We start from the raw sequence: 54094 nt of genomic DNA on the forward strand, positions 1-54094 counted from the left end.
TCTCGATGTCGCCGGCAAACGGGATGCGTGCTTCCACGCCTTTGAGCAATCGACCCAGCGCCACAGCGCTGAACAGGCTTGGCGTGCCGCCGCCGAAGAAGATCGAACTCAGTTCGCGCCCATACACCGCGTGCAGGTCCTGGTCGAGGTCGGCCAGCAAGGCGTCCACATACTCTTCTTCCGGCAGCACCTTGCTGGCGGTGTGGGAGTTGAAGTCGCAGTAAGGGCATTTGCGCACGCACCACGGGATGTGGATGTACAGCGCCAGGGGCGGCAGCACCGGCATGGCCGCCCGTGGTGTTTGCGCGCCACCGTGGATCAGCGGCTGCGCGGAGGTGTTCCGGGTCATTTCAAGCCCAGGCGCTGGCGCAGCAAATCCATTGCGCGGGCGCGGTGGCTGATCTGGTTCTTGTCGGCCGGGCTCAATTCGGCGCTGGAGACATTGCGCTCCGGCACCCAGAACAACGGGTCATAGCCAAAACCGTGCTCACCGCTGGCAGCGTGCAGGATGCGCCCGTGCCACAGGCCTTCGCAGAGGATCGGCAGCGGGTCATCGGCATGCCGCACCAAGGCCAGCACGCAGACGAATTGTGCACCGCGTTCGTTATCCGGTACGCCTTTGAGGGCGTCCAGCAACTTGGCGTTGTTGGCCGCGTCGCCCTTGCCGTCGGCATAACGCGCCGAATAGATGCCAGGGGCGCCGCCAAGAAAGTCCACTGCCAGCCCCGAGTCATCCGCCAGCGCCGGCAGGCCCGAGATGCGTGCGGCATTGCGCGCCTTGAGGATGGCGTTCTCGACGAACGACAGGCCGGTCTCTTCCGGCTCCACCTGGCTGAACTCGCCGATCGAGCGCAACTGCACGGATTCGCCGAGCATGGCCTGGAGTTCTTTGAGCTTGCCGGCGTTATGGCTGGCCAATACGAGTTGAGTAAGGTTCATCATTCCGCCGGAAACAGTTCCTGGTTGAATTGGAAGCTATGGGCTTTGCCGCCGGTTTCCACATTGATGGTAAACGTCTTGTATTCCCGCTGTGTCACGGAGTACGGCGCGAGGTAATTGATCCCGCCTTTCTCGTCGATTTGCTTGAACGTCAGGATCTCGCTCTTGCCGCCCAGGTCCTTGATGGTGCCTGTCACCTGTGCTGCCACCGGGGTTACGCCCTTGATCACGGTCACATTGATCAAGCCCTTCTCCTTGCTGCGCACCACGCCGACTTTCTGGGCGGTTTCCGGCTGCAGGAAGCTGGAGGTGAAGGTGTTGTAATGAACGGTGATATCACCGAAGTCTTTCTTGCGATTAGCGTCGATAGTGTCCGCCGCCATGGCGCTGGCGCCCAGGCATGCAGTCAGTAGAAAAATAGCCAAGCGACTCATGATCGTCCCTCTTGAAAATGATTAGACGGCAATCTTGTGATCCGTCAGGCCAGGGCTGCTGACCCGATAGATGCCAATTTCGCCCAACAGATTGGGCCATAGCTTGCTTGCCCAGCCGTGACGATGCTGTTGATCGACGGCCAGGCGGTTGATCACCTTGGCTTCACGCTCGCCACACAGGGCTTCGAAGTCTTCGAAGGTGCAGAAGTGGATGTTCGGCGTGTTGTACCAGGTGTACGGCAGGAAATCCGAGACCGGCATGCGGCCCTTGGTCGCCAGGTACCAGCGGCAGCGCCAGTGCCCGAAGTTGGGGAAGGTGATGATGCACTGGCGACCCACGCGCAGCATTTCGTCGAGGATGCGGTCCGGGTAGTGCACCGCTTGCAGGGCCTGGGTCATCACCACGATATCGAAGCTGTTGCTGGCGAAGTTGCCCAGGCCCTTGTCCAGGTCCTGCTCGATCACGTTGATGCCCTTGGCCACGCACTGGGCGATGTTGTCCGGGTCGTTTTCCAGGCCGTAGCCGGTGACTTGCTTGTTGTCACGCAGCCAGCTCAGCAGTTCGCCATCGCCGCAGCCCAGGTCGAGCACGCGGCTGCCGGCGGGGATCCAGTCTTGGATGATGTCCAGGTCGGCTCTCATGGCGTTCTCACAAAGTAATGCGGTTCATGTAGTTGCTGAAAGCCTGGAGGTAGCGCGGGATCGGAATCAGGAAGGCGTCATGGCCTTGCGGTGCATCGATCTCCAGGTAGCAGACGTCTTTCTTGGCCGCCATCAGCGCATCCACCAGCTCTCGGGAGCGGGCCGGCGAGAAGCGCCAGTCGGTGGTAAACGACATGACGCAGAACTTGGCCGTGGCGCCCTCGAAGGTTTTCGCCAGGTCATCGTCGTGGTTGGCTGCCGGGTCGAAGTAGTCCAGGGCCTTGGTCATCAGCAGGTAGGTGTTGGCGTCGAAACGCCCGGAGAACTCCTCGCCCTGATAACGAAGGTAGCTTTCCACCTGGAACTCGACGCTGTGGAAGTCGTAGTTGAGCTTCTCGCTCTTGAGGCCACGGCCGAATTTCTCGCCCATGGAGTCATCGGACAGGTAGGTGATGTGCCCGACCATTCGCGCCAGCATCAAGCCGCGCTTGGGGATCACACCGGCTTCCTGGAACGAACCGCCGTGGAATTCGGGGTCGGTGAGGATGGCCTGGCGCGCCACTTCGTTGAAGGCGATGTTCTGCGCCGACAATTTGGGCGCCGAGGCGATGGCCAGGCAATGGCGCACGCGGTCCGGATACGTGATGGTCCATTGCAGGGCCTGCATGCCGCCCAGGCTGCCGCCGATCACCGCGGCCCATTGCCGGATGCCCAGCAGGTCGGCGAGGCGTGCCTGGCTGTGCACCCAGTCTTCCACGGTGAGTACGGGGAAGTCGGCGCCGAACGGCTTGCCGGTTTCCGGGTTGAGGCTGCTGGGGCCGGTGGAGCCATTGCAGCCGCCGAGGTTGTTCAGGCTGACGACAAAGAACTTGTTGGTGTCGATGGGCTTGCCGGGGCCGATGCAACTGTCCCACCAGCCAGGCTTGCGCTCGTCAACGCTGTGGAAACCAGCGGCGTGATGATGGCCGGAGAGGGCGTGGCAGATCAGCACGGCATTGCTCGCCGTGGCGTTCAGTTGGCCGTAGGTTTCATAAATCAGGTCATAGGCAGGCAGCGAACGACCACAGGCCAGGGCCAGTGGTTCGCTGAAGTGCGCCACTTGGGGCACGACCAGTCCAACAGAATCGGGGGGGAAGGCAGTTGGCATCGACCCTGCTCTCGTTTAAATGAGGCGTAAGTCTAAAGACCGATGCACCCAGCGGCAAGCAAAGGCCAAATGTGGGAGGGAGCAAGTCGAATCGTCGCCCCGCCCCTCCTGCATTTGCTCCGCCTGTCAGATCAGTCCGAACAGTTCCTTGGGCATGTTCGCGAAGTCAGCCAGGTACGGGATGCCCCAGCCTTGTATCAGCTGGATCGCGATAAACGCGAAGATCGGCGAAATATCCAGGCCGCCCAGGTTGGGCACCCAGCGGCGGAACGGCGCGAGCACCGGCTCGGTAATCTGAGACACCAGCTCGGCACCTGGGCTGCGGCTACCCGGCGCGACCCAGGACAGGATCACGCTGATGATCATCGACCAGAAGATGATCTTCAAAAACAACGAGAAGATCCCGATCAGTGCCCACGGCAACAGCAGCACGGTGTAAGGCAGGTAGCCCTTGAGCATCAGGACCAGCACGAACAGCAGGATCTGCAGCAGCAGCGCCAGCACCAGCGACGACATGTCCAGGCCGAACATGCTCGGGACCACCCGGCGCAGGGGCTTGAGCAGCGGTTGCGTGGCCTTCACCACGAATTGGCACAGCGGGTTGTAGAAGTTCGCCCGCACCAGTTGCAGGATAAAACGCATCAGCACGATCAGCAGGTACAGGCTGCCCAAGGTCTGGATGATGAAGATGACGGCGTCATTGAGTCCAAGCATCATTTATTCCTTCGTAGGGGGACGACTATTTGCCCAGCTGCTCGGCCATTTCAGCCGAACGATGTGCTGCGGCACCCAGTGCTTTTTCCACCAGGGCTTCAAAGCCCCCGGCCTGGAACGATTCGATGGCAGCCTGCGTGGTGCCGCCGGGGGAGGTGACGCGACGGCGCAACTCGGCAGCGTCCACCTCACTGGAGACAGCCATTTTCGCGGCGCCCAGGGCGGTTTGCTCGGCCAGTTGCTCGGCGACTTGCTGTGGCAGGCCCAGTTTCACGCCGGCGGCGGTCATGGCCTCGATCAGCAGGAAGAAGTAAGCCGGGCCGCTGCCCGAGACGGCGGTGACCGCGTCCAGTTGCTGCTCCTGTTCCAGCCACAGGGCGATGCCCACGGCAGACAGCAGTTCCTGGGCCTGGTCACGTTGCTCGGCAGTCACCTCGTGGGTGGCGTACAAACCGCTCACGCCCTGGCGCAGCAGCGCCGGGGTGTTGGGCATGCAACGTACGATCGGCTGGGCACCGAGCCAGTTGTTCATGCTGGCGCAGGTGATGCCGGCGGCGATCGACACCACCAGTTGATGTGGCTGCAGGCTTGGGCGCAGGCTTTCGCACACGGCCTTCATGGCCTGTGGCTTGACCGCCAGCACGATCACATCGACACCTTGGATGGCTTCGGCGTTATCGGCGAGGGTTTCGATACCGTGCTCGGCGCTGACGCGGGCACGGGTCTCGGCGCCCGGGTCGCTGGCGCGGATCTGCGCCGCTTCCAGGCCCTTGGCCCGCAGGCCGCCGATCAGGCTGGCCGCCATGTTGCCGGCGCCGATAAAGGCAATACGCGTGTTGCTCATGACAGGTCCTTACTTAGATGGATGTCAGCCATTTCATGGCTGGCCGTAGTCGCGGGCGCCAAACAGGGCGGTACCGATCCGCACCCAGGTGGCGCCTTGGGCGATGGCCGACTCAAGGTCGTGGCTCATGCCCATGGAAAGTGTGTCGAGCGGCAGGTTCAGGCTGTTTTGCAGGACGCGCACGCTGGAAAACGCGGCGTCTTGTTCGGCCCGATCGTCCGTCGGCTCGGGAATCGCCATCAGGCCCCGCAGCTTCAAGCGCGGCAGGGCGCTGATGGCGTTGGCCAGGGCCGGCAGGTCGGCGGGGGTGCAGCCGGACTTGCTGGCCTCGCCACTGACATTGACCTGGATGCAGATATTCAGCGGTGGCAGGTCGGCCGGGCGTTGCTCGGACAGGCGTTGTGCAATTTTGAGGCGGTCCACGGAATGCACCCAAGCGAAATTCTCGGCGATGGCGCGAGTCTTGTTCGATTGAATGGGGCCGATGAAGTGCCAACTCAAGGGCAGGTCGGTTAATTCGGCCTGTTTGCCCAGGGCTTCCTGCAGATAGTTTTCGCCAAAATCACGCACCCCGGCGGCATAGGCTTCACGCAGGGCTTGGGCGGGTTTGGTCTTGCTCACGGCCAGCAGGTGGATGCTGTTTGCGTCACGTTGCACGGCGTCGGCTGCGGCGCGGATGCGCTGGCTAACCTGGCCGATGTTGTCTGCTATCGTCGACATTCAAGATGCGCCCGTGGATATGGAGTCCGCGGCATTCTACTGGAAATGGAAAGCCCTATGGATATCACTGAATTACTGGAGGCCGGCGTGCGTCGCGGCGCTTCCGACCTGCATCTGTCGGCCGGTGTGGCACCCATGTTGCGTATTGACGGTGAGGTCTGGCCGTTGGATTGGCCGGTGCTTTCACCCCCGCAAGTGGCGGATTTATTGAGCCCGTTGCTCAACCGCTACCAACAAAAGGATTTCGAAACATCTCTTGAAACGGATTTTGCCTTCGAGTTGCCGGGCGTGGCTCGGTTCCGGGCGAACGTATTCCAGCAGGATCGCGGCATGGGCGCGGTGTTTCGCACCATCCCGGGCGAGGTCCAGAGCCTGGAAAACCTCGGTCTGGGGGAGGTGTTCCGGCGTATTGCCCAGTTGCCGCGTGGCCTGGTGCTGGTGACGGGCCCCACCGGCTCCGGCAAATCCACTACCCTGGCGGCGATGATCGATTACCTCAATCAGCATCGGCGCCAGCACATCCTCACGCTGGAAGACCCCATCGAGTTTATCCACACGCCGAAAACCGCCCTGATCAACCAGCGCCAGGTGCATCGCGACACCCATAGTTTCTCGCTGGCCTTGCGTTCGGCGCTGCGCGAAGACCCCGACGTGATCCTGGTGGGCGAACTGCGCGACCTGGAAACCATCCGCCTGGCCCTGACGGCGGCTGAGACCGGGCATCTGGTATTTGGCACCCTGCACACCACCTCGGCGGCAAAGACCGTGGACAGGCTGGTGGACGTGTTCCCGGCGGGGGAAAAGGCCATGGTCCGCTCGATGCTGTCGGAGTCGTTGCAGGCGGTGGTGTCCCAAGTGCTGGTCAAGAAGGTTGGCGGCGGGCGGGTGGCGGCCCATGAAATCATGCTGGGCACGCCAGCCATACGAAATTTGATCCGTGAGGACAAGGTGGCGCAGATGGTCTCGGCGATTCAGACCGGCGGTGCGTTGGGTATGAAAACGCTGGATATGAGCTTGAAGGCGTTGGTCACGGAAGGCGTGATCAGCCGGGAAGAGGCGCGGGAGAAGGCGAGGGTGCCTGGGGATATCTGAGGGGTTGTGAACGACACACATCAAATGTGGGAGGGGGCTTGCCCCGATAGCGGTGGATCAGTCAGCTTATCTGTACCTGACCCACTGCTATCGGGAGCAAGCCCCCTCCCACATGTACTACTGCATTCCAGCTTCAGATCAGCGTTGTACGACCCGCAAGGTATTCTGCTCTTTCGGCAGAACCCGCTTGGCAATCACGTAGTTCTTGTCCCAGAACGGCTTTTTCAGCGTGTCGATGCTGACCGACTTGCCACGACGCGGTGCGTGGATGAAGCGGTCGTTGCCCAGGTAGATGGCTACGTGGTTCACCTGGCGGCTCTTCAGTTTGAAGAACAACAGGTCTCCCGGTTTCAGGTCCTTGCGCTCAACCTTCTGCCCATGACCGGCGGCCATGGCGTTGGAGGTGCGCGGCAGATCCACGGCCGCTACGTCGTTAAACGCATATTTCACCAGGCCGCTGCAGTCGAACCCTTTACTTGGGCTGCTGCCGCCCCAACGATAAGGAGTACCGAGCACGTTTACGGCGCGGCTGAGGACGGTGCTGCTTTGCCTGGTGTTGACTGCCATCAGGCCTGGAACTGCTTTACCGTGGGCCTTGCTCAGTTGAGTCGGGCGGCTGACGGTCGGTTTTGCCGATTTGGCAGTGCTGGGCGCGCTGTGGACTTTAGGGGTGAAACCGTTGACGTTCGGAAGTCGTTGCTCACGATTGGTGGCGTGGGCGGCCAGTGGCATTAATAGGCAAATGGTTAGCCATGTCTTTAAAAATGGTCGCATTAGGCGTGGCTCTTATGGGGTTGCGCGCAACTTTATAACAGCTTTTTGTGTCGTTCTCAGGCCGTTTGTCGACTGAACCTTGGGGTCAAACTCAGGAAAAACGCGACGATTCGCCGCGATTGTCCTACACAAGTCAGGTGGCATAAGGCTTCCAGGGGAGGGAAGATACCATTTGCCGTACGTCGGGCGCCTGTAAAAAAGTCACAAAGAAAGTGAAAAAATTTATCTATCGAAGCAAAAGAGGTACTCCATGAACACCTATCAACAGGTTGGTCCGCAGCAAGACACCCACAGCAAGGTGATCGGTTACCTGCTCTGGATTTTCGGGTTTACCGGGGCCCATCGTTTCTATTACGGCAAACCGGTCACTGGAACGATCTGGTTTTTCACCCTCGGCTTGCTGGGGATCGGCTGGCTGATCGACCTGTTCCTGATTCCGGCCATGGACCGTGAAGCGGACCTGCGTTTTACCGCTGGGCCTATCGAATACAACGTGGCGTGGATTCTGTTGGCGTTTCTGGGGGTGTTCGGCGTGCACCGCATGTACCAGGGCAAATGGATCACCGGCCTGATCTACCTGCTGACCGGCGGCTTGTTCCTGGTGGGAGTGCTGTATGACTTCTGGACCTTGAATACCCAGGTTTCGATCCGCAATGCCGAGCGCAACGGCGGCCGGTAGATCATAAATAACCTGTAGGGGCGAGCTTGCTCGCTCCTACAGGTTTTAATGGCTCAAGCCTGATAGCTGATGCGCCCATCCACCAAGGTGTAGCGCACGCTTGCCGGCAGGCTATGGCCGATGAACGGGCAGTTCTCACCCTTGGACAGCCAGTGCTCGCCCGCAACCGTGGAGCCGGCCGGGTCAAACAGCACCAGATCCGCCGCCGATCCCACCGCCAGCTTGCCCGCCGGCAGGCGCAAGGCCTCGGCCGGGCCTGCGCTCAGGCGCGCCAGCAGTGTCGGCAGGTCCAGCAAACCGTCTTCCACCAACGTCATCGCCAGCGGCAGCAACAGCTCCACGCTGCTGATGCCCGGCTCTGTCGCGCCGAACGGCGCCAGCTTGGCATCGCGCTCATGGGGCTGGTGGTGGCTGGAAATCGCCGAAATCACCCCCGATTTCACTGCCGCACGCAAACCGTCACGATCGGCCAGTGTGCGCAGCGGCGGTTGCACGTGGTAAAGGCTGGAGAAGTCGATCAGCGCCTCATCCGTCAGCAGCAACTGATACAACGCCACGTCTGCCGTCACCGGCAGGCCACGGGCCTGGGCCTGGGCGATCAGGGCCACGCCCCGGGCGCTGGTCAGTTGGCTGAAGTGCGCACGCACGCCGCTTTGTTCCACCAGCAGCAGGTCACGGGCCAGGGCTACGGTTTCAGCGGTTTCCGGAATACCCGGCAAGCCGAGGAAGCTGGCGACCGCACCTTCATGGGCCAGGCCGCCTTCGGCCAGGTCGCGGTCCTGGGAGTGGAAGATCACCGTCAAGTCGAAGGTGGCCGCGTATTCCAGGGCGCGGCACAGGGTGCGGGTGCTGCGGAAACTCTCCAGGCCGTTGCCGAACGCCACGCAACCGGCATCGCGCAGGGCGATCAGTTCGGCGAGTTGTTCGCCTTCCAGGCCTTTGCTCAGGGCGCCGATGGGGAACACTTTGCAATTGCCGGCCTCACGGGCACGGTCGAGGATCAGCTCGGTCACGGCCGACGTGTCGAGCACCGGCTTGGTGTGCGGTGGGCAGCACAGGCTGGTGACGCCACCGGCTGCGGCCGCGCGGGTCTCGCTGGTGATATTGCCTTTGCGGCTGAAGCCCGGCTCGCGCAGGGCGACGTTCAGGTCCACCAGGCCAGGCGCGGCCACCAGGCCTTTGGCATCGATGGTCTCGCTGGGGCTGAAAGCACCGGGCGCGGCGCCGATGGCGATGATCCGGCCCGCCTCCAGGTGCAGATCGGTAACGTGATCCAGGCCGCTGGCCGGATCGATGACTCGGGCGCCGAGAATGCTGAGCTTCACTGGGCCTTCTCCTGCTCGAATTGACGTTGCGCGGTTTGCCCGCTCATGGCCATGGACAACACCGCCATGCGCACGGCGATGCCATACGTGACCTGGTTGAGAATCACCGACTGGCTGCCGTCGGCCACCGCCGACTCAATCTCCACGCCTCGGTTGATCGGCCCCGGGTGCATCACGATGGCGTCGGGCTTGGCGCCGGCCAGGCGTGCGGTGGTCAGACCGAAGAGGCGGTAGAACTCGCCTTCGCTCGGCAGCAGGCCACCCGACATGCGTTCGCGTTGCAGGCGCAGCATGATTACCACGTCCACATCCTTGAGGCCTTCGGTCATGTCGGTGTAGACCTTCACGCCGTATTGCTCGATGCCGATGGGCAAGAGGGTTTTCGGTGCGATCACGCGGATGTCCGGGCAACCCAGGGTTTTCAGGGCCAGCATGTTCGAGCGTGCCACCCGCGAGTGCAGGATGTCGCCGACGATGGCCACCGAGAGGTTTTCGAAGCTGCCCTTGTGCCGACGTATGGTGAGCATGTCGAGCATGCCCTGGGTCGGGTGGGCGTGACGGCCGTCGCCGCCGTTGATGATCGCCACCTGCGGGCACACGTGCTCGGCAATGAAGTGGGCGGCACCGGAGTCGCCGTGGCGCACCACGAACATGTCGGCGGCCATCGCCTCCAGGTTGCGCAGGGTGTCGAGCAGGGTCTCGCCCTTGCTCGCCGACGAGGTGGACACGTTCAACGTGATCACGTCGGCCGACAGCCGTTGGGCCGCCAGTTCAAAGGTGGTCCGTGTACGGGTGGAGTTCTCGAAGAACACGTTGCAGATGGTCTTGCCGCGCAGCAACGGGACTTTCTTCACCGCCCGGCCGCCAACCTCGAGGAACGAGTCGGCGGTGTCGAGGATTTCGGTGAGCAGTTCGCGGGGCAAACCGTCGAGGGACAAGAAGTGTTGCAACTGGCCCTGAGCATTGAGCTGCAGCGGGCGCTTGGCATCTAGAGGCGTCATCGCGGGGACTCTTTACAAGGCGGTTTAAAGGGCAAGGTCTTGCAGTTCGAGTTCGAGCGGCGTGGGACCGGACAATTTTACTCGCTGGCTGGCCTCCAGGGACAGCGTGGCGCCGACCACGTCCGGGCTGATGGGCAGTTCGCCTGCCTCCAGGTCGAGCAGGCAGACCAGGGTGATGCTGGCCGGGCGCCCGTAATCGAACAATTCATTCATGGCGGCGCGGATGGTACGGCCGCTCATCAGCACGTCGTCGATCAGCACCAGGTGCTGGCCTTCAATCTCGAACGGCAGGGCGGACGGGCGCACTTGCGGGTGCAGGCCGTTCTGGCTGAAGTCGTCGCGGTAGAAGGACACGTCCAGTGTACCCAAGGGTGAGTCGCTGCCCAGTTCGTCCAGCAACGCTTGGGCGACCCACACACCGCCGGTGCGAATACCGATAAAGCGCGGTTCGCTGATGCCACGGTGTTCCAGGTGCGTCTTGAGGCTAACCGCCATCTGGCGGATCAGTTCGGCGGGGTTTGGCAGGCTCATGGTGGCTCCTTCAAGGCCTTGCGCGGCGGGGCGACGACAAGGTCCGGGCTCAAACGTAAGAAGACGCGGCAAGCCGCGTCAGTCAGGATTCAAATAAAGCAGTGTTTTCGTCCAGCCAGCCCTGTAACAGCAAGGCGGCGGCGATGGCGTCCACCGGGTTGTCGCGGTAGCTGCCTTTCTGGCCGCCACGGTCACGGCGCTCGCCCTTGGCTTCAAAGGTGGTCAGGCGTTCATCGTGGGTATAGAAGGGCAGGTTGTAGCGGCCGTTAAGACGGCGGGCGAACTTTTCGGCGCGCAGGCACATGTCGCTGGGGGTGCCGTCCATGTTCAGGGGCAGGCCGACCACTACGGCATCGGGCTTCCACTCTTTGATCAGGGCTTCGACCTGGTTCCAGTCCGGTATGCCGTTCTGGGCCTTGAGGGTGCACAGCTCGCGGGCCTGGCCGGTGATGACCTGGCCGACCGCTACGCCGATCTGCTTGGTGCCGTAGTCAAAGCCGAGGATCAGACGCAAGGCCATCAGGCGTGCCCCGCCTGGCTGGTCAGCAGGCCGAGGTTGACCCGCAGCTTGGCCGCGGCGGCTTCCAGGCGCAGTTCGCTTGCGGTGTTGAACAGGATGTCGGCATCGAACGGGCAGGTCAGCCAGGCATTGCTGGCCAGTTCGGCTTCCAGCTGCCCGGCTTCCCAGCCGGCGTAACCCAGGGTGATCACGCTTTGCTCAGGGCCCACGCCGTCGGCGATGGCGAACAACACGTCCTGGGAGGTGGACAGCGAGACTCCGTCCAGGTCCACCGTGGCCTGGAACTTCGGCCCGGTGGGGTGCAGCACAAAGCCGCGATCGGTCTGCACCGGCCCGCCGATGTAGATCGGCACGCCCTGGCAACGGGCCGGCGGGTCGACCTCCGGACGCAGCTGTTCAAGGATATCGGCCAGGTTCAGCGCCTGCGGGCGGTTCACCACCAACCCCATGGCACCATTGGCCGTGTGCTCGACGATGTAGGTCAAGGTCTGCGCAAAGTTCGGGTCGGCCATATGGGGCATGGCGATCAGGAATTGGTGCTTGAGGTAGGTCGGGCTGACATTTTTCATGTCCGCTAGTGTGGCGTTGGAGGGGCGAACTGACAAGCTGGACGTGACCCGAATACCGTGCTGTCGGCTTTTCTGTAGGACGGCGCGTTCAGTTGCTGGAAAGGCGATCACCCTTGGCAAACTTCCAGGTGCGGATGATTTCCAGGCGGTCCACATCGTTCAAGTCCCCGGTAAACGGGGCAAAGGGCGCGGCCAGGCGCACGATGCGTTGGGCCGCCTGGTCCAGCAGCGGCTGACCGGACGACTCCAGCACCTGCACTTCATATAAGGTGCCGTCGCGGTTGATCGACACCAATAGGCGCAAATTGCCGTAGATCTGCTGGCGCCGTGCCTCTTCCGGGTAGTTGAGGTTACCGATGCGCTCGACCTTCTTACGCCACTCGTCCTTATACCAGGCGCCCTTGTCGCGCATGGTCGAGGCGGCGTTCAGGCGGTAAATGCGTGGGCGCTTGGCGTAAAGCTGTTGTTCATGGGCCAGTTCGGCTTCCAGGCTGGAGATTTCGTCGGACAGTGTCGAGCTGTCGAACGTCGGTGCCGGCTTCACGGGCTCGGGTTGCGGCTCGGTCTTGGTTTTCTCGCGCTGGACTGGGGCTTTTTGCGGCTTGGGTGCAACGGTGGTCACCGTGGGCTTGGGCGTGGCCTGTTTGACTTCAGGCTTGGGCGCCGGCGGCGGTGTGACCTTATTGACCTTGTTGTCCTGGAAGGGCGCGACTTCGGTGGTCTTGGGGATCGCCTTCTTGTCCAGGGTGCCACTGCCTTGCTGGTTGTCCTGGGCGAGAAAGTCCGCCTTCTCGGGCTTCTTTTCGCTCTTGAACGTGGCGAGGGTGATTTCCAGGGTCTTGGTGATCTGCTTGGGCTCGACCATGGTGAAACCCACGCCGAGGATCAAGGCCAGATGAATCAATGCCGCGAGAAACAGGGTAAATCCGAGCCGATCAGCCGGGCGCACGCCGCTGTGGGAGAGTTCGGAGGGCAGATCGGACGGGAGTGTCATGACAAGAAAACCAACATCGCGCGTTTCACAGGTCGGGCATGATAGCGCAATGTTGGTATGTGTCCGGCTGTTCTATATCACTTGGCCTGCAGCTTGCGCTCGATGGCGGCCATCAACATTTCGCCGATGTTCGTGCCAAATGCGTTGTCGATCTCGCGAATGCAGGTCGGGCTGGTGACATTGATTTCGGTGAGGTTTTCCCCAATTACGTCAAGGCCTACAAACAGCAAACCCTTTTCCCGCAGGGTCGGGCCAACTTGGCTGGCGATCCAGCGGTCCTTGTCGGACAACGGCCGCGCTTCGCCTCGACCGCCTGCTGCCAGGTTGCCACGGGTCTCGCCCGCCGCCGGAATACGCGCCAGGCAGTAATCCACCGGCTCGCCGTCGATCATCAGGATGCGTTTGTCGCCGTCCTTGATCGCCGGCAGGTAGGCCTGGCCCATGATCTGCTGGGTGCCCAGGGCGGTCAGGGTTTCGAGGATCACCGACAGGTTCGGGTCGCCGGCGCGGTGACGGAAGATCGAGGTGCCACCCATGCCGTCCAGCGGCTTGAGGATCACATCACCGTGTTTGGCGGCAAATTCACGCAGCACGTCGGCGCGACGGCTGACCACGGTGGGCGGCGTGCACTGCGGGAACAAGGTGGCGAACAGCTTTTCATTGCAGTCGCGCAGGCTTTGCGGCTTGTTGACGATCAGCACGCCGGCACGCTCGGCCTGCTCCAGCAGGTAGGTGGAGTAGACGAACTCCATGTCGAACGGCGGGTCCTTGCGCATCAGGATCACGTCGAGGTCGCTCAGGGGGCTGTCGATTTCGTCCTGCAGTTCGAACCACTTCTCGGGGTTGGCAAACACCTGCAGCGGGCGCATGCGTGCACGGGCCTCGCCGTCGCCCTGGTATAGGTCGCGCTGCTCCATATAGAACAGGCTCCAGCCGCGGGCCTGGGCGGCCAGGAGCATGGCCAGCGAGCTGTCCTTTTTATAGGAAATGCTGGCGATAGGGTCCATGACAATGCCGACGCGAACGCTCATGGGGGATTTCCTCTAGCAAAATTGGGGCGCATAAAAGTGGCGTCAGAGTGGCGCTGCGGCTGTTGTGGGTCAAGGAAAAACCACCGGGCGGGTGCCTCGATAGATTGCTCCCCGAGACTGTGCTAAAAAGACTGCCACGGCGCAGCAGCCCTTGAATTCCAAGGCCTGCGGCGCTCATCCTGTGCAACATCAGGCAGTACACACCGAAAACCGATTCGCTGTGGCGATGGTAGAGCAGATATGGAACAGCATTCCAACGCCTTGAGAGTGATGGTGATCGACGATTCGAAGACGATCCGCCGCACCGCCGAGACGCTGTTGAAGAACGTGGGCTGCGATGTCATCACGGCCATCGACGGTTTCGATGCCCTGGCCCGGATTGTGGATCATCACCCGCACATTATCTTTGTCGACATCATGATGCCGCGCCTGGATGGCTATCAGACCTGCGCCCTGGTGAAGAACAACCCGGTGTTCAAGTCGATCCCGGTGATCATGCTGTCCTCCAAGGACGGTCTGTTCGACAAGGCCAAGGGGCGCATCGTGGGTGTCGATCAGTTTTTGACCAAGCCTTTCAGCAAGGAAGAACTGCTGAGTGCGATCAAGGCCTATGTGCCCGGGTTCGCCGCAGTGGAACAAGCACACTGACGCCGCCTCACAAGGGCCGGCGCCGACCAATGTAGTGGGGAAAACCATGGCACGTGTTCTGATCGTCGACGATTCGCCGACCGAAATGTACAAACTGACCGGCATGCTGGAAAAGCACGGCCACCAGGTCCTCAAGGCCGAGAACGGCGCCGACGGCGTGGCCCTGGCCCGCCAGGAAAAGCCTGACGCCGTGCTGATGGACATCGTGATGCCGGGCCTCAATGGCTTCCAGGCCACCCGCCAGCTGTCCAAGGAGCCGGAAACCAACGGCATCCCGATCATCATCATCACCACCAAGGATCAGGAGACCGACAAGATCTGGGGCGCACGCCAGGGTGCCAAGGATTACCTGACCAAGCCTGTGGACGAGGAAACCCTGATCGCCACCCTGAACAAGGTGCTGGCCGGCTGACGGCACGCCATCATGACCGAGTCGCAAACCGCCTTCGAGTTGCTGCTGGACATCGACCGCCGCTGCCGCCTGCTGGCCGCCGACCTGCCGTCCCAGGAAACCCGCCTGCAACGCTGGAGCGGGATTGGTTTTCGCCTGGGTCAGCATTGGTATGTCGCGCCCATGGGCGAAGTCGCCGAAGTCCTGCATGAGCCGCGCTGCACTTTAATGCCCGGGGTCAAGGCCTGGGTCAAGGGTGTTGCTAACCTGCGCGGGCGTTTGCTGCCGGTGATGGACCTCGGCGGCTTCCTTGGCCTTGGGCTGTCCAAGGCGCGCAAGCAACGGCGGGTGCTGGTGGTGGAATACAACGATCTGTTTGTCGGGCTGCTGGTAGACGAGGTGGTGGGGATGCAGCATTTTGCACAAGACGCCTTGCTGGCGAGCCCCAGCCCCGGCGCGCCATTTATCCAGGGCCAATTCGACGGCGAGCCGCTGTGGCAGGTCTTCAGCCCCTTCGCCCTGGCCCAGGCCCCAGGCTTCATGGATGTCGCCGCATGAGCACCGCGACTACGCCCAAACCCCAGGCCGGCTCACGCAGCCGTTCACAGATCATCGTGCTGTTTATCGCGCTGATCGTATTCATCATGCTGCTGTTCGCCAACTTCGCTTACCTCAACACCCAGTCCACCTACGACAAGCAGTACATCGGCCACGCCGGTGAACTGCGCGTGCTGTCCCAACGCATTGCCAAGAACGCTACCGAGGCCGCCGCCGGCAAGGCCGCCGCATTCAAGCTGTTGGGCGACGCGCGCAACGATTTTGCCCAGCGCTGGGGCTACCTGAAAAAAGGCGACCCGGAAACCGGCCTGCCTGCTGCGCCCAGTGCGGTCCGCGCCGAAATGCGCGCGGTGCAGACGGACTGGGAAGCGCTGTTGAAAAACACCGACGCGATCCTCGCCAGCGAACAGACCGTGCTGTCCCTGCACCAAGTGGCCGCGACCCTCGCCGAAACCGTACCGCAATTGCAGATGGAGTCGGAAAAGGTCGTCGACATCCTGCTGCAACGCGGCGCGCCGGCCAGCCAGGTGGCCTTGGCCCAGCGCCAGTCGCTGCTGGCCGAACGTATCCTGGGCGCGGTCAACACGGTGCTGGCCGGTGACGAAACCGCCGTCCAGGCCGCCGACACCTTCGGCCGCGATGCCAATCGCTTCGGGCAGGTGCTCAATGGCATGCTCAACGGCAACCCCGGGCTGCGCATCACTCAGGTCGAAGACCGCGATGCCCGCGCGCGGCTGGCGGAAATCGCCGAGTTGTTCGAGTTTGTCTCCGGCTCCGTGGATGAAATTCTCGAAACCTCGCCGCAGTTGTTCCAGGTCCGCGCCTCGGCGAGCAATATTTTCAACCTGTCGCAAACCCTGCTCGATGAAGCCTCGCACCTGGCCACCGGTTTTGAAAACCTCGCCAGCGGACGCAGCTTCGACACCATCGGCGGCTATGTGCTGGGCCTGTTGGCGCTGGCCTCGATCATCCTGATCGGCCTGGTGATGGTGCGCGAAACCAACCGCCAACTGCACGAGACCGCCGAGAAGAACGAGCGCAACCAGAACGCGATCATGCGCCTGCTCGATGAAATCGAAGACCTGGCCGACGGCGACCTCACCGTGACCGCCTCGGTGACCGAAGACTTCACCGGCACCATCGCCGACTCCATCAACTATTCCGTGGACCAACTGCGCGACCTGGTGGCCACCATCAACCTTACCGCCGGGCAAGTGGCGGGTGCCGTGCAAGAGACCCAGGCCACCGCCATGCACCTGGCCCAGGCCTCCGAGCATCAGGCCCAGCAGATCGCCGAAGCCTCCACCGCGATCAACCAGATGGCCCAGTCCATCGACCAGGTGTCGGCCAACGCGGCCGAATCATCGGCGGTGGCGGAACGTTCGGTGGAAATCGCCAACAAAGGCAACGAGGTGGTGCACAACACCATCCACGGCATGGACAACATCCGCGAACAGATCCAGGACACCGCCAAGCGCATCAAGCGCCTGGGCGAGTCGTCCCAGGAGATTGGCGACATCGTCAGCCTGATTGACGACATTGCCGACCAGACCAACATCCTCGCCCTCAACGCCGCGATCCAGGCGAGCATGGCCGGGGATGCCGGACGCGGCTTTGCGGTGGTGGCCGATGAAGTGCAGCGGCTGGCCGAGCGTTCGTCGGCGGCCACCCGGCAGATTGAAACCCTGGTGCGCGCGATCCAGGCCGACACCAACGAAGCCGTCATCTCCATGGAACAGACCACCACCGAAGTGGTGCGCGGTGCACGGCTGGCCCAGGACGCCGGGGTGGCGCTGGAAGAGATCGAAGGCGTATCGAAAACCCTGGCCGCGCTGATCCAGAGCATCTCCAACGCGGCGCAGCAACAGACCTCGTCGGCGGGGCAGATCTCCCTGACCATGAACGTGATCCAGCAGATCACCACGCAGACGTCATCGGGCTCCACCGCTACCGCCGAAAGCATCGGCAACTTGGCGAAGATGGCCAGCCAGTTGCGCAGGTCGGTGTCGGGTTTCACCCTGCCAGCGGCCAAACAGGCTGATGATTGAAATGCGATCCAAATGTGGGAGGGGCTTGCCACCTCCCCCACTAGATCTCCATTGGCTTTGAGATCCAAGCAACCCACGAATTCTAAGCGGAGCAGTTATGGTTGATCGGCACGACTACGTGGCCCTCGAATGGGTCAAGGGCGACATTGCCGAAACCCTGAAGCAGGCCCGTTCGGCGCTGGATGCATTTGTCGAGACCCACGACGATGGCGTGATCAGCCAGTGCCTGGACGCTATCCACCAGGTGCATGGCGCGCTGCAAATGGTCGAGTTCTACGGCGCGGCGCTGCTGGCCGAAGAGATCGAGGAGCTGGCCCTGGCGCTCCAGGCCGGGCATGTCGGCCAGCGCGAGGAAAGTATCCGCCTGCTGCAACAGGCCCTGGGCCAACTGCCGTTGTACCTTGACCGGGTGCACAGCGCTCGCCGTGATTTACCGCTGGTGGTGCTGCCGCTGCTCAACGACCTGCGCAGTGCCCACGGCGAAAGCCTGCTGTCGGAAACCAGTTTGTTCAGCCCGCAACTGCTATCGATTGCGCCGCTTCCCGATGACGCCCTGGCCCAACGCGCGCCGACCGACCTCCAGGAACAACTGCGCCAATGGCACCAACTGCTGCAGCAGGCCCTCGCCGGGCTGCTGCGTGAAGACCACGGGCCGAGCAACCTGGAAGACATGGCGCGGGTGTTCGCGCGCCTCGAGGCGCTGTGCCAGGGCGCGCCGCTGTTACCGCTGTGGCAAGTGACGTCGGCGCTGGTCGAGGGCATGCTCACCGGCGTGGTCGCCAACAGCCCGGCACTGCGCAGCCTGCTCAAGGCCAGTGACAAACAACTCAAGCGCCTGCTGGCGCAGGGCATCGGCGGGATCAACCAACCCGCACCGGATGAACTGCTCAAGAGCCTGTTGTTTTACGTCGCCAAAGTCACTCGACCGACCCCGCGCATGCAGGGTCTGAAAGAGCGCTACAGCCTGGATGAGGCCTTGCCCGACAGCGCAGTGGTGGACGCCGAACGCGCGCGCCTTGCCGGGCCGGATCGCAACGCCATGGGCTCGGTGCTCGGCGCGTTGTGTGAAGAGTTGGTCCGGGTCAAAGAGCGCCTCGACCTGTTCGTGCGCAGCGACCGCCAGCACACGAGCGACCTCGACGCGCTGCTGGCGCCCCTGCGACAGATTGCCGATACCCTCGCGGTGCTGGGGTTTGGCCAGCCGCGCAAAGTCATCATCGACCAGCTGGCGGTGGTATTGAGCCTGGCCCAGGGACATCGCGAGCCCAACGATGCGGTGCTGATGGACGTCGCCGGTGCGCTGCTCTATGTGGAAGCCACGCTGGCGGGAATGGTCGGCACCGTCGAGCCGGAAGGCCATGAAGAGAGCCGCCTGCCCACCACCGACCTGACCCAGATCCACCAGTTGGTCATCCGCGAATCCTGCCAGTGCCTGCAGCAAGCCAAGGAGCTGGTGATCGACTGTATCGAAGCCGATTGGGACCGCCAGCGCCTGGAATCCCTGCCGGAACTGCTGAGCCAGGTGCGCGGTGCGCTGGCGATGATCCCCTTGCCCCGCGCGGCCAGCCTGATGCGCGGTTGCACCGATTACGTCGACGAACAGTTGATGGTCAACGACAGCCCGCCGTCGGAGGTACAACTGGGGCATTTCGCCGATGTGATCAGCAGCCTGGAGTATTACCTCGAACGCATGCTCCAGGACCCGGACGCCGCCGGTGAGCGGGTGTTGGAACTGGCCACCCAAAGCCTGGCTGCGCTGGGCTACCTGCCCGCCGAAAAACCCTGGCGCCAGGCGCTGGCAGCACCCGATGGCGCGCTGTCGAGCGAGGTTGCGCCCAGCCAGTCCCAGTTCGACGCACTGGCCAACCCCACGTCGCGCCTCAATCCGCCGGCCTTGCAACGCCCCGGTAGCCTGCTGCCGCCGCCGGCCGATGAAGCGCCCATCGACGATGAACTGCGCGATGTCTTCCTCGAAGAAACCGAGGAAGTCCTTGAGGTGCTGCACCGCCACCTGCCCAACAGTGCGGGCAAAACCGCCCAGGGCGAAATGCGCCGCGCCTTCCACACCCTGAAAGGCAGCGGCCGCATGGTGCGCGCCCTGGTGCTGGCAGAATTGGCCTGGGCCGTGGAAAACCTGCTGAACCGTGTGCTCGAGCGCAGCGTGGCCCTCGGCCCCGAGATCCAACAGGTGCTGGATGACGCTGTGGCCCTGCTGCCGGCATTGATCGCCGACTTCGCGACGGGCGAGCAACACCAGCGCGATGAGGTCGACGCCCTGGCCGCTCGCGCCCACGCCTGGGCCAACGGTGCCGCAGGGTCAGGCGCCGAACCCCACGATCCGATGTTGCTGGAGATCTTCCGCAACGAAGCCCAGAGCCATCTGGACAGCCTCAACCACTTCCTGCAACAGGCCGCCGAGCATGTGCCGCTGCAAGTCAGCGATGAACTGCAACGCGCCCTGCACACCCTCAAGGGCAGCGCCTACATGGCTGGCGTGTTGCCCATCGCCGAGCTGGTGCGCCCACTGGATCACCTGACCCGCGAATACAAGGCCCATCGCCTGCCGCTGGACCTGGACGAAGTCGAGTTGCTGCTGGAAGCCGAAGGCCTGTTCCAGCGCGGGTTGCGTCAACTGGACCGCGATCCCCTGGTGCCGATCAAGGGCGCGGATGACTTGATCCGCCGTACCCAGGCCCTGCTCGACCATCAACTGGCCGCGCTGCTCGACGCCCCCAACACGGGGTTGCGGATCAAGCGCGACCCGCAACTGATTGCCAACTTCCTGGCCCAGGGCATGGACATCCTGCTCGACGCCGAAAGCCTGCTGCGCCGCTGGCAGCAACACCCCGGCGAACGCCAGGAACTCACTGCGCTGCTGGATGAGTTGACCACGCTGGGGGAGGGCGCTCACATCGCAGACCTGCTCCCCATCGACGCCTTGTGCGAAGCCTTGCTCGACCTCTACGGCGCTGTGGAAGAGAGCAGCCTTGCGGTCAGCGAGCGGTTTTTCCATGAGGCCGAACAGGCCCATGAAGCGCTGATCAGCATGCTCGATCAACTGGCGGCCGGCCAGGAAATCAGCCCGGCACCGGCGCGGGTACAGGCCCTGCGCGAACTGCTCGACGACGCGCTGGACCCCTCCGCCACCGGCCTGATCAAAAGCGACGGCAGCCGCGCCCTGAGCATCTCCGAACTGGGCGCTGCCACTGCGCAGCTGGATCATGAAACGGCGATGGACGATGAGATCGTCGAGATCTTCCTCGAAGAAGCCGTGGATATCCTCGACAGTGCCGGGCAGTCCCTGAAACGCTGGCTGCTGGAGCCGGACAGTGCCGCGCCGTTGTCGTCCCTGCAGCGCGACCTGCACACCCTCAAGGGCGGCGCGCGCATGGCCGACATCGGACCGGTGGCCGACCTAGCCCATGAATTGGAGTGCCTGTACGAAGGCCTGGTGGATCGGCGCTACAGCTACTCCAGCGAGCTGTCGCAGGTGCTGATGGCCAGCCATGAGCGGCTGGCCCTGCAACTGGAGGAACTGCAGCACCATCAACCCTTGAGCGACAGCGCCGAACTGGTCACCCGGTTGCGCGCGCTACGCCAGGGCGGCATGCCGGCTGTACAGGCCGCCCCACCTGCGGAAACGCCGGTCACCGACCCCGAGTTGCTGGACATCTTCCTCGAAGAAGCCGCCGACATTCTCGACAGCTCCGGCAGCGCCTTGCTGCGCTGGCAGGCCGAGCCGAACAATCGCCAGGAAGTCGAAACCCTGCTGCGCGACCTGCACACCCTCAAGGGCGGCGCGCGCATGGTCGAGATCGGGCCGATCGGTGACCTGGCCCATGAGCTGGAATTTCTCTACGAAGGGCTGTCCGCCGGTTTGCTCGCGCCGTCCGCCGAACTGTTCGCGTTGCTGCAGGGCTGCCACGACCGCCTGGCGCAGATGATCGACGCCGTGGCGGATGGGCTGCCGGTGGGTTCGGTGGACAAGCTCATCGAACGTATCAAGAGCCTGGTGCACCCCAGCGATGAGCCCGTGACGCCCGTGGCGCTCCCCGCAGGCAAGGCCGAAGCGGTGGTCGATCCCGGCGCCGACATGGTGAAGATTTCCGCTGACCTGCTGGACGACCTGGTCAACCTGGCCGGCGAGACCTCGATCTTCCGTGGTCGTATCGAGCAGCAAGTCAACGACGCACGCATTGCTCTGCATGAGGTGGAAACCACTATCGAACGCATGCGCGACCAACTGCGTCGCCTCGACACCGAAACCCAGGGGCGCATCCTCAGTCGTCAACAGGCCGAGGCCGAGCGCCTGGGCTATGAAGAATTCGACCCGCTGGAAATGGACCGTCATTCGCAGTTGCAGCAGCTGTCCCGGGCGCTGTCGGAATCGGCCTCCGACCTGCTCGACCTCAAGGACACCCTCGACCGCCGCAACGAGGACGCCCATGGCCTGTTGCAGCAACAGGCGCGCATCAACACCGAGTTGCAGGAAGGCCTGATGCGCACGCGCATGGTGCCCTTCGAGCGCATGCTGCCGCGCCTCAAACGCATCGTGCGCCAGGTGGCGGGCGAGTTGGGCAAGGACGTGGAGTTCATCGTCGGCAATGCCGAGGGCGAGATGGACCGCAATGTGCTGGAGCGCATGGCGGCACCGCTGGAACACATGCTGCGCAACGCCGTCGACCATGGCCTGGAGTCCCGCGATGCGCGGCTGCTGGCCGGCAAGCCGGAGAAGGGCCGCATCACCCTGGACCTGACCCACGAAGGCGGCGATATCGTTTTCGACATGCGCGACGACGGTGCCGGCGTGCCTCTGGATGCGGTGCGGCGCAAGGCGATCAAGCGCGGTTTGCTCGCCCCTCATCAAGAGATGAGCGACCGTGATGTGTTGCAGTTCATCCTGCAGCCGGGGTTCTCCACGGCGGAAAAGATCACGCAGATTTCCGGGCGTGGCGTGGGCATGGACGTGGTGCACGAAGAAGTGCGCCAGCTCGGCGGCTCGATGTTCATTGACTCGACACCGGGGGAGGGCGTGCACTTTCGCATCCGCCTGCCGTTTACCGTGTCGGTCAATCGGGCGTTGATGGTGCACTGCGCGGACGATCAATACGCGATCCCGCTCAACACCATCGAAGGTCTGGTGCGGGTGCTGCCCCATGAGCTGGCGGGGCACTACCAGCAGGATCCGCCGTGTTATGAATATGCCGGCCAACGCTACGAGCTGTTTTACCTGGGTGACCTGCTGCACACCGTCGGTCGCCCGAAATTACTGGGCCAGTATCAACCCGTGCCGGTGTTGCTGGTGCAGTGCAACGAGCGCCGTGTGGCGGTGCATGTGGACGCCATGGCCGGCACCCGGGAGATTGTGGTCAAGGGCCTGGGCCCGCAGTTTTCCGGGGTGCAGGGGTTATCCGGCGCGACCATCCTGGGGGATGGGCGCGTGGTGTTGATCATCGACCTGCTCGCGCATATCCGCGCCCGGCAACCGGCCTTGCCGGCCCAGCCGGTGGATACTCCGTTGATCCTCAACGACCCGCTGAAAAAGCGCCCGCTGCTGGTGCTGGTGGTGGACGACTCGGTCACCGTGCGCAAAGTCACCAGCCGCCTGCTGGAGCGCAACGGCATGAACGTACTCACCGCCAAGGACGGCATCGACGCCCTCGCCGTGCTCGAGGAACATACCCCCGACCTGATGCTGCTCGACATCGAAATGCCGCGCATGGACGGCTTCGAAGTGGCCATTCAGGTGCGCAACGACCCTCGGCTGATGCGCCTGCCGATCATCATGATCACCTCCCGCACCGGCCAGAAACACCGCGACCGCGCCATGGCCATCGGCGTCAACGACTACCTGGGCAAGCCGTACCAGGAATCGGTGCTGCTCGAAAGCATCGCCTACTGGAGCAAATCCCGTGCTTGACCACCGCACCAGCCAACTCACCGGCCTGCTCCTGCCCCTGGCCGACCGCCACCTGATACTGCCCAACGTCGCCATCGCCGAGTTGATCGACTTCCAACGCGGCGAACCGGCCAGCGATGCGCCGCCGTGGTATTTGCGGCAAGTGACGTGGCGAGATCGGCAAATCCCGTTGATCAGCTTTGAAGCGGCATGCGGCGAGGCCGGCGTGACCGGCGAACGCTCGCGGATCGTGGTGTTGAATGCACTGGGCGGGCGACCGACGTTGAAGTTCATTGCGCTGGTGATCCAGGGGATTCCACGGTCGTACAAGCTCGATAGCGAATTGAGCTACGTGGACGTGCCGCTGTGCCCGCTGGAACTGGCGGCGGTGCAGGTGGGGGAACATGTGGCTAAGGTGCCGGATTTGATGGGGCTCGAGGCTCTGCTGGTGGAGTCCGGGTTGGCCTGAGCGGCGCATTCTTCATGAGAAATGAGAGGCACCTGTGGTGAGGGCGCTTTCCCGTTCAGAGACGCTGCAGCAGATGAAAATCAGCAATCAGCATACCGGCCAGGTACACCATCAAAATCACCACACCCGCGTCCAATAAACGCCAGACCTTTGCCGAACGAAATAGCCCCGTCAACCTTTGGCATCCCAACGCCAAAACCACAAACCACACCAGCGACGCGGTCATTGCTCCGCCGGCAAAGAACGCTTGTTGGCTGACGGGCTTTGCCGCACCAATAGAGCCAATTAGCACCACGGTATCCAGCCAAGCATACGGATTGGCAAATCCAAGTATCACCGCCGTGCGCAGCAATCCCCGTTGTGAGTTGAGGTTGCTTTGAGTATCTGGCATCGACTGGTTACGCACACAAGCCAATAACCGCTGCCCGCCAAACCACAACAGATAAGCCGCTCCTGACAGCAGCAGGAACGCCACCAAACCTGGCTTGCTGCCGAGCAACGAGCCCAAGCCCATGACCCCAAGAGCGATGAGGATGATATCGGCGAACACGCATACCGCCACCACACCCCAGACAGGGCTGCGACTGACACCCTGGCGAATAACCAGGGTGTCCTTCGGTCCAGGAGCGGCGAACAGTCCGATGCCCAGTAGAAGACCTTCGAGATAAAAGGCGTTGAGGTCTGGAGTCATGAAGTGCTCGACCGCTTGGGTATCAGTTCAATTGAAGGGGTTGATTACCGAAACCGGTATGTCGCGCGTTGACGGCGCTTTTCAAGTCGATCGGTTGGTGGCGGCAAAAGCCTGTCAGTTCCTGCTCTGCATCAGGGTTGACGAAGTAAATGAGAGAGCTGCGCGGCGTTGGTCTCCGAGGCGTCAGAACCGCGTGGTATGCAGCGGGAATCGCATAGTCTGAGAGCTCAGTCAGTAACGATCCGGCCAAGATTGCAACCTCGTTCTCTAAGAGGCGTACCGGCTCCAGCGAGCTGCCTCGAACCAGAACGAGGCCATCACGAGTAGGCTTGATAAATGACAACAGATGACCATCCTCGTGAGGGTCCTGAGCAAACTGGCGCTGACCCGACCCGGAATTAGCTCCATAGACACACAGTTGCAGATAGGACGCTGCACGCAAAGAGCTCAACGAAGTGGCTCCAAACTCCGCGCAAATTCCGTCCATCAATTCCTGGGCAAGCTCGCTGATCTGTTGTTCAAAAGTAGTAACGGCGGCAAAAAATTCACTTCGTGTGAATTCAAAGGCTCTTCGTTTTGATGAATGCGCAGGCCAATAACAAAATCGCTCACACAGGTCTGGCTGATCCTCAAGGCTCGAGTACTCAGCGCCAAAGGGGAAAAATCCATCGGTGTCTTTCGCGAAGGAAAACGAGGCCTTGGTCGCTGGCGATATTGCGGAGTATCCATCAACGATTTTTTTGTAATCCAGCAGCATCGCTTCTGATATTTGCAGGGTGCCAAAGCCTGTTTGAGCAACGGATTCACAGCACGCTTTGATGTGGTTCATGGCTATATCCAAAGGTAGATGTAAAGGAATGCAACAAACACTAGGTTCGCAAGCATGCGAGAAACTACGACACTGGATATGACCGACTAAAAGGGCCCATCCATGTCCTTCACAACATCGCCAGCAGGTGGCGAGTGTGCATGGTTCAAGACACGTGGCGGCGGACAGATTGTCTTTTTTGGCGGACAAAGAAATGACGTTCACCTAAAAATGGGAACCGCAAACTTCGTATGAATATAAGAACGCGAGATACCCTCAGGTCACTGGTTGCACGGCGCAGCCGCGAGCTGGGCAAGCCCCTGACTGCGCTGGCCAAGGAGGCGGGAATTTCCAGAACCTACCTGTACGGTCTAGCGGCTGGGGCGTCCAGGGACCCGTCGGTGCGTACGCTGATCAAGCTGGCAAAGGCATTGCAGGTTTCTCCCTTGCTGCTGTTTCGCTACTTCGCTGACCTGACAGGCGCGCCCGATAATGCGTGCTCAATGGCTACCACCAATCGGGCTGCAGGTATTGATGATCCGGAGGACGTTGCGGTGTTCAATGCCGACGTCACAACGCCTGATCAAGCCGTCGTGTTGCCGGGGGAAGTTTTTCAGAAAACCTGGGAGATTCAGAACCTGGGCACACGACCCTGGCGCGGGCGACGACTGGTGCGTGTTGATAGGGAATATGTGATTGCCCGCCGCGCAGATCCACAAGGCCAGTTGGAGGTTGTGATGGATATTCATCTGCGTAGCCTGCACAGCGAGCTCCCCATTGCCGATACGCTGCCGGGCCAGCCGGTGCATATCAGTGTGGAGTTTGCAGCACCCAAGGAGACCTGCACGGTGGCTTCAGTCTGGAGAATCGAGGATGAGCAGGGGAAACCTTGTTACGGGCCTGCGTTCATTTTGCATGTAGTGGTTAACGTCATGGCGCGTTGAGCATCCGGTTGGCTTTTTCCTTAGTCAATCCGCGCAAACCGCTCAATCACCGGCTGCTCCCGATGCTCGGCCTGCCACAAGTCGTGGGCACTTTGCATCGACAACCATAACTGCGCAGTACTTACGCCGGCTCGCTCCAACCGGACGGCAAGGTCCGGGCTGACGGGAGCGTGGCCATGCAAGATCCTTGAAAAAGTCTCGCGGGCAAAGCCAAGACGTTTAGCCATTTCGGTGATGGTGATGCCCAAGGCTGGGACCACGTCCTCAAGTAGAATTTCACCTGGGTGAGGTGGGTTGTGCATACCCATATCGATACCTCCACTCAGTGGTAATCAAGATAATCAACCAGTTCGACCTGATCGTCGAACATTCGAAAAATGATGCGCCAGTTACCACTTATGCTGACGGACCAGTAGTCGATCAGGTCGCCCTTCAAACGGTGGAAGCGCCAGCCGGGCAGATCCAGTGCATCGGCGCAAGCGCTTTGCATGATTTGCGTTGATGCCTCTGGTTGAACCGGTCTCATAGAACGCCCTGAGTCCTTTATGTTTCCAGCTGACGATCATGGCGCGATTGTGATGTGATACATCACGCTCTGCAATGGCCTTGCATCGGGATTAACGATCGGGTTCATGATGCCTGCCCGTAGCTATTCGGAGCGAAAAGGCTAGGGACAACGGTTCCGAGCAACAACCTGAAAAGTCTGTCAGATAATTCTCTTCTGAGTGTCGATGATCGTTCCCACGCTCCGCGTCACCCTATTGCAGGGCTTTGGCCTTGCGCTGGCTGGCGGCTGCGGCTGGGGCTTCGGATTTTTCCTGCAAGATTTTGGGTTGTGCATGAACTTGTCGCGTGCAGTCAGCGCGCCTAGTCTTCGTCCCGTCATCGCAAAAAACGGTGACACGGACGTGCAAGTCCGGTTACATGTCGGCGCACCAACGCCCATAGCCATTCAACGGGCGTTTTTTATGCCTGCTGTATTTGTTATGGCGGCTGTGCGTGGGAGATCCTTCGGGGTCTGCCGGGGTCCGATATGCCCGGTCTTGCACACCTGCGCACAGCTGCCACCTTAATTCGCGTGCAAGCGGAAAAGGGCAGTCTCCATCACATATCGGAGTTGTAAATCATGGTTAAACCTACCCCCAATCCGCCCGCAAGCCTCTTCACCGTAAACCCCCACCAAAACACCGAAACCCTGCTGGTCAACGCCAGCGAAACCCTGTCCTCCCTCAACGCACTCACCTGCAACCTGGCCTTCGACCTGGACACTTCCCAGCGCGCCATCATGCTCGGGATCCAGCAAATGACCGAGTTGGGGCAGTTGCTGGTGGATCGGGCGCTGAAGCAGGTCAGCCCTTCGCTGGAAAAGGTCCCAAACAGGGACTGATCAGCCCCTGTTTGGGACCGCTATCTAACAGGCATCACTGAACAAATGTGGGAGGGGGCTTGCCCCCGATGGCTGAGTGTCAGTTGATACATGACTTAGCTGACCCTCCGCTATCGGGGGCAAGTCGAATCGTCGCACCGCCCCTCCCACATTTAGATCATCTTTTGGCTCGGCTCAGCGTTTGCTGATGCTCCATTACTCCAACCGTAACGATCCGCCGCCCAGCTTGATTGATGGCCCCCTGAATCACTCCTAAGGTACAGCCCACGACAGCAAACCCGTGGAGCGACCATGACAACAACAACCCCCGACTCGCGCTGGACGCGGCGGCGCGACGAGAAGCAGCGGCGGCTTGGGCAGGTCAAAAAAATCGCAGACGGGGCGGTGTTGCCCAGCGACAGGATCGTCGAAGCGCTTGAGGCGCTGATCCTCCCCGGCGACCGCGTGGTGCTGGAAGGCAACAACCAGAAGCAAGCCGACTTCCTCTCGCGCTCCCTGGCCAAGGCTGACCCGGCCAAACTCCACGATTTGCACATGATCATGCCCAGCGTCGGGCGGTCCGAGCACCTGGACCTGTTTGAAAAGGGCATCGCGCGCAAGCTGGACTTTTCCTTCGCCGGCACCCAATCCCTGCGCATCAGCCAATTGCTCGAAGACGGCCTGCTGGAAATCGGTGCGATCCATACCTACATCGAACTCTACGCACGACTGGTGGTGGACCTGATCCCCAACGTCGTACTTTCCGCCGGTTTCATGGCCGACCGTGCCGGCAATATCTACACCGGCGCCAGCACCGAAGACACTCCCGCGCTGATCGAACCCGCCGCCTTCAGCGATGGCATCGTGATCGTGCAGGTCAACCAGTTGGTGGATGACGTCACCGACTTGCCGCGCGTCGACATCCCCGCCAGTTGGGTGGATTTTGTGGTGGTGGCCGACAAGCCGTTCTACATCGAGCCGCTTTTCACCCGCGACCCGCGCCATATCAAACCCGTGCATGTGTTGATGGCGATGATGGCGATCCGTGGCATCTACGAAAAACACAATGTGCAGTCGCTCAACCACGGCATCGGTTTCAACACCGCCGCCATCGAATTGATCCTGCCCACCTACGGCGAATCCCTGGGCCTGAAGGGCAAGATCTGCCGCAACTGGACCCTCAACCCGCACCCCACGCTGATCCCCGCCATCGAAAGCGGCTGGGTGGACAGCGTGCATTGTTTCGGCACCGAACTGGGCATGGAAAACTACATCGCCGCGCGCCCGGATGTGTTCTTCACCGGCCGTGACGGTTCGATGCGCTCCAACCGGATGTTCTGCCAACTGGCCGGCCAATACGCGGTGGACCTGTTTATCGGTGCGACCCTGCAAGTCGACGGCGACGGTCATTCCAGCACCGTGACCCGTGGCCGCCTCGCCGGTTTCGGTGGGGCGCCGAACATGGGCCACGACCCGCGCGGTCGTCGTCACGGCACGCCGGCATGGCTGGACATGCGCCACGGCGACGCGCCGGAAGCGCTGCTGGAACGCGGCAAAAAGCTCGTGGTGCAGATGGTCGAGACCTTCCAGGAAGGCGGCAAGCCCACCTTCGTCGACACCCTCGACGCCGTGGAAGTGGCGCGCAAAAGCGGCATGCCCCTGGCGCCGATCATGATCTACAGTGACGACGTCACCCACCTGCTCACCGAAGAAGGCATCGCCTACCTGTACAAGGCGCGGTCCCTGGAAGAGCGCCAGGCGATGATCGCCGCCGTCGCCGGGGTGACCGCCATCGGCATGCGCCACAACCCCAAGGACACCGCGCGCATGCGCCGCGAAGGCCTGATCGCCTTGCCCGAAGATTTGGGCATCCGCCGCACCGACGCCACCCGCGAGTTATTGGCCGCCAAGAGCGTGGCCGACCTGGTGGAGTGGTCCGGTGGCCTGTACAACCCGCCCGCCAAATTCAGGAGCTGGTAAATGCGCGCCCTTAAACTGCACGAACTCAGTCTCGCGGATCGCCTGGCGGATATGGCCGTCGATGCGCTGATCGATGAAGCCGACCTGTCGCCCAAGCCCGCCCTGGTGGATCGCCGCGGCAACGGCGCCCACAGTGATCTGCACCTGGGGCTGATGCACGCTTCGGCGCTGTCGCTGTGGCCGATGTTCAAGGCGATGGCCGAGGCGGCGCTTGAATTCGGTGAAGTCGGCTTGCCACTGCGCGAAGCCCTCGGCCGTATCGGGCGCGAAGGTGAGCAGGCGATGCTCGTCACCACCCACGGCGTGAACACCCATCGCGGCGCGATCTGGGCCCTCGGCCTGCTGACCGCAGCGGCTGCCCTGGAACCGCGAGCCATAACGCTGAACGCCGCCAGACTGGCCCTGCTCAACGACCGTTACGCGCCCCAGTCGATGAGCCACGGTGCCCAGGTCGCGCAACGCTACGGCGCACGCGGTGCCCGTGAAGAAGCGCAATTGGGCTTCCCCGCCGTGACCCAACGCGGTCTGCCGCAACTGCGCCAGAGCCGCCGCCAGAACGTCGGTGAACAGAACGCGCGCCTGGACGCCTTGCTCGCGATCATGACCGAGCTGGCCGACACCTGTGTGCTCTATCGCGCCGGCACCGCAGGCCTGCAGGCAATGCAACACGGCGCCCAAGCGGTGCTCGACGCTGGCGGCAGCGCCACCCTGGCCGGGCGCCGCAGCCTGCACGAACTGGACAACCAGCTCTTGGCCCTGAATGCCTCCCCCGGTGGCGCCGCCGACCTGTTGGCCGCCTGCCTGTTTATCGACCGCCTCGACGGAGCGTTGTGATGGAAACCTTATCCTTTGAATTCCCCGCCGGGCAGCCGCCAACAGGCCGCGCGCTGGTGGGTTGCGTCGGCTCGGGCGACCTGGAAGTGCTGCTGGAACCGGGCACGGCCGGCACGTTGACCATCCAGGTACAGACCTCGGTAAATGGCGCCGAACAACGCTGGCAGCACCTGTTCGAACGCATCTTCCAGGAGCAGACGCCACCGGCCCTGAACATTGATATCCACGATTTCGGCGCCACCCCCGGCGTGGTGCGTTTGCGCCTGGAGCAGGGTTTCGAGGAGATCGGCCATGACTGACTTGCTGGCTAAACACAGCTTCGTGGAACTGGGTGCGCGGCAGCGGGCCAAGGCCTTGTTGGATGCCGGCACCTTTCGCGAACTGATCGACCCGTTCCAGAGGGTCATGTCGCCCTGGCTCAGCCGCCAGGGGGTGGTGCCCCAGGCCGATGACGGGGTGGTGATCGCCAAGGGCAGCATCGGCGACTTGCCTGTGGTGATTGCGGCCATTGAAGGTAACTTCCAGGGCGGCAGCCTCGGTGAAGTGGGCGGCGCAAAAATCGCCGGCGCCCTGGAACTGGCCGCCGAAGACAACCGCAAGGGCATCCCGACCCGCGCCGTGCTGCTGTTGGAAACCGGCGGCGTGCGCTTGCAGGAAGCCAACCTCGGCCTGGCCGCGATTGCCGATATACACGCGGCGATTGTCGACCTGCGCCAGTACCAGCCGGTGATCGGTGTGGTGGCGGGCAGCGTTGGCTGTTTCGGTGGCATGTCCATCGCGGCCGGGCTGTGCAGTTACCTCGTCGTCACCCGCGAAGCGCGCCTGGGGCTGAACGGTCCGCAGGTGATCGAACAGGAGGCCGGGCTGGAAGAGTACGACTCCCGCGACCGTCCCTTTATCTGGAGCCTCACGGGCGGCGAGCAACGTTTCAACAGCGGCCTGGCCGACCGTTACGTGGCCGACGATGCGGCGCAGATCCAGCAGACTGTCAGCGCGTTGTTGCAGCAGGGCCTGCCCGCACAACAGCGCAGTCGCCAGGCTGATGATTACCTCGCACGTTTGGCCGAGTTGGACGCCGTAGCGCAAATCGACCCGGCGACGGTGCGCGAGCTGTATCAGGGAGAACGCTCATGAGAGGCTTGCAGTGGTTCAACGCATTGAGCGCCGGCGCTCCAGGTGTAGACGATTTGCCGGCGTCGCTGAGGGTGGCCGACGGTGTATTGGGTGAGCAACAGGTGCGCTTTGTCGCCGTGGTTACCGACGCGCAAAACCGCTTCCCTCGGGCGCGCAATGGCGAAGTCGGTTTGTTGGAGGGCTGGGGTTTGGCCAAGGCCGTCGATGAAGCCATCGCCCGGGGTGACAAGCGCCCGATCATCGCCATCGTCGATGTGCCCAGCCAGGCCTACGGCCGTCGCGAAGAAGCCCTCGGCATCCATCAGGCCCTGGCCGCTGCCGCCGACAGTTATGCCCGCGCGCGCCTGGCCGGGCACCCGGTGATTGCTCTGCTGGTGGGCAAGGCCATGTCCGGTGCGTTCCTCGCCCATGGCTACCAGGCCAACCGCCTGATTGCCCTGCGCGACCCCGGTGTGATGGTGCACGCCATGGGCAAGGCCTCGGCCGCGCGAGTGACCCTGCGCAGCGTCGAAGAGCTGGAAGCCCTGGCCGCCAGCGTGCCGCCCATGGCCTATGACATCGACAGTTATGCCAGCCTCGGTTTGCTCTGGGAGACCTTGTCGGTGAACCGGATTGAACAACCCACGGCGGACGATGTAGCACGGGTCAGCGATTGCCTGGTGAATGCGATCAAGGACGTCGGCAGCGCCGATCTGCGCGGACGCCTCGGCGCGACTAATCGCGCAGCGTCCAGCCAGGTTCGCCAACTGCTGCGGGAACAATGGTGAACGCCCACGACTTGCTCTGGGGCATGACCCCGGCGCATGCGCCCGCCGATGCTCCGACCTGGGTGCTCGAAGCGCTCGGCGCCGGCCATCCCGTGGTGGTGCGCCGCGCCATTGCCGCTCTGGGGCATGTGGCGGTCGGCGTGCGCGGGCGTTTGCGTGAGCAGCGTTTCGCCGCCGAGATGCCGTTGGCGGCGGTGCAGCGGCGTGTTGCACCGGAAGCCCTGCGCGACGTGGTTTCGCTACGGGACGTACCCGCACTGCAAGCGCTTGCTCAATTGCGTTCGGTGCTGGTGCACGAGGCATGGGGCGTCAGCGGTAGCGCAGGCTTTGAATTGGCCACTGGCATCGAAGCACTGCATGCCCAGAGTGATCTGGATTTGATCCTGCGTACGCCCAAGCGCCTTGAACGCAGCGATGCCGAGGACCTGCTGGCGAGCCTGGACACGGCGGTGTGCCCTGTGGACCTGCAACTGCAAACCCCGTTCGGCGCCGTGGCCTTGCGCGAATGGGCTGGTGGATCACGTCGCGTGCTGTTGAAAACCATCAGCGGCGCGCACCTGGTCGACGATCCCTGGCAGGCCGTGGCATGAGCAGCCTCCTGGTGTTTCCGGGGCAGGGTGCCCAGCGACCAGGCATGCTCCAGTCGCTGCCCGAACCTGTGCTGGCAGAAGCCAGCGATGCCCTGGGCGAAGACGTGCGCCTGCTCGATTCCGCGCAAGCCCTGGCCAATACCCGCGCCGTGCAGTTGTGCCTGTTGATCGCCGGCGTCGCCCACGCCAACCTCTTGAACCGCAGCCCGGATTACGTCGCGGGCCTGTCCATCGGCGCCTACCCGGCTGCGGTCATCGCCGGGGCCCTGGATTTTGCCGATGCGGTAAAGCTGGTCAGCCTGCGCGGCCAACTGATGCAAAACGCTTATCCACACGGCTACGGCATGACCGCGATCATCGGCGTGGAGTTATCCACCGTCGAAACACTCCTCGCCGACATCCACAGCCCTGAAACCCCGGTGTACCTGGCCAATATCAACGCCGATAACCAAAGCGTGATCGCCGGCAGCGACGAGGCCATGAAGCGTGTCGCCGCGCGCATCAAGGGCAACGGCATCGCCAAGCGCCTGGCCGTCAGTGTGCCGTCCCATTGCGCGCTGCTGGCGCAACCGGCCGAGGCCCTGGCCCAGGCATTTGTCCCGCTCAAGGCGCCGCGCATCACCTACCTGAGCAGCACCCGCGCGCGGCCGATCCACCACCCCGAACACCTGCGCGACGACCTGGCCTTCAACATGTGCCGCGTCGTTGACTGGCGCGGCACCGTGCAAGGCGCCTACGAGCGCGGGGTGCGCCTGCAAATCGAACTGCCCCCGGGCGCCGTGCTCACCGGCCTGTCACGCCGCGTGTTCGAACAAGGCACCGTGATCGCCTGCGAAAGCGCACGCCTGGATACCTTGCAGGCCCTGCTGGAAGAGGAGGAGCGCCGCCACCGATAAAGCACCACCCAAGGCTGTCGAAGCACAAAAACAACAATTTCGATCGAGCACTTCGAGGACAACAACAATGATTATTTACGGTGTGGCATTGCTGGCGATCTGCACGCTGGCAGGCGTGATCATGGGTGACATGCTCGGCGTGTTGCTGGGCGTCAAATCCAACGTGGGCGGAGTGGGGATCGCCATGATCCTGCTGATCTGCGCCCGCCTGTGGATGCAAAAACGCGGCGGCATGACCAAGGAGTGCGAGATGGGCGTGGGCTTTTGGGGCGCCATGTACATTCCCGTGGTGGTGGCAATGGCCGCGCAGCAGAACGTCGTGACCGCCCTGCACGGCGGCCCGGTCGCGGTGCTGGCGGCGATTGGTTCGGTGGTGGTCTGTGGTTGCACCATCGCCTTGATCAGCCGTACGCACAAGGGCGAGCCTCTGCCCGCCGAAGAGCCGCTGATCGTGCCTGCGGGAGGTCGCTGATATGTGGGATCTCATCGAAAAAGGTTTGGAACATAACGGCCTGATCACCGCGTTTGCGTTTGTTGGCGTGGTGATGTGGATTTCCGTGGTGCTGTCCAAGCGCCTGACGTTCGGGCGCATCCACGGCTCGGCGATTGCCATCGTCATCGGCCTGGTCCTGGCCTGGGTCGGCGGCACCCTTACCGGCGGGCAAAAAGGCCTGGCCGATCTGGCACTGTTCTCCGGCATCGGCCTGATGGGCGGCGCGATGCTGCGCGACTTCGCCATCGTTGCCACGGCGTTCGAGGTACAGGCCACCGAAGCGCGCAAGGCCGGGATGATCGGTGTGATTGCGCTGCTGCTGGGCACGATCCTGCCGTTTATCGTTGGCGCCAGCATGGCCTGGGTGTTTGGCTATCGCGACGCGATCAGCATGACCACCATCGGCGCGGGTGCCGTGACCTACATCGTCGGCCCGGTGACCGGTGCGGCGATTGGCGCGACTTCGGATGTGATGGCGCTGTCCATCGCGACCGGGCTGATCAAGGCGATCCTGGTGATGGTCGGCACACCGGTGGCGGCGCGTTGGATGGGCTTGGACAACCCGCGTTCGGCGATGGTGTTCGGTGGCCTGGCCGGCACCGTGAGCGGCGTGACGGCAGGGCTGGCGGCGACGGATCGGCGCTTGGTGCCGTATGGCGCGTTGACGGCGACGTTCCATACCGGGCTTGGGTGTTTGCTTGGTCCTTCGTTGCTGTACTTCATTGTGCGTGGGTTGGTGGGCTGACCTTGGGGGTTGCGGAGTGTCAGGCTGTTCCCTGCCGATTGGCATACATCCGACACTCCGCCAACAACGCCAGTAAATTCGGATCACGCTCCTTGGCCTTCAGGAACACCACCCCGATATGCTGCTGCAACCGATACCTGGGTTGCAGCGGTATCAGCTTCACGCGGTTCTCGTACACCGCCGCGATCCTTCCTGGCAGCAACGCATAACCCACCCCCGAACTGACCATGCTCAGCAGTGTGAAGATATCATTGACCTGCATCGCCACCTTCGGCTCGAACCCCGCCTGCTTGAACACCCGGTTGCCATCCTGGTGGGTGGCGAAGCCTTGGGTGAGGGTGATGAAGGTGGCGTCGCGAACGTCGGCCAGGTCGATTTCCTGGGCGCGGTCGAAGGGTGAGTCGGCGGGGGTGGCGAGGAAGATGTCGTCGCAGAACAGCTCGATCTGTTCGCAGTCGGGGTCGTTGGCGTGTTCGTCGAGGGAGATGAGGATTGCGTCGACTTCCATGTTCTTGAGCTTGTACAGCAGGTCGAAATTGGAGCCGAGGATCAGGTCGATATTGAGTTCGCTGCGCCTGATCTTCAGGCCCATGATCAATTGCGGCACGGTCTTGACCGTCAGCGAATACAGCGAGCCGAGCTTGAAGCGTTCGGCGGAGAAACCGGCGGCTTCGCGGGTCAGGCGTACGCTGTCGACTACATCGGCGATCAGTTTCTGTGCGCGTTCTTCCAGCACGTAGGCGCTTTCCAGCGGCGTGAGGTTGCGGCCCTCGTGTTTGAACAGCGGGCAGCGCAAGGCATTTTCCAGCGAGTGGATGGCGCGGTGCACGCTGACGTTGCTGGTTTGCAGCTCGGCGGCGGCGCGGGCCAGGTTGCCGGTGCGCATGAATGCCAGGAAGATTTCCAGCTTCTTGAGGGTGAATTCTTCGTCGATCAGCATGGCCGTGGGCTCTTGTTCGAATGCGTCCGATTGTGCCCGCAAAACCCGGCGGCGTCCTCGGAACGTCACAAGTCGCTTGCACTCTTATGCACAAGGCTGGACGCTTGCCAGCCAGTTCCAGCGGCTACAGGAGGTCAGTGACAGATGTATCACGGGGAACGATTCAACGCCTGGAGCCATTTGCTCGGTGCAGTCGCGGCGTGTATTGGCGCCGTGTGGATGTTGGTGGTGGCGAGCCTGGACGGCAGCCCCTGGAAAATCGTCAGCGTGGCGATTTATGGTTTTACGCTGATGGTGCTGTACAGCGCGTCGACCGTGTACCACAGCGTGCAGGGGCGGCGAAAAGAGATCATGCAGAAGGTCGATCACTTTTCGATCTACCTGCTGATCGCCGGCAGCTACACGCCGTTTTGCCTGGTGACGCTGAGAGGCCCGTGGGGCTGGACGCTGTTCGGCATCGTGTGGGGGCTGGCGGTGATCGGCATCCTGCAAGAGATCAAGCCGCGTTCCGAGGCGCGCATCCTGTCCATCGTGATCTACGCGGTGATGGGCTGGATCGTGCTGGTGGCGGTCAAGCCACTGATCGCCGCGCTGGGCACCGCCGGGTTTATCTGGCTGGCGGCGGGCGGGGTGCTGTACACCGTCGGCATCATCTTCTTTGCCCTGGAGGATCGCCTGCGACATTCCCATGGGATCTGGCATTTGTTTGTGATCGGCGGCAGCCTGCTGCATTTCGTGGCGATCATGCACTACGTGTTATAGGCGCTCCAGCAGCTCCCGAGCCCGGTTGCCGAAGATCTGTAGCAGGTTGGCCAGCATATGCGGCGGCGGTTCATCGGCACGGGTCAGGGCATAGAGGGTGATCGGCAGCGGCGGTGTAAGCGTGCGGATGCGGGTGGTCGCCGTCGATGCGCCGAGGGCGGTAAAGGGGTCGATGACCGTCAAGCCGGCGCCGGACTCCACCATCGCCCGTGCCAGGGAATAGGTTTGCACCGAGATCGTCACCCGAGGCGGCGGGTCGACGCTCTCCAGGTAGTTGTCGAGCTTCGCCGCCAGTGGGTCGGCGCTGGACAGGCCAATCAACGGTGCTCCCGCCAGGTCTGTCAGGGGCAGGGCTTGATGCAGTTCAGCGTCCGGCCAGTAGTTTTTCGACGCCAGGGCCACCAACACACCGTTGGCCAGCACTTGTGTGGTCAACCCGGGATGGCCGGAGAAGCTGAGGGTCAGTGCCAGGTCGATTTCGCGCATCAACAGTTTTTGCACCAGCTCGCGGCTATGGTCGCTGGACAGCTCGCAGGCGATGTCCGGGTAGTCGCGCTTCCATTCCAGGATCGCCGGGGGCAGCAGCGACAGCGCCAATGCCGGGATTGCGCCAATCCGCACACTTTGCCCCGGGGCGCGGCGCAGGCTCTTGGCCAGGCGCCGCACGCCTTGCAGGCTCGCGGTGACTTTTTCGACTTCACTTTCCAGCGCCAGGGCTTCGGGCGTGGGCTGCAATTTGCCGCGTACCCGCAAAAACAGCGGGAAGCCCAATTGTAACTCGGCATGTTGCAACACCTTGGTCACCGCCGGTTGGGAGACATGCAGCAACTGCGCGGCGGCGCTGATGGAGCCCGTCTGGCGGATGGCCTGGAAGATTTCGATATGACGCAAGCGCATGGCAGGTCCATAACCTTTGTTTATAGGTGCCCCATCTTTATTCATTGTCGGCGGCCTGTCACCTGCACCTACCCTGGGGCTTTCTTGGATCAAGGGCTGGGGGTGGTGAATGGCCAGGCAGGTTTGCATCATTGGCGGTGGCGTTATCGGCCTGGCGAGTGCCTACGCGTTGGTACGTGCAGGTCATGAAGTGACGGTGATCGACGCGCGTGACACCGTGGGCAGCGAAACCAGTTTCGCCAATGGCGGGCAATTGTCCTACCGCTACGTCGCACCGCTGGCGGATGCAGGGGTGCCGTTACAGGCGATTGGCTGGCTGCTGCGCGGTGACTCGCCACTGAAGTTGCGCCCACGCCTGGACCCCCGACAATGGCGCTGGATGGCCGCTTTCATCGGCGCCTGCCGTGGCTCGGTGAACAAGCGCAACGCCGCCCACTTGCTGCGCCTGGCGAGCCTGAGCCAAAACACCTTGCAGCAATGGCGCGTCGACGATCGCCTGGACACGTTCAACTGGCGGCGTAACGGCAAGCTGGTGACCTTTCGCAATGCCGACACCTTTGAGCGTGCGCGCAGCAAGGTCACCGACATCCTGCAACAACAGGTGCTGTCGGCGCTGGATTGTGCGCGGCTGGAGCCGGCGCTGGCGCAGGTGGCGGGTGAGTTTGTCGGTGGTATCTATACGCCCAATGAAGAAGTGGCGGACTGTCATGCCTTCTGCCAACAGCTGGCGGCACGCCTTGAAGCGTCGGGGCGCTGCACCTTTCTGCTGGGGCGCAAGGTCACCAGGATTCGCCATGCCGACGGCGCGGTACAGGTCATCGAGCTGGGCGGCGAAGTGATGCCGGTGGAACACTTGGTGCTGGCGGCCGGCCATCGCAGCGCCGAGTTGGCATTGCCCGGCGTGTCACTGCCACTGTATCCACTCAAGGGCTATAGCCTCAGCGTGCCGATTGGCGCACAGCATCAGGCGCCGAATGTGAGCATCACCGACTACGACCGCAAGATGGTTTACGCACGTATCGGCGAACAGCTGCGGGTGGCGGCCATGGTGGATATCGTCGGCTTTGACGCCAGCCTTGAGCCCAAGCGCCTGGCGCTGATGAAACGCCAGGCGGTCGAGACATTTCCTACGGCTGGCGACTATGCCAATGCTGTGGAATGGGCCGGTATGCGTCCGGCCACTCCGACCGGTGTGCCGCTGATTGGCCCCAGCGTGTATCGCAACCTGTGGCTGAACCTGGGCCACGGCGCCCTCGGCTTTACCCTGGCGTGCGGCAGCGGCCAATTGCTGGCCGAGCTGATCGGCCACCACCTACCTTCCATAGATATGCAGGGCCTGGCACCCCGCGCCGCGTGAGGATTGACCCATGACCATCAACCGAATCAGCAGCAATGACCGACTGTCCGGAGCCGTCACGTTCAAGGATCTGGTATTCCTTTCGGGCCAGGTGCCCGGCGAAGGCCTGGATGTAGCGACGCAGACCCGCGAAGTGCTGGCCAGGATCGATGCGCTGCTGGCCCAGGCCGGCAGTGACAAGGATCATTTGCTCAATGCGACCATTTACTTGAAAGACATCGGCAGCGGTTTCGCGCCGATGAATGAGGTATGGGCCGCCTGGCTATCGCCCGGTATGGCGCCGACACGCACCACCTTGCAGGCGGAGCTGGCGCGGCCGAGCGTGCTGGTGGAAATCAGCGTGATTGCGATACGAAAATAACGTCAAAGACCAACGGAGAATAACAATGAAAAAAATCCTGTTGACCGGCTGCACCCTGGGCCTTTTGCTGGGAGTACACGCCCATGCCAACCAGGCGCCGCTGGACGGTACGCTGGGCAAGATCGCCAGCGCCAAGTCCATCACCCTGGGCTATCGCGATGCGTCGGTGCCGTTTTCCTACGTGGGGGATCACACCGGTAAGCCGATGGGCTATTCGGTGGACCTGGCCAGCAAGATCGTCGAGCGTATCCAGCAGAAAACCGGGGTGGCTGACCTGAAGGTGAAGTACAACCTGGTGACCTCTCAAACGCGGATTCCGCTGGTGCAGAACGGCACCGTCGACCTGGAATGCGGCTCCACTGGCGTCACGGCCGAGCGGCAGAAACAGGTGGCATTTTCCTACGGGTTTATTTACGTGAAAGGCCAGTTGCTGACGGCTAAGAACAGTGGCATCAAGGGCTTCGCCGACCTGGCGGGCAAGAACGTGGTGACTACCGCCGGCACCACCAACGAGCGTTTTCTAAAGAGCTACAACGCCGAGCACAAGAGCAATATGTTCGTGATCAGCGCCAAGGACCACGGCGAGGCGTTCAAGATGCTCGAGACAGGCCGCGCGGCCGCGTTCTATATGGACGATGCATTGCTCTACGGCGAACGTGCCAAGGCCAAGGACCCACACAACTGGGTGGTGGTGGGCGAGGAGCAGTCGCGGGAGATCTACAGCTGCATGGTGCGCAAGGATGATCCGCAGTTTCTTGCGGTGGTCAACGAGACCCTGGGCGACTTGTACCGCTCGGGGGAGATCAACGGGATTTACCAGCGCTGGTTTGAACAGCCGATCCCGCCCAAGGGCTTGAACCTGGAATTCCCGATGACCAGTGAGTTGAAGGCGATCATTGCCAAGCCGGTCAGCGATCCGGTGGACTGATCACCCCTCCCACATTTAGAAGTCGCCCCAGAGTTGTTGGGCAACCGCCAACGCGACGACGGGTGCAGTCTCGGTGCGCAACACGCGCGGGCCGAGGCGGGCGGCGTGGAAGCCAGCGCCTTGGGCGGTGTCGACTTCGTTGTCGGTCAGCCCGCCCTCCGGGCCGATCAGAAACGCCAGGCTCGCAGGCTTGGCATGGCTGACCAGCGGCTCGGCCACCGGGTGCAGCACCAGTTTCAGGTCGGCCTCGACCTGCTTCAACCAGTCCGCCAGCAGCAACGGCGGGTGAATCACCGGCACCGTCGAACGCCCGCACTGCTCGCACGCGCTGATCGCCACCTGGCGCCAGTGCAGCAGGCGTTTGTCGGCGCGTTCGTCCTTCAGGCGCACTTCGCAGCGGTCGCTGAAGATCGGCGTGATGGCGTTGACACCCAGCTCGGTGGCTTTCTGGATCGCCCAGTCCATGCGCTCGCCCCGGGACAGGCCCTGGCCGAGGTGGATGTGCAGCGGCGATTCGGCCTGGCCGGCGAAGCTTTCCGTCAGTTGCACGGTGACGCGTTTCTTCCCGACTTCCAGCAGGCTGCCCAGGAATTCCTGGCCGGAGCCGTCGAACAATTGCACGGCGTCACCTTCGCCCATGCGCAGCACGCGGCTGATGTAGTGCGCCTGGGCTTCGGGCAGTTCGTGATCGCCGAGGCTCAGCGGGGTGTCGGTGAAAAAGCGGGACAGTCTCATGTCGGTTCTCTGGAAAAAGGTGTAGGTGTGCCGGCAATCAACCCGGATCGCGGAAACCAGGGTGGAAATCCTTCGGCACCGCCACGCTGACTTTGCTGTTGGTGGCGATATCGATGCCTTCGCTGGCGACTTCGGCGAGGAAGTCGATCTGCTCCGGTGTAATCACATAGGGCGGCAGGAAATACACCACGCTGCCCAACGGCCGCAACAACGCACCGCGTTCCAGGGCGTGTTCGAACACCTTGAGACCACGGCGCTCCTGCCACGGGTAGGCGGTCTTGGTGGCCTTGTCCTGGACCATCTCGATGGCCAGCACCATGCCGGTCTGGCGTACTTCCGAGACGTGCGGATGGTCGACCAGGTGCGCCGTTGCCGTGGTCATGCGCCGGGCCAGGGCCTTGTTGTTTTCGATGACGTTGTCTTCTTCGAAAATATCCAGGGTCGCCAGGGCCGCCGCGCACGCCAGCGGGTTGCCGGTGTAGCTGTGGGAGTGCAGGAAGGCGCGCAGGGTCGGGTAGTCGTCGTAGAACGCGTCATAGACGTCATCGGTGGTGACCACGGCGGCCAACGGCAGGTAGCCGCCAGTCAGGGCCTTGGACAAGCACAGGAAGTCCGGGCGGATGCCGGCCTGTTCACAGGCGAACATGGTCCCGGTGCGGCCGAAGCCCACGGCGATTTCATCGTGGATCAGGTGCACGCCATAGCGGTCGCAGGCCTCGCGTAGCAGCTTGAGGTACACCGGGTGGTACATGCGCATGCCGCCAGCACCCTGGATCAGCGGCTCGACGATCACGGCGGCGACGCTGTCGTGGTGCTCGGCCAGGGTCTGTTCCATGGCCAGGAACATCGTGCGCGAGTGTTCTTCCCAGCTCATGCCCTCGGGGCGCAGGTAGCAATCCGGGCTCGGCACCTTGAGGGTGTCCAGCAGCAGCGCCTTGTAGGTCTCGGTAAACAGCGGCACGTCGCCCACCGACATCGCGGCGATGGTTTCGCCGTGGTAGCTGTTGGTCAGGGTGACGAAGCGTTTTTTGTTTGGCAGGCCACGGTTGAGCCAATAGTGAAAGCTCATCTTCAGCGCGACTTCAATGCACGACGAACCGTTATCGGCATAGAAGCAGCGGGTCAGGCCCTCGGGGGTCATCTTGACCAGGCGCTCGGACAGCTCGATCACCGGCTGGTGGCTGAAACCGGCGAGGATCACGTGTTCCAGCTGGTCGACCTGGTCCTTGATGCGCTGGTTGATGCGCGGGTTGGCGTGGCCGAACACGTTGACCCACCAGGAGCTGACGGCGTCGAGGTAGCGCTTGCCTTCGAAGTCTTCCAGCCAGACGCCCTCCCCGCGCTTGATCGGGATCAGCGGCAGTTGCTGGTGGTCTTTCATCTGGGTGCAGGGATGCCACAGCACCGCGAGGTCGCGTTGCATCCACTGGTTGTTCAAGCCCATCGGTGATCTCCTCGAAGCGGTCCTGCGAGCGGCGCAGGTGAAACAATCGCGCAAGCCTATGCAATGGGCGGCGGTGTCACAACCCATAACGCGTGAATTGGCAGTAAACACAGGACGGACTGTCACGTTTCTTCTGGATAGTTCTTAATCCTTGGTTAATTTACTGTTCATACCCTCAAGATCACATTTCTCGATATTTCAAAGCGAAATTTTCCGCTTTAATTCGATAGGTAAATCGCTAGTCTTGGGCGCAGCTCTTACGGGATTAAGTACATGCAGCTAAGTAACTCACCGGCCCGTTACGGCTGGGTCAGTATGGTTTTGCACTGGGGCGTGGCCCTGGTGGTGTTCGGCCTGTTCGCCCTGGGCTTGTGGATGGTGGGTTTGGACTATTACAGCGCCTGGCGCAAAGAAGCACCGGACCTGCACAAGAGCATCGGCATCACGCTGTTCGCCATCATGCTGGTGCGTATTGTCTGGCGCCTGATCAGCCCACCGCCTCCGCCGCTGGCCAGTTACAGTCGCTTGACCCGTATCGGTGCCGCGTTTGGCCACGCGTTCCTTTATCTCGGGCTGTTTGCCGTGATGATCGCCGGTTACCTGATTTCCACCGCAGACGGTGTCGGTATCCCGGTGTTTGGCCTGTTCGAAATTCCTGCCGTGGTTTCCGGTCTACCGGACCAGGCAGACACAGCCGGCGTGGTGCACCTGTACCTCGCCTGGGTGTTGGTGGTCTTCGCCGGCTTGCACGGCGTGGCTGCGTTGAAACACCACTTTATCGACCGTGATGCGACCCTCACGCGAATGCTGGGGCGCAAAGCCTGATGTTCAACCTCGACTCACAAGGAATAGAAAGCATGTTGAAAAAGACCCTCGCCGCTCTGGCAATCGGTACAGCGCTGCTGTCTGCAGGTCAGGTGATGGCTGCCGACTACAAGATCGACAAGGAAGGCCAGCACGCCTTCATCGACTGGAAAATCAGCCACCTGGGCTACAGCTACATCCACGGTACCTTCAAGGACTGGGATGGTACCTTCAGCTGGGATGCCGCCAAGCCTGAAGCCAGCAAAATCGCGGTCGACGTGAAAACTGCCAGCCTGTGGTCCAACCACGCCGAACGTGACAAGCACATCGCCAGCAAGGACTTCCTGGATGTCGGCAAGTTCGCCGATGCCAAGTTCGTCTCCACTGCGGTTAAATCCACCGGCGAGAAAACCGCTGATGTGACCGGCGACCTGACCTTCCACGGCGTGACCAAGCCTGTGACCTTCAAGGCCACGTTCAACGGTGAAGGCAAGGATCCATGGGGCGGCGAACGTGCCGGCTTCAACGCCAAGACCACGCTGAACCTGAATGACTTCGGCATCAAGGGCCCAGGCCCGACTTCCCAGACTGTCGACCTGGACATCTCGCTGGAAGGCGTCAAGCAGAAGTAATTTCTGTCCGCACACAAAAAACCGGATCTCAGGATCCGGTTTTTTTTGGCCTGCGCTTATTTCCTGTGGTGAGCGAGCTCGCTCATCCCAGAGAACGTGTCGGGAGGAGATAAAAAATGCCCCGCATCTTTCGATGCGAGGCATTTTTCATGGCGCTTTGAAACTCAGCGGTTGCGGGTCAGCAATGCCGGTTTTTCACCACGCGGACGGCCTGGCAGTTGATCCAACTGCTCGGGTGTCGGGAAGCGGTCGGCTTTCGACTCCTTGTGGATGATCTTCGGCGCCGGGCCACCGCGCGGGTTCTGCACGGCTGGCTCGGACAAACGCGGCTGGTCGTCACGGGCCGGGCGGCGGTTGTTGCTGCGCGAGTCTTCGCGACGCGCCTGGCCGTCACGCGGTGCACCGTTACGCGGGCCGCTGCGCTTGGCCGGCGGGGTGCCGGTCGTGCCGCCGCTGCTGTTGCGCGGGCCGTTCTGACGACCGCCCTGGGGCTGGCCGCCACGTGGAGCGCCGGCGCCTGCGCCCTGTGCCGGAGCACCTGGACGACGGCCGCGGCCCTGGGCCGGTTTGGCCTGGGGCACGTAGTCCACGCGGTTACCGAAGTTGTCCACGTCGTCGTCGAGGAATTCGTCCGGGGCGCGGTCGGCTGCGGCACGTGGGGGCTGGCTCGGCTGGCGCTGTTCGCGGGCCGGGGTGCCTTCACGGGGCTTCTGCTCACGGGCCGGGCGTTCGCCACGGCCGTTGGTTGGCGCTTTTTCCTTGCCGCCCTTGTCCTTGCCCTTGTCGCGACGACCACCGCCACCACCGCCGCCGTTCGGGCCATCGCCCTTCGGACCGCGTGGATTGCGTGGGTTACGCACGTCCGGACGCTCGCGCACTTCAGGCTTTTCGGCCTCAACGGCGCTGGCATCGAAGCCCATCAGGTCGCCATCGGCGATTTTCTGCTTGGTCATGCGTTCGATGCTTTTCAGCAGTTTCTCTTCGTCCGGGGCAACCAGGGAAATGGCTTCACCCGAACGACCGGCACGGCCGGTACGGCCGATACGGTGCACGTAGTCTTCGTCGACGTTTGGCAGCTCGAAGTTGACCACGTGTGGCAACTGGTCGATGTCCAGGCCGCGGGCGGCGATATCGGTGGCCACCAGGATGCGCACTTCACCGGCCTTGAAGTCGGCCAGGGCCTTGGTGCGTGCGTTCTGGCTCTTGTTGCCGTGGATGGCGACGGCGGTGAGGCCGTGCTTGTCCAGGTACTCGGCCAGGCGATTGGCGCCGTGCTTGGTGCGGGTGAACACCAGCACCTGTTCCCAGGCGCCGGCGGTGATCAGGTGCGCCAGCAATGAACGCTTGTGGCTGGCGGCCAGGCGGAATACGCGTTGCTCGATACGCTCGACCGTGGTGTTCGGCGGCGTGACTTCGATGCGTTCCGGGTTGTGCAGCAGCTTGCCGGCCAGGGCGGTGATGTCGTTGGAGAACGTTGCCGAAAACAGCAGGTTCTGACGTTTGGCCGGCAGGCGGGCGAGGACCTTCTTCACGTCATGGACAAAGCCCATGTCGAGCATGCGGTCGGCTTCGTCCAGCACGAGGATTTCCACGTGGGACAAATCGACGCTGCCTTGGCCGCACAGGTCGAGCAAGCGACCGGGGCACGCCACCAGCACGTCAACGCCACGGGACATGGCCTGAACCTGTGGGTTCATGCCGACGCCGCCGAAGATGCAGGCGCTGACGAACTTCAGGTCGCGGGCATACAGCTTGAAGCTGTCGTGCACCTGGGCGGCGAGTTCGCGGGTAGGGGTCAGGACCAGTACGCGCGGTTGGCGCGGGCCGTGACGCTGGGATTTGTCCGGATGACCGTTGGGGAACAACCGCTCCAGAATCGGGAGGGCGAAGCCGCCGGTTTTACCCGTACCTGTCTGAGCCGCAACCATCAGATCGCGACCTTGCAACACGGCGGGAATAGCCCGCTGTTGCACCGGAGTAGGCTCGGTATAGCCCGCTGCCTCGATGGCGCGGACTAAAGCCTCGGAGAGACCGAGGGAAGCAAAGGACATGAGTAATCCTGTTTTAGTTAGGGCTTGGCCCAGAGGGATAATCTTGCCGGGCGTGAATGGCGCTTAGGGGAGCGCAATCCCGTCCGGTCCTGCTGCGTCTGGCGGGCACTCCACCGGCTCGCGCGGGCTGAAAGCTGCGCAGTAGCGGGGTTGGGTGCCTTTTTCAGGACCTCAGCGGCCGGGCGTAAGCCTGGCGGAAAGGCCGGAGTATAACAGAGCAATCACTGTGCGCCGCTTTCCTGCTGCTCAACGGTGTGTCCGGACGCTGTTTTGGCTTGGATTCCACCATATTTGGCGCTTAAGGCGGCGTAGGCCGGTTCCTGTTTGAAACGCTTGAGTTCGGCGGCAAAGCGTTGCACCAGCAGGTCCATCCCCGCGCCACGGCGTACGGCGAGGTACTGCTGCTGGCGGCTGACCACGACGGGGGCCTGGCTGACCTTGCCCTCCAGGCCCAGCGTCGTGATCACATGCTGGCCGACCCGGCGGTCGGTGATCACCAGGTCGATGCGTCCCAGCAGCAATTTACCGAAGTTGGCCTCGTGGCTGGGGGCCGGCTCGCGGCTGAACCGGGTGGAGTCGCTGAATGGCGCGCCGTACAGATAGCCTGGCGACGTGCCGACAGTGAGGCCGTCCAGCTCGTCGAGGCCTTGGACCGGGTGAGGGCGCTCGTTGGCGTAGAACATTACGAATTCCACTTCCGACAACGGTTCGCTGGGGTACAGCAGCAGGGCGTCGCGTTCGTGGCTGTGGAAAATATCCAGTGCGCCATCGGCATGGCCCTGATCGAGCATGGCCAGACAGCGCTTCCAGGGCAGGAACTGCCATTGCACCTCGACCCCCAGGCGCTGGAACACGATCACCGTGGTTTCGTAGTCCAGCCCGCGCATGGCGCCGTGTTCCTCATACACGTAAGGCGCCCAGGGCTCGGTGACAATGCGTAATTTCTCGCCATAAGCGGCGAGGCTCAAGCAAGTAAAAAGCGCAACGGTCAACAGCTTCAGAATGACGGGCATGCCCCGAGGTTACGACGCCCGTGCGCTAAAGAGAAGCGCTGGCACACCCATCTGCGGGCGACGCTATTTTGTCGGTGAGGTCATCAGGTGTTCATAGATGGCTGCACGTCGCTCGCCCAGAATCAGGCGCACCACTGGGTTGGCGAACCAATGCTCGAGCTGGTGCGCATCGACCGGGCTTTTTTGCCGCTCTTCCTGATTCTGCAAAGCCTTGTCCCACCAAACCGGGCCACAGGCCTGGTCGAATTCATTTTCGTGCTCGTAGCAGCCGTAGAGAATTTCGCGGATGAACTGCTGCTTGCGTTTGGGCAAGGCCAGGGTGATCAGCTTGTACATCAAGCGTTGCAATCGCGGCGGGCGGGGCAGGTGGGCAGACACATTGCGGGTGTCGGCCAGGGCCTGGGCGCAGATGGGGTCCGCGGCGTGCTTGGTGACCCACGCCTTGACCTTGGCCCGGAACAATTGCTTGCGGCTCCAGTAGTGGTGGATCAGGTCGGGGCACTGGCGTACGTTGAGCGAACGGTACGCGGCCACCGACAGGCAGAACTCTTCCAGGGTGTAGGCACCGTGGGCCATCGGGAACAGCTCGTCCATCAACTCGATCGAGCGATCAAGGATGTGCGCGTCTTGCCGGGTCAGGCCCATGACGCCGGAGTTGAGCAGCCACATGTCGTCGTCGGCCAGGCCTTTGTCTTCAAGGTGCCTGGCCAGGGCTTCATACAGCACGCTTTCGCGGTTGTCGCCGTACTTGGCGTGGAAGGCATTGCACAGCACGGTGCCGGGCGCGACGCGTTCGAACAGCGCCATGGGCGAGTCGTGGAAAAAGGTATCGGTGTCGATCAACAGCGCCCGTTCCGCTGTTTCCAGCACCTGGCGCAACAGCACGTGCTTGGTGCGGAAATGGTAGCCGTGGGGCTCGCTCCAGCGTCTGCGCGTGGCGTCGTCCAGGGTGTGAACCTGTACCGGCAAGCCGCGATAGGGGGCCGGATTGTCGCTGAACACCTGGATGTCCAATGGCATGTCCTGGTGACCGCCCAGGTGGGCCAGGGCGCTGGCGATGCTGAATACGGCTTCCTGATGATAAGTCTCGGCGCCGAATACCAGGTACACCAGCTGCGGGCGGGGAGTCGGGGACGCTGTATTCATGTACTGCAGGCTTCCTTTCCAGGGGGTATGTAGACGAAAAAAGCCCCCGTGATAACGAGGGCTGGGTACAGCGATTAAACCGGCCTAACGTGGCAGTTTAAGGTTGTTCCAGATCGCGAGGCTGGGTTCAGCCTGGTTCAGGGTATAGAAGTGCAGGCCTGGCGCGCCACCTTGCAACAATTCTTCACACATATTGCTGATCACCTGTTCGCCGAACGCCTGGATGCTCTTGACGTCGTCGCCATAGGCTTCCAGTTGCTTGCGCACCCAACGTGGGATCTCAGCACCGCAGGCGTCGGAGAAGCGCGCCAGCTTGCTGTAGTTGGTGATCGGCATGATGCCCGGCACGATCGGGATGTTCACACCCATGGCGCGTACACGCTCGACGAAGTAGAAGTAGCTGTCGGCGTTGAAGAAGTACTGAGTGATCGCGCTGTCGGCGCCGGCGTTGGCCTTGCGGACGAAATTCTGCAGATCGTCTTCGAAATTGCGCGCCTGGGGGTGCATCTCCGGGTAAGCGGCCACTTCGATATGGAAGTGATCGCCGCTTTCTTCGCGAATGAAGCTCACCAGGTCATTGGCGTAGCGCAGCTCACCGCTGGCCATGCCCATGCCGGACGGCAAGTCGCCACGCAGGGCAACGATGCGCTTGATGCCTGCAGCCTTGTATTGAGTGAGCAGGCCGCGCAGGTCGGCCTTGCTGTCGCCCACGCAGGACAAATGCGGAGCGGCGGGAATTTTGACTTCGCTTTCAAGCTGCAAGACGGTGTTGATCGTACGATCGCGGGTCGAGCCGCCGGCGCCGTAGGTGCAGGAGAAAAAGTCGGGGTGGTAAGTGGCCAACTGCTTGGCAGTCGCCATTAGTTTTTCATGCCCAGCATCGGTCTTGGTGGGGAAGAACTCGAAGCTGTAGCGACGGTCTTGGGACATGGTCATACCCTTGGGAACTCGAAAGCCTGTAAGGCGAACCCGCCCCTGAAGGGGCGGGCAGCCAAGCCGATCAGTAGCGGTAAGCGTGCGGCTTGAACGGACCTTCGACGGTCACGCCGATGTAGTCGGCCTGGGTCTTGGTCAGCTGAGTCACCACGCCGCCGAAGCCGCGGACCATTTCCAGGGCCACTTCTTCGTCGAGTTTCTTCGGCAGTACTTCCACGGTCAGGCGCTCGGCTTTCTGGGCTGGCGACAGGTCGGCGTATTTCTGGCCGAACAGGAAGATCTGGGCCAGTACCTGGTTGGCGAACGAGCCGTCCATGATGCGGCTTGGGTGGCCGGTGGCGTTGCCCAGGTTAACCAGGCGGCCTTCAGCCAGCAGGATCAGGTAGTCGTCGTTCTGTGGGTCGAAAGCGCCAGCGCCGGTACGGTGAACCTTGTGTACCTGCGGCTTCACTTCTTCCCACGCCCAGTTCTTGCGCATGAAAGCGGTGTCGATCTCGTTGTCGAAGTGACCGATGTTGCACACCACGGCGCGCTTCTTCAGGGCCTTGAGCATGTTGGCATCGCAGACGTTGACGTTACCGGTGGTGGTCACGATCAGGTCGATCTTGCCCAGCAGGGCCTTGTCGATGCTGGCTTCGGTGCCGTCATTGACGCCATCGATGAACGGCGAAACCACTTCGAAACCGTCCATGCAGGCTTGCATGGCACAGATCGGGTCGACTTCGGAGACTTTGACGATCATGCCTTCCTGGCGCAGGGACTGGGACGAACCCTTGCCCACGTCACCGTAGCCGATCACCAGGGCTTGCTTGCCCGACAGCAGGTGGTCGGTGCCGCGCTTGATGGCATCGTTCAGGCTGTGACGGCAGCCGTACTTGTTGTCGTTCTTGCTCTTGGTCACCGAGTCGTTGACGTTGATGGCCGGGATTTTCAGCTCGCCCTTGGCCAGCATGTCCAGCAGGCGGTGTACGCCGGTGGTGGTTTCTTCGGTCACGCCGTGGACGCGGTCGAGGATCTGTGGGTACTTCTTGTGCAGCAGCTCGGTCAGGTCGCCGCCGTCGTCGAGGATCATGTTGGCATCCCAAGGCGAGCCATCTTTCAGGATGGTTTGCTCCAGGCACCACTCGTACTCTTCTTCGGTCTCGCCTTTCCAGGCGAATACCGGGATACCGGCAGCGGCGATGGCGGCAGCGGCCTGGTCTTGAGTCGAGAAGATGTTGCAGGACGACCAACGCACTTCGGCACCCAGGGCAACCAGGGTTTCGATCAGCACGGCAGTCTGGATGGTCATGTGGATGCAGCCGAGGATCTTCGCGCCTTTGAGCGGTTGCTCGGCGGCGTACTTGCGACGCAGGCCCATCAAGGCTGGCATTTCGGATTCGGCGATAAAGGTTTCGCGACGGCCCCAGGCGGCGAGGGACATGTCGGCGACTTTGTAGTCGTTGAAATCTGCAGGCGTAATTACAGCGCTCATGAAGAGCCTCCATTCGTAGTGTGCGAATGGGCGCCGTTGTGCGTTTAGTATCAGGCCAGGGCAACCAGGCCGGACAACGCCCCATCCGAGCCTGACAGGTTGAACCTGCTGCAGCGCCCCTCGGACAGGTGGCGGGAGAAACGGTATCAACTGAAGATGACCGTTTTGAAGCGGGGCGATTATAGCCGTGTAAGCGGCACTTCCCAAGCCTTTCTGTCGGCCATATGAAGATCGCACATGGGGTTGATAGGCAATGGCGCATAGAGCTTGGGGGCAGGCTCTGCCATGATGTTGCCCATCATTCGGCAAGACGCTTTGGAGTGACCATGAACTTCCACACCCGCAAATGGGTAAAACCTGAAGACCTCAACCCCAACGGCACCCTGTTCGGTGGCAGCCTGCTGCGCTGGATCGACGAAGAAGCGGCCATCTATGCCATCGTCCAACTGGGCAACCAGCGCGTGGTGACCAAGTACATCTCCGAAATCAACTTTGTCAGCGCCTCGCGCCAGGGCGACATCATCGAACTCGGGATCACTGCTACCGAGTTTGGCCGCACCTCCATCACCCTGACCTGTGAAGTGCGCAACAAGATCACCCGCAAAAGCATCCTCACCGTGGAAAAAATGGTCTTCGTCAACCTTGGCGAGGACGGTTTGCCCGCACCTCATGGGCGCACCGAGATCAAGTACGTCAAGGACCAGTTCCAGGAAGATGGCATCCGCGAGTAAACCTGCGCCGGGCCAGTGAACGCTCTTGATCAACCATAGGTCGTACCTGAACATCGCCCCCCGTTCAGGTATCACCATGGCCACGCAAGAAGACGGCAAGACCCCCAACCTGTCCCAGGAAGAGCAGCAGGACGTCGACAAGAACCAGCCGCCCCGCGCGGCGGTGCTGCATGAAATTATCCGCACCCAGGGCGATCAGGAGTTGGAGCGCAGCGTCGCCGCCTTGTGGTGGTCGGCATTGGCAGCCGGCCTGACCATGGGCCTGTCATTGATGGCCATGGGGCTGCTCAATTCACGCCTTCCGGACGGAGAGGCCTTCAAGGTGATCGCCAGCTTCGGCTACTGCGCAGGCTTTCTCGCGGTGATCCTGGCGCGCCAGCAACTGTTCACCGAAAACACCCTGACCGCCGTGCTGCCGGTAATGAGCAAGCCGACCCTGGCCAATGCCGGGCGCCTGCTACGCCTGTGGTCGGTGGTGCTGGTGGGTAACCTCTGCGGCACCCTACTGGTGGCCTATGTGATGCTGCACCTGCCGATCTTCGACACCAAGACCGACCTGGCCTTCCTCGAAATCGGGCGCAAGATCATGGAAAACGACGCCGGCCAGATGTTCGCCAAGGGCATCGTCTCCGGGTGGATGATTGCCACCATGGTGTGGATGATCCCGTCGATGGAAAGCGCCAAGATGTGGATCATCATTCTGATCACCTACCTGATGGCCCTGGGGGATTTCACCCATATCGTGGTGGGTTCGGCGGAAGTGTCGTACCTGGTGTTTGCCGGCGAGTTGCCGTGGAAGGATTTCTGGCTGGTGTTTGCCGGCCCCACACTGGCCGGCAATATCATCGGTGGCAGCTTTATCTTTGCCTTGATCAGCCATGCGCAGATCCGCAGCGAAGGCAGCCTGCCGGACAAGAAGGCTGCGGACCCGAGGCATCCGCAGCAGATCAACAAGGATCAATGAGTGTCAGGCGTGGCCTGGGGTTCGTCCCGGGTCACACGCTTGACCAGCTTGCCGATGCTCAGACCCTGCAACAGGATCGACAACAGCACCACGATGTAGGTGATGCTCAGCAGCAGATCGCGCTCCGGGCCCAGCGGCAGGGCCAGCGCCAGTGCCACTGAAACCCCGCCGCGCAAACCGCCCCAGGTCAGGATACGGATGGTGCCGCGCGGCACCGTCCGCCAGCGGCGCAGCAACAGGATCGCCGGGGCCACGGTCAGCAGGCGCGACAGCAGGATCGCCACCGCCAGCAAACCGGCCGCGAACACGTGCAGCCAGTTGAACGGCAACAGCAGCAGCTCCATGCCGATCAGCGCAAACAGCAGCGCGTTGAGCATGTCGTCCAGCAATTCCCAGAAGCCGTCCAGGTAGCGCCGGGTCATGTCGTTCATCGCCAGCTTGCGCCCCAGGTTGCCGATGATCAGCCCGGCCACCACCATCGCGATCGGTGCGGAGACGTGCAGTTCGGTGGCCATCGCCGAGCCGCCGATGACCAGGGCGAGGGTCAGCATCACTTCGATCTGATGCTGTTCGATGCTCTTGATCATCAGGTACACCAGATAGCCGATCAGCCCGCCGAAGACCACGCCGCCAATTGCCTCATGGGCGAACAGCAAGGCCGTGGCGCCCACGGTAGGCGTCTCGCCCAACTGCGCGATGCCCAGCAATACGGTAAACACCACCACCGCCGTGCCGTCGTTGAACAGGCTTTCACCCACAATCGTGGTCTTCAGCGGTTTCGACGCATTGGCGGTTCGCAGCACGCCCAGTACCGCAATGGGGTCGGTGGGCGAGATCAGTGCGCCGAACAACAGGCAGTACAGGAAGCTCACGTGCCAGCCAAACAGGGCGAAGATGTAATACGCCAGGCTGCCGATCACCACGGTGGCGATCAACACACCGAAGGTTGCCAGCAGGCCGATGGGCCAGCGGTAGCTGCGCAGGTCGTTCAAGTTGACGTGCAAGGCGCCGGCGAACAGCAGGAACGACAGCATCCAGTTCATCAGCAGGTCGCCGAAGTCGATCTGGCCGATCAGTTGCTGGATACGTTCCTCCAGGCCTGGGTAGCCGAGCAGGCTCAGGCCTTGCAGGATCAGGGAGAACAGCAGGGCCGTGACCATCACGCCGATGGTGGGCGGCAGGCCGATAAAGCGGAAGTTCACATAGGTGAGCAGGGTGGTGAGGCAAATGAAGGCGGCGACAAGTTCAAGCATCCGGGGTCCTTGGAAGGTGGGGGTGGTGGATTGTTAATGGGGGATGGACCGCAGTGGCGGCATGAGGTTGCAAGGTCTTGGGTGAAAGTGCGGTAGAACCTTTCGGTGTCGCGCGGCTCATAGCGGTTAGGTGCGATATTGGGTTTTTAGTGCTAGAACTCTAATCGCTGCATAAAACGACAAAAGGACTGAGTGATGACGGCTGCTTTCTGGTGTGTGTTGATCGCGATTTTCCTGCCTTACCTGTGCACGGGCGTGGCCAAGTTCAGTGGCGGCAAGTTCGGGCCGCGGCAGAACCACGACCCGCGTGCTTTCCTGGATACCCTTGAAGGGTTTGCCAAGCGCGCCCACTGTGCGCAGCTCAACAGCTTTGAAGTCACCCCCGCCTTTGCCGCCGCGGTGATTATCGCCCACCTGGCCGGCACGGCCGAACTGGTGACCATCAATGT

General features: G+C 62.2%; 57 protein-coding genes, 1 pseudogene and 1 riboswitch (2 of these 59 running past the window's edge). Of the genes and pseudogenes, 28 read left to right on the forward strand and 30 right to left on the reverse strand.

The genetic code is table 11. The features are described 5' to 3' along the window. The 8 genes from hemW to BM416_RS21905 all read right to left on the reverse strand — a co-directional run. Positions 1-286 carry the beginning of a radical SAM family heme chaperone HemW gene (hemW, locus tag BM416_RS21870; RefSeq protein ID WP_218190228.1) on the reverse strand. Its footprint begins 854 nt before the window's first position, so only the first 286 of its 1140 coding nucleotides appear in the window; the start codon lies at positions 284-286; its stop codon lies off the left edge, out of view. 59 nt (positions 287-345) lie between these two features. Next, positions 346-942, reverse strand: a complete 597-nt coding sequence (gene rdgB / locus BM416_RS21875; RefSeq protein ID WP_092489433.1) for an RdgB/HAM1 family non-canonical purine NTP pyrophosphatase — start codon at positions 940-942, stop codon at positions 346-348. Then, the gene (locus BM416_RS21880; protein WP_027606095.1) at positions 939-1373 is read right to left on the reverse strand and encodes a DUF4426 domain-containing protein; all 435 of its coding nucleotides are present in this window, start codon (positions 1371-1373) and stop codon (positions 939-941) included. Before BM416_RS21880 ends, rdgB begins: the two co-directional genes overlap by 4 nt. Positions 1374-1394: 21 nt before the next feature. After that, positions 1395-2015: a methionine biosynthesis protein MetW gene (gene metW, locus BM416_RS21885; RefSeq protein WP_017735309.1), complete on the reverse strand. Its 621-nt coding sequence runs from the start codon at positions 2013-2015 to the stop codon at positions 1395-1397. A 7-nt stretch (positions 2016-2022) separates the two neighbouring features. Next, entirely contained in the window at positions 2023-3162 is a 1140-nt protein-coding gene (locus BM416_RS21890) for a homoserine O-succinyltransferase MetX (protein ID WP_092355680.1), read from the reverse strand. A gap of 126 nt (positions 3163-3288) precedes the next feature. Next, positions 3289-3876 carry a YggT family protein gene (locus BM416_RS21895; RefSeq protein ID WP_065923851.1) on the reverse strand — a complete coding sequence of 196 codons (588 nt, stop codon included), beginning with the start codon at positions 3874-3876 and terminating at the stop codon, positions 3289-3291. Positions 3877-3901: 25 nt separating this feature from the next. Then, complete coding sequence (gene proC / locus BM416_RS21900) at positions 3902-4720, reverse strand: pyrroline-5-carboxylate reductase (RefSeq protein WP_092489434.1); 819 nt, start codon at positions 4718-4720, stop codon at positions 3902-3904. Positions 4721-4753: 33 nt separating this feature from the next. Next, positions 4754-5440: a YggS family pyridoxal phosphate-dependent enzyme gene (locus tag BM416_RS21905; RefSeq protein ID WP_092489435.1), complete on the reverse strand. Its 687-nt coding sequence runs from the start codon at positions 5438-5440 to the stop codon at positions 4754-4756. Positions 5441-5497: 57 nt separating this feature from the next. Here BM416_RS21905 and BM416_RS21910 point away from each other — a divergent pair, with 57 nt between their 5' ends. Next, positions 5498-6532 (forward strand): type IV pilus twitching motility protein PilT, encoded by a 1035-nt coding sequence (locus tag BM416_RS21910; RefSeq protein ID WP_092489436.1) that lies wholly within the window; start codon positions 5498-5500, stop codon positions 6530-6532. Between the two features lie 138 nt (positions 6533-6670). On the opposite strand, the gene BM416_RS21915 is transcribed toward BM416_RS21910, so the two are convergent. Beyond that, positions 6671-7306, reverse strand: a complete 636-nt coding sequence (locus tag BM416_RS21915) for a C40 family peptidase (RefSeq protein ID WP_027606089.1) — start codon at positions 7304-7306, stop codon at positions 6671-6673. 250 nt (positions 7307-7556) lie between these two features. Between BM416_RS21915 and BM416_RS21920 the strand changes: the two genes are divergently transcribed. Next, positions 7557-7985 (forward strand): NINE protein, encoded by a 429-nt coding sequence (locus tag BM416_RS21920; protein ID WP_027606088.1) that lies wholly within the window; start codon positions 7557-7559, stop codon positions 7983-7985. Positions 7986-8038: 53 nt separating this feature from the next. On the opposite strand, the gene BM416_RS21925 is transcribed toward BM416_RS21920, so the two are convergent. From BM416_RS21925 to gshB, 7 genes are all read right to left on the reverse strand, one after another. After that, positions 8039-9310 carry a dihydroorotase gene (locus BM416_RS21925; RefSeq protein WP_027606087.1) on the reverse strand — a complete coding sequence of 424 codons (1272 nt, stop codon included), beginning with the start codon at positions 9308-9310 and terminating at the stop codon, positions 8039-8041. Continuing rightward, a complete protein-coding gene (locus tag BM416_RS21930) occupies positions 9307-10311 on the reverse strand; it encodes an aspartate carbamoyltransferase catalytic subunit (protein ID WP_027606086.1) in 1005 nt (334 codons plus the stop codon). The genes BM416_RS21925 and BM416_RS21930 overlap by 4 nt, the downstream gene beginning before the upstream one ends. 24 nt (positions 10312-10335) lie before the next feature. Then, positions 10336-10842, reverse strand: coding sequence for a bifunctional pyr operon transcriptional regulator/uracil phosphoribosyltransferase PyrR (gene pyrR, locus BM416_RS21935; RefSeq protein ID WP_027606085.1), 507 nt, complete (start codon positions 10840-10842; stop codon positions 10336-10338). A gap of 82 nt (positions 10843-10924) precedes the next feature. Continuing rightward, positions 10925-11362: a Holliday junction resolvase RuvX gene (ruvX, locus tag BM416_RS21940; RefSeq protein WP_005792259.1), complete on the reverse strand. Its 438-nt coding sequence runs from the start codon at positions 11360-11362 to the stop codon at positions 10925-10927. Then, complete coding sequence (locus BM416_RS21945) at positions 11362-11931, reverse strand: YqgE/AlgH family protein (RefSeq protein ID WP_092489437.1); 570 nt, start codon at positions 11929-11931, stop codon at positions 11362-11364. The genes ruvX and BM416_RS21945 overlap by 1 nt, the downstream gene beginning before the upstream one ends. A gap of 88 nt (positions 11932-12019) precedes the next feature. Then, positions 12020-12925 (reverse strand): energy transducer TonB, encoded by a 906-nt coding sequence (locus BM416_RS21950; protein ID WP_027606083.1) that lies wholly within the window; start codon positions 12923-12925, stop codon positions 12020-12022. Positions 12926-13002: 77 nt separating this feature from the next. After that, complete coding sequence (gene gshB / locus BM416_RS21955; protein ID WP_065923845.1) at positions 13003-13956, reverse strand: glutathione synthase; 954 nt, start codon at positions 13954-13956, stop codon at positions 13003-13005. Positions 13957-14196: 240 nt separating this feature from the next. On the opposite strand from gshB, the gene pilG reads away from it, so the two are divergent. The 6 genes from pilG to BM416_RS21985 all read left to right on the forward strand — a co-directional run bounded on the left by pilG (position 14197) and on the right by BM416_RS21985 (position 23969). After that, positions 14197-14604 (forward strand): twitching motility response regulator PilG, encoded by a 408-nt coding sequence (gene pilG, locus BM416_RS21960; protein ID WP_027606081.1) that lies wholly within the window; start codon positions 14197-14199, stop codon positions 14602-14604. Positions 14605-14650: 46 nt separating this feature from the next. Further along, on the forward strand, positions 14651-15016 hold the full coding sequence (gene pilH / locus BM416_RS21965; protein WP_014720320.1) for a twitching motility response regulator PilH: 366 nt from the start codon (positions 14651-14653) through the stop codon (positions 15014-15016). 12 nt (positions 15017-15028) lie between these two features. Beyond that, the gene (locus BM416_RS21970) at positions 15029-15553 is read left to right on the forward strand and encodes a chemotaxis protein CheW (protein WP_092489438.1); all 525 of its coding nucleotides are present in this window, start codon (positions 15029-15031) and stop codon (positions 15551-15553) included. Then, on the forward strand, positions 15550-17601 hold the full coding sequence (locus BM416_RS21975; protein ID WP_092489439.1) for a methyl-accepting chemotaxis protein: 2052 nt from the start codon (positions 15550-15552) through the stop codon (positions 17599-17601). Before BM416_RS21970 ends, BM416_RS21975 begins: the two co-directional genes overlap by 4 nt. 97 nt (positions 17602-17698) lie before the next feature. Further along, positions 17699-23521 (forward strand): Hpt domain-containing protein, encoded by a 5823-nt coding sequence (locus BM416_RS21980; RefSeq protein WP_092489440.1) that lies wholly within the window; start codon positions 17699-17701, stop codon positions 23519-23521. Then, positions 23514-23969 (forward strand): chemotaxis protein CheW, encoded by a 456-nt coding sequence (locus BM416_RS21985; RefSeq protein WP_027606077.1) that lies wholly within the window; start codon positions 23514-23516, stop codon positions 23967-23969. Before BM416_RS21980 ends, BM416_RS21985 begins: the two co-directional genes overlap by 8 nt. A gap of 55 nt (positions 23970-24024) precedes the next feature. Here the strand turns inward: BM416_RS21985 and BM416_RS21990 are convergent, their stop codons facing one another. After that, positions 24025-24660, reverse strand: coding sequence for a LysE/ArgO family amino acid transporter (locus tag BM416_RS21990; RefSeq protein WP_092489441.1), 636 nt, complete (start codon positions 24658-24660; stop codon positions 24025-24027). 22 nt (positions 24661-24682) lie between these two features. Continuing rightward, on the reverse strand, positions 24683-25489 hold the full coding sequence (locus BM416_RS21995) for a 2OG-Fe(II) oxygenase family protein (RefSeq protein ID WP_092489442.1): 807 nt from the start codon (positions 25487-25489) through the stop codon (positions 24683-24685). A gap of 230 nt (positions 25490-25719) precedes the next feature. On the opposite strand from BM416_RS21995, the gene BM416_RS22000 reads away from it, so the two are divergent. Beyond that, the gene (locus BM416_RS22000) at positions 25720-26412 is read left to right on the forward strand and encodes an NBR1-Ig-like domain-containing protein (protein ID WP_092489443.1); all 693 of its coding nucleotides are present in this window, start codon (positions 25720-25722) and stop codon (positions 26410-26412) included. Positions 26413-26432: 20 nt separating this feature from the next. On the opposite strand, the gene BM416_RS22005 is transcribed toward BM416_RS22000, so the two are convergent. Beyond that, positions 26433-26720: a HigA family addiction module antitoxin gene (locus BM416_RS22005; protein ID WP_092489444.1), complete on the reverse strand. Its 288-nt coding sequence runs from the start codon at positions 26718-26720 to the stop codon at positions 26433-26435. Positions 26721-26734: 14 nt separating this feature from the next. Then, positions 26735-26978: pseudogene (locus BM416_RS22010) on the reverse strand (type II toxin-antitoxin system RelE/ParE family toxin). 560 nt (positions 26979-27538) lie between these two features. On the opposite strand from BM416_RS22010, the gene BM416_RS22015 reads away from it, so the two are divergent. The 10 genes from BM416_RS22015 to madM all read left to right on the forward strand — a co-directional run bounded on the left by BM416_RS22015 (position 27539) and on the right by madM (position 35217). Continuing rightward, entirely contained in the window at positions 27539-27799 is a 261-nt protein-coding gene (locus BM416_RS22015; protein WP_092489445.1) for a DUF6124 family protein, read from the forward strand. A gap of 291 nt (positions 27800-28090) precedes the next feature. Continuing rightward, complete coding sequence (mdcA, locus tag BM416_RS22020; RefSeq protein ID WP_092489446.1) at positions 28091-29758, forward strand: malonate decarboxylase subunit alpha; 1668 nt, start codon at positions 28091-28093, stop codon at positions 29756-29758. Next, positions 29759-30592: a triphosphoribosyl-dephospho-CoA synthase gene (locus BM416_RS22025; RefSeq protein WP_092489447.1), complete on the forward strand. Its 834-nt coding sequence runs from the start codon at positions 29759-29761 to the stop codon at positions 30590-30592. It begins immediately after the preceding gene. Continuing rightward, positions 30592-30891, forward strand: a complete 300-nt coding sequence (locus BM416_RS22030) for a malonate decarboxylase subunit delta (RefSeq protein WP_065923835.1) — start codon at positions 30592-30594, stop codon at positions 30889-30891. Before BM416_RS22025 ends, BM416_RS22030 begins: the two co-directional genes overlap by 1 nt. Next, the gene (locus BM416_RS22035) at positions 30884-31726 is read left to right on the forward strand and encodes a biotin-independent malonate decarboxylase subunit beta (RefSeq protein WP_092489448.1); all 843 of its coding nucleotides are present in this window, start codon (positions 30884-30886) and stop codon (positions 31724-31726) included. Before BM416_RS22030 ends, BM416_RS22035 begins: the two co-directional genes overlap by 8 nt. Then, positions 31723-32493, forward strand: a complete 771-nt coding sequence (gene mdcE, locus BM416_RS22040) for a biotin-independent malonate decarboxylase subunit gamma (protein ID WP_092489449.1) — start codon at positions 31723-31725, stop codon at positions 32491-32493. Before BM416_RS22035 ends, mdcE begins: the two co-directional genes overlap by 4 nt. Continuing rightward, a complete protein-coding gene (locus BM416_RS22045) occupies positions 32487-33083 on the forward strand; it encodes a malonate decarboxylase holo-ACP synthase (protein ID WP_092489450.1) in 597 nt (198 codons plus the stop codon). Before mdcE ends, BM416_RS22045 begins: the two co-directional genes overlap by 7 nt. Then, positions 33080-33979, forward strand: a complete 900-nt coding sequence (mdcH, locus tag BM416_RS22050) for a malonate decarboxylase subunit epsilon (RefSeq protein WP_092489451.1) — start codon at positions 33080-33082, stop codon at positions 33977-33979. The genes BM416_RS22045 and mdcH overlap by 4 nt, the downstream gene beginning before the upstream one ends. A 67-nt stretch (positions 33980-34046) precedes the next feature. Next, positions 34047-34451 (forward strand): malonate transporter subunit MadL, encoded by a 405-nt coding sequence (madL, locus tag BM416_RS22055; RefSeq protein WP_027606068.1) that lies wholly within the window; start codon positions 34047-34049, stop codon positions 34449-34451. Position 34452: 1 nt separating this feature from the next. Next, positions 34453-35217 (forward strand): malonate transporter subunit MadM, encoded by a 765-nt coding sequence (gene madM, locus BM416_RS22060; protein ID WP_027606067.1) that lies wholly within the window; start codon positions 34453-34455, stop codon positions 35215-35217. A 19-nt stretch (positions 35218-35236) separates the two neighbouring features. Here the strand turns inward: madM and BM416_RS22065 are convergent, their stop codons facing one another. Further along, the gene (locus BM416_RS22065) at positions 35237-36157 is read right to left on the reverse strand and encodes a LysR family transcriptional regulator (protein ID WP_065923829.1); all 921 of its coding nucleotides are present in this window, start codon (positions 36155-36157) and stop codon (positions 35237-35239) included. Positions 36158-36301: 144 nt separating this feature from the next. Between BM416_RS22065 and BM416_RS22070 the strand changes: the two genes are divergently transcribed. Beyond that, on the forward strand, positions 36302-36919 hold the full coding sequence (locus BM416_RS22070) for a PAQR family membrane homeostasis protein TrhA (protein WP_027606065.1): 618 nt from the start codon (positions 36302-36304) through the stop codon (positions 36917-36919). On the opposite strand, the gene BM416_RS22075 is transcribed toward BM416_RS22070, so the two are convergent. Then, positions 36914-37816 carry a LysR family transcriptional regulator gene (locus tag BM416_RS22075; protein ID WP_092489452.1) on the reverse strand — a complete coding sequence of 301 codons (903 nt, stop codon included), beginning with the start codon at positions 37814-37816 and terminating at the stop codon, positions 36914-36916. The two genes, BM416_RS22070 and BM416_RS22075, sit on opposite strands and share 6 nt — an antisense overlap. A gap of 109 nt (positions 37817-37925) precedes the next feature. Here BM416_RS22075 and BM416_RS22080 point away from each other — a divergent pair, with 109 nt between their 5' ends. Genes BM416_RS22080 through BM416_RS22090 form a run of 3 tightly spaced genes read left to right on the forward strand, consistent with a single transcriptional unit; the run spans position 37926 to position 40462 of the window. Next, on the forward strand, positions 37926-39173 hold the full coding sequence (locus tag BM416_RS22080; protein WP_092489453.1) for a D-amino acid dehydrogenase: 1248 nt from the start codon (positions 37926-37928) through the stop codon (positions 39171-39173). Between the two features lie 10 nt (positions 39174-39183). Beyond that, complete coding sequence (locus BM416_RS22085) at positions 39184-39534, forward strand: RidA family protein (RefSeq protein ID WP_092489454.1); 351 nt, start codon at positions 39184-39186, stop codon at positions 39532-39534. 25 nt (positions 39535-39559) lie between these two features. After that, positions 39560-40462 (forward strand): transporter substrate-binding domain-containing protein, encoded by a 903-nt coding sequence (locus BM416_RS22090; protein ID WP_092489455.1) that lies wholly within the window; start codon positions 39560-39562, stop codon positions 40460-40462. A gap of 15 nt (positions 40463-40477) precedes the next feature. Here the strand turns inward: BM416_RS22090 and BM416_RS22095 are convergent, their stop codons facing one another. Both BM416_RS22095 and BM416_RS22100 read right to left on the reverse strand, forming a co-directional pair. Further along, a complete protein-coding gene (locus tag BM416_RS22095) occupies positions 40478-41197 on the reverse strand; it encodes a 16S rRNA (uracil(1498)-N(3))-methyltransferase (RefSeq protein WP_027606060.1) in 720 nt (239 codons plus the stop codon). Positions 41198-41234: 37 nt separating this feature from the next. After that, positions 41235-42641 carry an adenosylmethionine--8-amino-7-oxononanoate transaminase gene (locus BM416_RS22100; RefSeq protein WP_092489456.1) on the reverse strand — a complete coding sequence of 469 codons (1407 nt, stop codon included), beginning with the start codon at positions 42639-42641 and terminating at the stop codon, positions 41235-41237. A gap of 273 nt (positions 42642-42914) precedes the next feature. On the opposite strand from BM416_RS22100, the gene BM416_RS22105 reads away from it, so the two are divergent. Next, positions 42915-43466: a cytochrome b gene (locus BM416_RS22105; protein ID WP_092489457.1), complete on the forward strand. Its 552-nt coding sequence runs from the start codon at positions 42915-42917 to the stop codon at positions 43464-43466. A 32-nt stretch (positions 43467-43498) separates the two neighbouring features. Further along, positions 43499-44077: a YceI family protein gene (locus BM416_RS22110; RefSeq protein WP_027606057.1), complete on the forward strand. Its 579-nt coding sequence runs from the start codon at positions 43499-43501 to the stop codon at positions 44075-44077. A 164-nt stretch (positions 44078-44241) separates the two neighbouring features. On the opposite strand, the gene BM416_RS22115 is transcribed toward BM416_RS22110, so the two are convergent. The 5 genes from BM416_RS22115 to ahcY all read right to left on the reverse strand — a co-directional run bounded on the left by BM416_RS22115 (position 44242) and on the right by ahcY (position 50697). Beyond that, positions 44242-46128: an RNA helicase RhlE2 gene (locus BM416_RS22115; protein ID WP_092489458.1), complete on the reverse strand. Its 1887-nt coding sequence runs from the start codon at positions 46126-46128 to the stop codon at positions 44242-44244. 221 nt (positions 46129-46349) lie between these two features. After that, positions 46350-47141, reverse strand: a complete 792-nt coding sequence (locus BM416_RS22120; protein WP_092489459.1) for a substrate-binding periplasmic protein — start codon at positions 47139-47141, stop codon at positions 46350-46352. Positions 47142-47204: 63 nt separating this feature from the next. Beyond that, positions 47205-48287 carry a hypothetical protein gene (locus tag BM416_RS22125; protein ID WP_092489460.1) on the reverse strand — a complete coding sequence of 361 codons (1083 nt, stop codon included), beginning with the start codon at positions 48285-48287 and terminating at the stop codon, positions 47205-47207. Positions 48288-48371: 84 nt separating this feature from the next. Continuing rightward, positions 48372-49217 (reverse strand): methylenetetrahydrofolate reductase [NAD(P)H], encoded by an 846-nt coding sequence (gene metF / locus BM416_RS22130; protein ID WP_092489478.1) that lies wholly within the window; start codon positions 49215-49217, stop codon positions 48372-48374. 70 nt (positions 49218-49287) lie between these two features. After that, positions 49288-50697, reverse strand: coding sequence for an adenosylhomocysteinase (gene ahcY, locus BM416_RS22135; protein ID WP_092489461.1), 1410 nt, complete (start codon positions 50695-50697; stop codon positions 49288-49290). Between the two features lie 21 nt (positions 50698-50718). Further along, positions 50719-50825, reverse strand: a riboswitch (S-adenosyl-L-homocysteine riboswitch). A gap of 198 nt (positions 50826-51023) precedes the next feature. Between ahcY and BM416_RS22140 the strand changes: the two genes are divergently transcribed. After that, positions 51024-51428 carry an acyl-CoA thioesterase gene (locus BM416_RS22140; RefSeq protein WP_065925501.1) on the forward strand — a complete coding sequence of 135 codons (405 nt, stop codon included), beginning with the start codon at positions 51024-51026 and terminating at the stop codon, positions 51426-51428. A gap of 76 nt (positions 51429-51504) precedes the next feature. Next, positions 51505-52392, forward strand: a complete 888-nt coding sequence (locus BM416_RS22145) for a formate/nitrite transporter family protein (RefSeq protein ID WP_092489462.1) — start codon at positions 51505-51507, stop codon at positions 52390-52392. On the opposite strand, the gene BM416_RS22150 is transcribed toward BM416_RS22145, so the two are convergent. Further along, a complete protein-coding gene (locus BM416_RS22150; RefSeq protein WP_092489463.1) occupies positions 52386-53645 on the reverse strand; it encodes a cation:proton antiporter in 1260 nt (419 codons plus the stop codon). The two genes, BM416_RS22145 and BM416_RS22150, sit on opposite strands and share 7 nt — an antisense overlap. Positions 53646-53840: 195 nt before the next feature. On the opposite strand from BM416_RS22150, the gene BM416_RS22155 reads away from it, so the two are divergent. Beyond that, a protein-coding gene (locus tag BM416_RS22155) for an MAPEG family protein (RefSeq protein ID WP_092489464.1) crosses the window boundary here: on the forward strand, positions 53841-54094 show its 5' portion. The gene runs 133 nt beyond the window's last position; the window shows 254 of its 387 coding nt (coding positions 1-254); its start codon is at positions 53841-53843; the stop codon falls past the right edge of the window.

It is taken from the genome of Pseudomonas sp. NFACC42-2 (assembly GCF_900116055.1).
Lineage (GTDB): Bacteria > Pseudomonadota > Gammaproteobacteria > Pseudomonadales > Pseudomonadaceae > Aquipseudomonas > Aquipseudomonas marginalis.

What these genes read in the sequence shown, in the direction of transcription:
- BM416_RS21990 (WP_092489441.1), bottom strand. Translation starts at nt 24,660, where the DNA reads ATGACTCCAGACCTCAACGCCTTTTATCTCGAAGGTCTTCTACTGGGC.
- BM416_RS21910 (WP_092489436.1), top strand. Translation starts at nt 5,498, where the DNA reads ATGGATATCACTGAATTACTGGAGGCCGGCGTGCGTCGCGGCGCTTCC.
- BM416_RS22065 (WP_065923829.1), bottom strand. Translation starts at nt 36,157, where the DNA reads ATGCTGATCGACGAAGAATTCACCCTCAAGAAGCTGGAAATCTTCCTG.
- BM416_RS21880 (WP_027606095.1), bottom strand. Translation starts at nt 1,373, where the DNA reads ATGAGTCGCTTGGCTATTTTTCTACTGACTGCATGCCTGGGCGCCAGC.
- BM416_RS22035 (WP_092489448.1), top strand. Translation starts at nt 30,884, where the DNA reads ATGACTGACTTGCTGGCTAAACACAGCTTCGTGGAACTGGGTGCGCGG.
- BM416_RS21920 (WP_027606088.1), top strand. Translation starts at nt 7,557, where the DNA reads ATGAACACCTATCAACAGGTTGGTCCGCAGCAAGACACCCACAGCAAG.
- BM416_RS21950 (WP_027606083.1), bottom strand. Translation starts at nt 12,925, where the DNA reads ATGACACTCCCGTCCGATCTGCCCTCCGAACTCTCCCACAGCGGCGTG.
- metW (WP_017735309.1), bottom strand. Translation starts at nt 2,015, where the DNA reads ATGAGAGCCGACCTGGACATCATCCAAGACTGGATCCCCGCCGGCAGC.
- gshB (WP_065923845.1), bottom strand. Translation starts at nt 13,956, where the DNA reads ATGAGCGTTCGCGTCGGCATTGTCATGGACCCTATCGCCAGCATTTCC.
- pilH (WP_014720320.1), top strand. Translation starts at nt 14,651, where the DNA reads ATGGCACGTGTTCTGATCGTCGACGATTCGCCGACCGAAATGTACAAA.
- pilG (WP_027606081.1), top strand. Translation starts at nt 14,197, where the DNA reads ATGGAACAGCATTCCAACGCCTTGAGAGTGATGGTGATCGACGATTCG.
- BM416_RS21905 (WP_092489435.1), bottom strand. Translation starts at nt 5,440, where the DNA reads ATGTCGACGATAGCAGACAACATCGGCCAGGTTAGCCAGCGCATCCGC.
- madL (WP_027606068.1), top strand. Translation starts at nt 34,047, where the DNA reads ATGATTATTTACGGTGTGGCATTGCTGGCGATCTGCACGCTGGCAGGC.
- mdcA (WP_092489446.1), top strand. Translation starts at nt 28,091, where the DNA reads ATGACAACAACAACCCCCGACTCGCGCTGGACGCGGCGGCGCGACGAG.
- BM416_RS22015 (WP_092489445.1), top strand. Translation starts at nt 27,539, where the DNA reads ATGGTTAAACCTACCCCCAATCCGCCCGCAAGCCTCTTCACCGTAAAC.
- BM416_RS22080 (WP_092489453.1), top strand. Translation starts at nt 37,926, where the DNA reads ATGGCCAGGCAGGTTTGCATCATTGGCGGTGGCGTTATCGGCCTGGCG.
- BM416_RS22030 (WP_065923835.1), top strand. Translation starts at nt 30,592, where the DNA reads ATGGAAACCTTATCCTTTGAATTCCCCGCCGGGCAGCCGCCAACAGGC.
- rdgB (WP_092489433.1), bottom strand. Translation starts at nt 942, where the DNA reads ATGATGAACCTTACTCAACTCGTATTGGCCAGCCATAACGCCGGCAAG.
- BM416_RS21980 (WP_092489440.1), top strand. Translation starts at nt 17,699, where the DNA reads ATGGTTGATCGGCACGACTACGTGGCCCTCGAATGGGTCAAGGGCGAC.
- BM416_RS21970 (WP_092489438.1), top strand. Translation starts at nt 15,029, where the DNA reads ATGACCGAGTCGCAAACCGCCTTCGAGTTGCTGCTGGACATCGACCGC.
- BM416_RS21930 (WP_027606086.1), bottom strand. Translation starts at nt 10,311, where the DNA reads ATGACGCCTCTAGATGCCAAGCGCCCGCTGCAGCTCAATGCTCAGGGC.
- pyrR (WP_027606085.1), bottom strand. Translation starts at nt 10,842, where the DNA reads ATGAGCCTGCCAAACCCCGCCGAACTGATCCGCCAGATGGCGGTTAGC.
- BM416_RS22070 (WP_027606065.1), top strand. Translation starts at nt 36,302, where the DNA reads ATGTATCACGGGGAACGATTCAACGCCTGGAGCCATTTGCTCGGTGCA.
- BM416_RS22090 (WP_092489455.1), top strand. Translation starts at nt 39,560, where the DNA reads ATGAAAAAAATCCTGTTGACCGGCTGCACCCTGGGCCTTTTGCTGGGA.
- BM416_RS22000 (WP_092489443.1), top strand. Translation starts at nt 25,720, where the DNA reads ATGAATATAAGAACGCGAGATACCCTCAGGTCACTGGTTGCACGGCGC.
- madM (WP_027606067.1), top strand. Translation starts at nt 34,453, where the DNA reads ATGTGGGATCTCATCGAAAAAGGTTTGGAACATAACGGCCTGATCACC.
- BM416_RS22005 (WP_092489444.1), bottom strand. Translation starts at nt 26,720, where the DNA reads ATGGGTATGCACAACCCACCTCACCCAGGTGAAATTCTACTTGAGGAC.
- BM416_RS22150 (WP_092489463.1), bottom strand. Translation starts at nt 53,645, where the DNA reads ATGCTTGAACTTGTCGCCGCCTTCATTTGCCTCACCACCCTGCTCACC.
- ahcY (WP_092489461.1), bottom strand. Translation starts at nt 50,697, where the DNA reads ATGAGCGCTGTAATTACGCCTGCAGATTTCAACGACTACAAAGTCGCC.
- BM416_RS22105 (WP_092489457.1), top strand. Translation starts at nt 42,915, where the DNA reads ATGCAGCTAAGTAACTCACCGGCCCGTTACGGCTGGGTCAGTATGGTT.
- BM416_RS22025 (WP_092489447.1), top strand. Translation starts at nt 29,759, where the DNA reads ATGCGCGCCCTTAAACTGCACGAACTCAGTCTCGCGGATCGCCTGGCG.
- BM416_RS21995 (WP_092489442.1), bottom strand. Translation starts at nt 25,489, where the DNA reads ATGAACCACATCAAAGCGTGCTGTGAATCCGTTGCTCAAACAGGCTTT.
- mdcE (WP_092489449.1), top strand. Translation starts at nt 31,723, where the DNA reads ATGAGAGGCTTGCAGTGGTTCAACGCATTGAGCGCCGGCGCTCCAGGT.
- ruvX (WP_005792259.1), bottom strand. Translation starts at nt 11,362, where the DNA reads ATGGCCTTGCGTCTGATCCTCGGCTTTGACTACGGCACCAAGCAGATC.
- BM416_RS22045 (WP_092489450.1), top strand. Translation starts at nt 32,487, where the DNA reads ATGGTGAACGCCCACGACTTGCTCTGGGGCATGACCCCGGCGCATGCG.
- metF (WP_092489478.1), bottom strand. Translation starts at nt 49,217, where the DNA reads ATGTCCCAAGACCGTCGCTACAGCTTCGAGTTCTTCCCCACCAAGACC.
- BM416_RS22075 (WP_092489452.1), bottom strand. Translation starts at nt 37,816, where the DNA reads ATGCGCTTGCGTCATATCGAAATCTTCCAGGCCATCCGCCAGACGGGC.
- BM416_RS22140 (WP_065925501.1), top strand. Translation starts at nt 51,024, where the DNA reads ATGAACTTCCACACCCGCAAATGGGTAAAACCTGAAGACCTCAACCCC.
- BM416_RS22125 (WP_092489460.1), bottom strand. Translation starts at nt 48,287, where the DNA reads ATGAATACAGCGTCCCCGACTCCCCGCCCGCAGCTGGTGTACCTGGTA.
- mdcH (WP_092489451.1), top strand. Translation starts at nt 33,080, where the DNA reads ATGAGCAGCCTCCTGGTGTTTCCGGGGCAGGGTGCCCAGCGACCAGGC.
- BM416_RS21975 (WP_092489439.1), top strand. Translation starts at nt 15,550, where the DNA reads ATGAGCACCGCGACTACGCCCAAACCCCAGGCCGGCTCACGCAGCCGT.
- BM416_RS22120 (WP_092489459.1), bottom strand. Translation starts at nt 47,141, where the DNA reads ATGCCCGTCATTCTGAAGCTGTTGACCGTTGCGCTTTTTACTTGCTTG.
- BM416_RS22085 (WP_092489454.1), top strand. Translation starts at nt 39,184, where the DNA reads ATGACCATCAACCGAATCAGCAGCAATGACCGACTGTCCGGAGCCGTC.
- BM416_RS22110 (WP_027606057.1), top strand. Translation starts at nt 43,499, where the DNA reads ATGTTGAAAAAGACCCTCGCCGCTCTGGCAATCGGTACAGCGCTGCTG.
- BM416_RS22145 (WP_092489462.1), top strand. Translation starts at nt 51,505, where the DNA reads ATGGCCACGCAAGAAGACGGCAAGACCCCCAACCTGTCCCAGGAAGAG.
- BM416_RS21890 (WP_092355680.1), bottom strand. Translation starts at nt 3,162, where the DNA reads ATGCCAACTGCCTTCCCCCCCGATTCTGTTGGACTGGTCGTGCCCCAA.
- BM416_RS21895 (WP_065923851.1), bottom strand. Translation starts at nt 3,876, where the DNA reads ATGCTTGGACTCAATGACGCCGTCATCTTCATCATCCAGACCTTGGGC.
- BM416_RS22100 (WP_092489456.1), bottom strand. Translation starts at nt 42,641, where the DNA reads ATGGGCTTGAACAACCAGTGGATGCAACGCGACCTCGCGGTGCTGTGG.
- BM416_RS21915 (WP_027606089.1), bottom strand. Translation starts at nt 7,306, where the DNA reads ATGCGACCATTTTTAAAGACATGGCTAACCATTTGCCTATTAATGCCA.
- proC (WP_092489434.1), bottom strand. Translation starts at nt 4,720, where the DNA reads ATGAGCAACACGCGTATTGCCTTTATCGGCGCCGGCAACATGGCGGCC.
- BM416_RS22115 (WP_092489458.1), bottom strand. Translation starts at nt 46,128, where the DNA reads ATGTCCTTTGCTTCCCTCGGTCTCTCCGAGGCTTTAGTCCGCGCCATC.
- BM416_RS21945 (WP_092489437.1), bottom strand. Translation starts at nt 11,931, where the DNA reads ATGAAAAATGTCAGCCCGACCTACCTCAAGCACCAATTCCTGATCGCC.
- BM416_RS22095 (WP_027606060.1), bottom strand. Translation starts at nt 41,197, where the DNA reads ATGAGACTGTCCCGCTTTTTCACCGACACCCCGCTGAGCCTCGGCGAT.